This is a genomic window from Candidatus Limimorpha avicola (assembly GCF_056978975.1).
Genome location: NZ_DBMCYK010000001.1, coordinates 57,672 through 115,342, shown reverse-complemented (window position 1 = coordinate 115,342; position 57,671 = coordinate 57,672). Strand labels below are relative to the sequence as shown.

The 57,671-nt window shown below is 40.8% G+C and carries 45 protein-coding genes and 2 pseudogenes (2 of these 47 cut by a window edge); 11 read left to right on the top strand and 36 right to left on the bottom strand.

The window, feature by feature from the left end; translation table 11 throughout:
* The 7 genes from ACZOVS_RS00450 to tgt form a co-directional block, all read right to left on the bottom strand.
* Positions 1-164 carry the 5' portion of a SusC/RagA family TonB-linked outer membrane protein gene (locus ACZOVS_RS00450; RefSeq protein ID WP_483995267.1) on the bottom strand. The gene continues 2,839 nt to the left of window position 1, outside the view, so the window shows 164 of its 3,003 coding nt (coding positions 1-164); it begins with the start codon at positions 162-164; its stop codon lies off the left edge, out of view.
* A gap of 59 nt (positions 165-223) precedes the next feature.
* Positions 224-889, bottom strand: a complete 666-nt coding sequence (gene trmB, locus ACZOVS_RS00445; RefSeq protein ID WP_483995266.1) for a tRNA (guanosine(46)-N7)-methyltransferase TrmB — start codon at positions 887-889, stop codon at positions 224-226.
* A gap of 80 nt (positions 890-969) precedes the next feature.
* The gene (locus ACZOVS_RS00440; protein WP_483995265.1) at positions 970-2,181 is read right to left on the bottom strand and encodes an HU domain-containing protein; all 1,212 of its coding nucleotides are present in this window, start codon (positions 2,179-2,181) and stop codon (positions 970-972) included.
* Between the two features lie 323 nt (positions 2,182-2,504).
* Positions 2,505-3,242: a 3-deoxy-manno-octulosonate cytidylyltransferase gene (gene kdsB, locus ACZOVS_RS00435; protein WP_483995264.1), complete on the bottom strand. Its 738-nt coding sequence runs from the start codon at positions 3,240-3,242 to the stop codon at positions 2,505-2,507.
* A gap of 14 nt (positions 3,243-3,256) precedes the next feature.
* Positions 3,257-3,871: a deoxynucleoside kinase gene (locus ACZOVS_RS00430; protein WP_483995263.1), complete on the bottom strand. Its 615-nt coding sequence runs from the start codon at positions 3,869-3,871 to the stop codon at positions 3,257-3,259.
* A 127-nt stretch (positions 3,872-3,998) separates the two neighbouring features.
* A complete protein-coding gene (locus ACZOVS_RS00425) occupies positions 3,999-5,072 on the bottom strand; it encodes an LptF/LptG family permease (protein ID WP_483995262.1) in 1,074 nt (357 codons plus the stop codon).
* 55 nt (positions 5,073-5,127) lie between these two features.
* Positions 5,128-6,261, bottom strand: coding sequence for a tRNA guanosine(34) transglycosylase Tgt (gene tgt / locus ACZOVS_RS00420; protein ID WP_483995261.1), 1,134 nt, complete (start codon positions 6,259-6,261; stop codon positions 5,128-5,130).
* A gap of 83 nt (positions 6,262-6,344) precedes the next feature.
* Between tgt and ACZOVS_RS00415 the strand changes: the two genes are divergently transcribed.
* The 4 genes from ACZOVS_RS00415 to ACZOVS_RS00400 all read left to right on the top strand — a co-directional run bounded on the left by ACZOVS_RS00415 (position 6,345) and on the right by ACZOVS_RS00400 (position 10,909).
* Positions 6,345-7,517 carry a glycosyltransferase gene (locus tag ACZOVS_RS00415; RefSeq protein WP_483995260.1) on the top strand — a complete coding sequence of 391 codons (1,173 nt, stop codon included), beginning with the start codon at positions 6,345-6,347 and terminating at the stop codon, positions 7,515-7,517.
* A 384-nt stretch (positions 7,518-7,901) separates the two neighbouring features.
* Complete coding sequence (locus ACZOVS_RS00410; RefSeq protein ID WP_483995259.1) at positions 7,902-9,908, top strand: urocanate hydratase; 2,007 nt, start codon at positions 7,902-7,904, stop codon at positions 9,906-9,908.
* Positions 9,909-9,920: 12 nt separating this feature from the next.
* A complete protein-coding gene (locus tag ACZOVS_RS00405) occupies positions 9,921-10,082 on the top strand; it encodes a hypothetical protein (protein ID WP_483995258.1) in 162 nt (53 codons plus the stop codon).
* A gap of 110 nt (positions 10,083-10,192) precedes the next feature.
* A complete protein-coding gene (locus ACZOVS_RS00400) occupies positions 10,193-10,909 on the top strand; it encodes a T9SS type A sorting domain-containing protein (protein WP_483995257.1) in 717 nt (238 codons plus the stop codon).
* A gap of 456 nt (positions 10,910-11,365) precedes the next feature.
* Here ACZOVS_RS00400 and ACZOVS_RS00395 read toward each other — a convergent pair whose 3' ends face one another.
* From ACZOVS_RS00395 to ACZOVS_RS00345, 11 genes and pseudogenes are all read right to left on the bottom strand, one after another.
* Positions 11,366-11,752, bottom strand: coding sequence for a hypothetical protein (locus ACZOVS_RS00395; protein WP_483995256.1), 387 nt, complete (start codon positions 11,750-11,752; stop codon positions 11,366-11,368).
* Positions 11,753-11,768: 16 nt separating this feature from the next.
* Positions 11,769-12,943: pseudogene (locus tag ACZOVS_RS00390) on the bottom strand (PDDEXK nuclease domain-containing protein).
* Between the two features lie 262 nt (positions 12,944-13,205).
* Entirely contained in the window at positions 13,206-13,850 is a 645-nt protein-coding gene (locus ACZOVS_RS00385; protein ID WP_483995255.1) for a hypothetical protein, read from the bottom strand.
* A 1-nt stretch (position 13,851) separates the two neighbouring features.
* Entirely contained in the window at positions 13,852-15,357 is a 1,506-nt protein-coding gene (locus ACZOVS_RS00380; RefSeq protein ID WP_483995254.1) for a hypothetical protein, read from the bottom strand.
* Positions 15,358-15,381: 24 nt separating this feature from the next.
* Entirely contained in the window at positions 15,382-16,074 is a 693-nt protein-coding gene (locus ACZOVS_RS00375; protein ID WP_483995253.1) for a DUF6939 family protein, read from the bottom strand.
* A gap of 10 nt (positions 16,075-16,084) precedes the next feature.
* Complete coding sequence (locus tag ACZOVS_RS00370) at positions 16,085-17,992, bottom strand: DarT ssDNA thymidine ADP-ribosyltransferase family protein (protein ID WP_483995252.1); 1,908 nt, start codon at positions 17,990-17,992, stop codon at positions 16,085-16,087.
* Between the two features lie 305 nt (positions 17,993-18,297).
* The gene (gene mobV, locus ACZOVS_RS00365; protein ID WP_483995251.1) at positions 18,298-19,590 is read right to left on the bottom strand and encodes a MobV family relaxase; all 1,293 of its coding nucleotides are present in this window, start codon (positions 19,588-19,590) and stop codon (positions 18,298-18,300) included.
* 600 nt (positions 19,591-20,190) lie between these two features.
* Positions 20,191-21,378 (bottom strand): primase-helicase family protein, encoded by a 1,188-nt coding sequence (locus ACZOVS_RS00360; protein ID WP_483995250.1) that lies wholly within the window; start codon positions 21,376-21,378, stop codon positions 20,191-20,193.
* 345 nt (positions 21,379-21,723) lie between these two features.
* Entirely contained in the window at positions 21,724-22,095 is a 372-nt protein-coding gene (locus ACZOVS_RS00355) for a virulence RhuM family protein (protein ID WP_195329000.1), read from the bottom strand.
* A gap of 10 nt (positions 22,096-22,105) precedes the next feature.
* A complete protein-coding gene (locus tag ACZOVS_RS00350; RefSeq protein WP_483995404.1) occupies positions 22,106-23,317 on the bottom strand; it encodes a site-specific integrase in 1,212 nt (403 codons plus the stop codon).
* Positions 23,318-23,893: 576 nt separating this feature from the next.
* Positions 23,894-24,100, bottom strand: a pseudogene (locus ACZOVS_RS00345) (AAA family ATPase); the annotation flags it as partial.
* A 165-nt stretch (positions 24,101-24,265) separates the two neighbouring features.
* Between ACZOVS_RS00345 and ACZOVS_RS00340 the strand changes: the two are divergent.
* The gene (locus ACZOVS_RS00340; protein ID WP_483995249.1) at positions 24,266-24,421 is read left to right on the top strand and encodes a hypothetical protein; all 156 of its coding nucleotides are present in this window, start codon (positions 24,266-24,268) and stop codon (positions 24,419-24,421) included.
* 4 nt (positions 24,422-24,425) lie between these two features.
* On the opposite strand, the gene ACZOVS_RS00335 is transcribed toward ACZOVS_RS00340, so the two are convergent.
* The 16 genes from ACZOVS_RS00335 to ACZOVS_RS00260 form a co-directional block, all read right to left on the bottom strand.
* Positions 24,426-25,580, bottom strand: a complete 1,155-nt coding sequence (locus ACZOVS_RS00335; RefSeq protein WP_483995248.1) for an ATP-binding protein — start codon at positions 25,578-25,580, stop codon at positions 24,426-24,428.
* A 180-nt stretch (positions 25,581-25,760) separates the two neighbouring features.
* Positions 25,761-26,657, bottom strand: a complete 897-nt coding sequence (locus ACZOVS_RS00330) for a cation diffusion facilitator family transporter (RefSeq protein WP_483995247.1) — start codon at positions 26,655-26,657, stop codon at positions 25,761-25,763.
* Between the two features lie 166 nt (positions 26,658-26,823).
* The gene (locus ACZOVS_RS00325) at positions 26,824-27,531 is read right to left on the bottom strand and encodes a peroxiredoxin (protein WP_483995246.1); all 708 of its coding nucleotides are present in this window, start codon (positions 27,529-27,531) and stop codon (positions 26,824-26,826) included.
* A 367-nt stretch (positions 27,532-27,898) separates the two neighbouring features.
* Positions 27,899-28,219, bottom strand: a complete 321-nt coding sequence (locus ACZOVS_RS00320; protein ID WP_483995245.1) for a TetR/AcrR family transcriptional regulator — start codon at positions 28,217-28,219, stop codon at positions 27,899-27,901.
* A 110-nt stretch (positions 28,220-28,329) separates the two neighbouring features.
* A complete protein-coding gene (locus tag ACZOVS_RS00315) occupies positions 28,330-28,656 on the bottom strand; it encodes a DUF2149 domain-containing protein (RefSeq protein WP_483995244.1) in 327 nt (108 codons plus the stop codon).
* A gap of 7 nt (positions 28,657-28,663) precedes the next feature.
* Positions 28,664-29,254, bottom strand: a complete 591-nt coding sequence (locus ACZOVS_RS00310; protein WP_483995243.1) for a MotA/TolQ/ExbB proton channel family protein — start codon at positions 29,252-29,254, stop codon at positions 28,664-28,666.
* Complete coding sequence (locus ACZOVS_RS00305) at positions 29,251-29,955, bottom strand: hypothetical protein (protein WP_483995242.1); 705 nt, start codon at positions 29,953-29,955, stop codon at positions 29,251-29,253. The genes ACZOVS_RS00310 and ACZOVS_RS00305 overlap by 4 nt, the downstream gene beginning before the upstream one ends.
* Entirely contained in the window at positions 29,955-34,226 is a 4,272-nt protein-coding gene (locus ACZOVS_RS00300; protein WP_483995241.1) for a cobaltochelatase subunit CobN, read from the bottom strand. The genes ACZOVS_RS00305 and ACZOVS_RS00300 overlap by 1 nt, the downstream gene beginning before the upstream one ends.
* Positions 34,223-36,394, bottom strand: a complete 2,172-nt coding sequence (locus tag ACZOVS_RS00295; protein WP_483995240.1) for a TonB-dependent receptor — start codon at positions 36,392-36,394, stop codon at positions 34,223-34,225. Before ACZOVS_RS00295 ends, ACZOVS_RS00300 begins: the two co-directional genes overlap by 4 nt.
* Entirely contained in the window at positions 36,391-37,053 is a 663-nt protein-coding gene (locus ACZOVS_RS00290) for an HmuY family protein (protein ID WP_483995239.1), read from the bottom strand. The genes ACZOVS_RS00295 and ACZOVS_RS00290 overlap by 4 nt, the downstream gene beginning before the upstream one ends.
* Before the next feature lie 21 nt (positions 37,054-37,074).
* A complete protein-coding gene (locus ACZOVS_RS00285; protein ID WP_483995238.1) occupies positions 37,075-37,902 on the bottom strand; it encodes a calycin-like domain-containing protein in 828 nt (275 codons plus the stop codon).
* Positions 37,903-38,830: 928 nt separating this feature from the next.
* On the bottom strand, positions 38,831-39,367 hold the full coding sequence (locus ACZOVS_RS00280; RefSeq protein WP_483995237.1) for a hypothetical protein: 537 nt from the start codon (positions 39,365-39,367) through the stop codon (positions 38,831-38,833).
* Positions 39,368-39,377: 10 nt separating this feature from the next.
* Entirely contained in the window at positions 39,378-41,567 is a 2,190-nt protein-coding gene (locus tag ACZOVS_RS00275; protein ID WP_483995236.1) for a peptidase domain-containing ABC transporter, read from the bottom strand.
* Positions 41,568-41,596: 29 nt separating this feature from the next.
* Positions 41,597-42,775: a lanthionine synthetase C family protein gene (locus ACZOVS_RS00270; RefSeq protein ID WP_483995235.1), complete on the bottom strand. Its 1,179-nt coding sequence runs from the start codon at positions 42,773-42,775 to the stop codon at positions 41,597-41,599.
* Positions 42,776-42,805: 30 nt separating this feature from the next.
* Positions 42,806-44,071, bottom strand: coding sequence for a carboxypeptidase-like regulatory domain-containing protein (locus ACZOVS_RS00265; RefSeq protein WP_483995234.1), 1,266 nt, complete (start codon positions 44,069-44,071; stop codon positions 42,806-42,808).
* A 75-nt stretch (positions 44,072-44,146) separates the two neighbouring features.
* Entirely contained in the window at positions 44,147-44,287 is a 141-nt protein-coding gene (locus ACZOVS_RS00260) for a class I lanthipeptide (protein WP_483995233.1), read from the bottom strand.
* Between the two features lie 788 nt (positions 44,288-45,075).
* On the opposite strand from ACZOVS_RS00260, the gene lysS reads away from it, so the two are divergent.
* The 6 genes from lysS (at position 45,076) to ACZOVS_RS00230 (ending at position 55,536) form a co-directional block, all read left to right on the top strand.
* Entirely contained in the window at positions 45,076-46,788 is a 1,713-nt protein-coding gene (lysS, locus tag ACZOVS_RS00255) for a lysine--tRNA ligase (RefSeq protein ID WP_483995232.1), read from the top strand.
* A gap of 21 nt (positions 46,789-46,809) precedes the next feature.
* Positions 46,810-50,193, top strand: a complete 3,384-nt coding sequence (locus ACZOVS_RS00250; RefSeq protein WP_483995231.1) for a C25 family cysteine peptidase — start codon at positions 46,810-46,812, stop codon at positions 50,191-50,193.
* Positions 50,194-50,265: 72 nt separating this feature from the next.
* On the top strand, positions 50,266-51,405 hold the full coding sequence (locus tag ACZOVS_RS00245; RefSeq protein WP_483995230.1) for a DNA polymerase III subunit: 1,140 nt from the start codon (positions 50,266-50,268) through the stop codon (positions 51,403-51,405).
* The gene (gene lnt, locus ACZOVS_RS00240; protein ID WP_483995229.1) at positions 51,402-53,006 is read left to right on the top strand and encodes an apolipoprotein N-acyltransferase; all 1,605 of its coding nucleotides are present in this window, start codon (positions 51,402-51,404) and stop codon (positions 53,004-53,006) included. Before ACZOVS_RS00245 ends, lnt begins: the two co-directional genes overlap by 4 nt.
* Complete coding sequence (locus tag ACZOVS_RS00235) at positions 53,003-53,953, top strand: tRNA dihydrouridine synthase (RefSeq protein WP_483995228.1); 951 nt, start codon at positions 53,003-53,005, stop codon at positions 53,951-53,953. The genes lnt and ACZOVS_RS00235 overlap by 4 nt, the downstream gene beginning before the upstream one ends.
* 134 nt (positions 53,954-54,087) lie before the next feature.
* The gene (locus ACZOVS_RS00230; protein WP_483995227.1) at positions 54,088-55,536 is read left to right on the top strand and encodes a bifunctional metallophosphatase/5'-nucleotidase; all 1,449 of its coding nucleotides are present in this window, start codon (positions 54,088-54,090) and stop codon (positions 55,534-55,536) included.
* 16 nt (positions 55,537-55,552) lie between these two features.
* On the opposite strand, the gene uvrC is transcribed toward ACZOVS_RS00230, so the two are convergent.
* Both uvrC and ACZOVS_RS00220 read right to left on the bottom strand, forming a co-directional pair.
* Positions 55,553-57,364 (bottom strand): excinuclease ABC subunit UvrC, encoded by a 1,812-nt coding sequence (gene uvrC / locus ACZOVS_RS00225; RefSeq protein WP_483995226.1) that lies wholly within the window; start codon positions 57,362-57,364, stop codon positions 55,553-55,555.
* Between the two features lie 83 nt (positions 57,365-57,447).
* On the bottom strand, positions 57,448-57,671 hold the 3' portion of the coding sequence (locus tag ACZOVS_RS00220) for a hypothetical protein (protein ID WP_483995225.1). It continues 208 nt past the right edge of the window; the window shows 224 of its 432 coding nt (coding positions 209-432); its start codon lies beyond the right edge, outside the window; its stop codon occupies positions 57,448-57,450.

The window sequence follows — 57,671 nt, the reverse complement described above, 5'->3', positions numbered from 1 at the left end:
TGTGAGGTCCCTTTTATCAAGACTGTGACACCGGGAAGAGTCGAGCCATCGAAGGCATCGGTAACCTGACCTTTAACATCTATCTGTTGTGCCAACAGACAATCACACAACATTGAAGGTATCAGAAAACAACAAATGACAATAAAAAACTTTAAAACTCTCATCTTAACACTGTTTAAGAGAAAAGCAAATGAGAAGTAAAAAAGTTTTAACTAACAATGATTTAACGAATACCGAAGCGTATATATTTGATTGTCAGACCTATATCCAACCACATTTGTTCATAAAAAGTACGTATGGACTTCACTTCCATGTCATCGTCATTATCATAAAGGTTATCATATTGACAATAAACAGGATAATTGGCATCATGTAAGGTTTTCAAAGTAAACTCATACAACAGTTCGCTATCGGTTTTAAGGTTAACCACTCCGTTTTCTTTCAAAAAATTTCTATAGCGAGCAAGAAAGTTAGGACCTGTAAGACGTTTTCTTTCCCTTGATTTCTGAGGCTGGGGGTCAGGGAATGTCACCCATATTTCGGACACCTCATCTTTATCGAAGAAATTGTCGATCAACTCAATACGAGTTCTAATAAAAGCCACATTATCCAATTTCTCTTCTCGTGCCTGTTTCAATCCCACCCACATTCTGGCGCCCTTGATATCGACACCTATAAAATTCATATCACGATGAGCACGAGCAAGACCCACAGTATATTCGCCTTTGCCGCAGCCAAGTTCCAACACCAATGGGTTATCATTATTAAAAAATTCATGCCATCTTCCCTTAAAAGGGAATCCTTCTTTCTGAATACGCTCGTATGAATACTGAAACAAATTGTCAAATGTCAGATTTTCTGCAAAACGCTCTAATTTATTCTTACTCACCTTAAATATTTATTTATGACAAGTTGAATTACAACTTTTTGAACATTATTTTTAATACAAGGATTTATACGACAACAATATCATTTCAAGAACAACAGCCATGCGGTGCTGTCATATTCTGCTCTTATCATTTCCAAAGACACGAGAGCCGGAGTTTTATCCGGGAAAGCGGAATAAGCCACTCTCCAAAAGCCGGTTGAAGTCATATCAAGTATTTCGGCATCTGAAAAAACTTTCTTGTCAATATTTGAAAGACAACGCTCGGCACGTGCCCTTTCCTTAAAGGAACCGGCAATAACAAAATAACGATTGTCTTTCTCGACGACAACAGGTTCCTGTATCTTCTGCATATCCTCTCCATTCGATTTGACGGATTCTGCAGCAGCAACATTATCCGACACATTAACCGGGTCTCCAATATCGGTTGCATCAGTTGCAGTAACGACTTCCGGAGTTTCCTCAACATCTTGTACAACAGTAGTCTCAGGAGTAACTACGACATCATGGACAAGTATTTCAGTTGTAACATCATTGACAGTCTTCGTAACCTCATCCGTATATTTCTGCACCGCATCGTTCAAAGTAACAGTTTTCTCATTTTGAGCATCAAAAGCATTGCAATGATGAGCCAAGAATCTGTTAGGAGAAGAGAATGAAAACAAGTTCCAGCCGGCGAGATTTGAAGACGACTCCTCCACTCCCCAACACAGACAAAACATAAAAGCACAAGCAGCAGCGGCATAGCCTATAGGATGCAACCATCTGAATCTGCCTTTCATGCGACTTTTGTTATTTACACTCTCGAAAGTAAAAATATCGACATTATCTTTACCTTGTTTGGAATCTGCAACATCTATACCGGAAAGGTTCTCAATACGGAACACCGGCAACATAGTGAATGTTGTCAATCCGAAAGCATCACCAAAGAGGTTAACCCTATCATCAATTTTAAACACATAATCGTCATCATTGACAAGACTTAATGTTCCAAGACCTTCCAAATCGATTTTTTTGTCATCCTGCAAAGACCTCGTCATATTCAAGACGAAATTGTGTACTGACAGTCTTGCCTCTTCTTTGGCAATTCCTTGTTTAAGACTAATATAATCCACAAGCAAAGAATCGTCATTTGACAGGAAACGGTTAAACACCATTTCTTTTGACGGAGGTGTAAATCTATGTGTGACGCTGTCGATCTTCGCCGGGACATATTTGGTAATAAAAGCACCGAACTCAGGAATGATTACGCACTCATGATTATACAACAATTCTTGTACACTTCTGATTATCATAGTCTTAAAAAAATTATTTGTTTTATTGTACCGACTGCTAAATTACAACATTATTTTCAATCATCAAAAATTTTCAGAACATTTTGTTTTATGTTTTAAAAAAATTCAAAACCGATAATTTATTCAAAACCGATGAATGAATACATCAAAAGTCATCCTCAAAATTCATTAATGGTCTGAGGATATCAATGTAGGGACATCAAGATCAAGGCCGGATGGGAAACATACCATTATGGTATTTCAAAATATTCTCATCTCAATGAATAATCATTGCCATCAGATAAAAACAAGTTCAACGACTTCATTTAAGAATCTTTAATTCATCAAAAATACTTAAGAACATTTTGCACATCATCGGGAACATCTATTGAATAACTTTCGAACTCCGTGATGCCCATACGTATTTTGAAGCCATTTTCGAGCCAACGCAGTTGTTCGAGCGACTCTGCCATCTCAAGGCCAGATTGCGGCAAGGCTGCTATGGTCTTCAAAACCTCTGTCTTATAAGCATAAATACCAATATGTTTATAAAAAGTCCTTTTTGCGAGCCAGGTATCCATGTCGCCTCCATTTCTCAGGAAAGGTATGGCATATCTACTGAAATACAGAGCATTGCCATCATTATCGAACACCACCTTGACGGCATTTTCCGAGATAAGTTCACGGATATCCACAATAGGTTTACATAATGATGCTATGTCGGCATTGCCGGATATTATCTCAGCCACGAGGTCTATCTGAGAAGGATTGATGAAAGGCTCGTCGCCCTGTATATTGACGACAGCATCATATTGATTGTCATGTTCATTAACAACCTGACAACATCTATCGGTGCCGCTACGGTGCGAGGAAGAAGTCATTACCACCTTGCCGCCGAAACGTTTGACAGCGGTTTCTATTCTTTCATCATCAGTGGCAACAACGACATCAGAGAGCAAAGATGCCTTGCACGACTGTTCATAAACCCTCTGTATCATAGATTTACCTTTGATATCAACGAGCGGTTTTCCCGGGAAACGGGTAGAAGCATAACGTGCCGGTATTATTCCTAAAATCTTCATACCTTGATTATTAATTAACCGAACAATCCGTTCAACGATGAATTGATATTGTCAATAATATGACTAAGGTCATCCGGGTTATCAAGTTCTATGTTATCGCTGTCGATAATAAGCAATTTCCCCAAGTCATAGTTGGCAATCCACTCTTCATAGTATTTGTTGAGAGCCTGAAGATAATCGAGACGTATAGTCTGTTCATAATCTCGGTTACGTTTCTGTATCTGCCTTACCAAGGTAGGCACCGATGCCCGCAGATATATCAGCAAGTCCGGAGGTTGAAGGAACGAGCTCATCAGTTCGAACAAATCCCTGTAGTTTTTAAAATCACGAGTCTCCATCAAACCCATCTCATAAAGATTCGTTGCAAAGATATAAGCATCTTCATATATTGTCCTGTCCTGCACCACTGTATCGCCACTTTTTCTAATATCCTGAACTTGTCTGAAGCGGCTGTTCAAAAAATAAATCTGCAGATTGAAAGACCAACGCTGCATGTCTTCATAAAAACTGTTGAGATACGGATTGTTGTCAACATCCTCAAAATGAGGTCTCCAGCCGAAATGTTTGGACAACAGACGTGTCAATGTCGTCTTACCGGAGCCAATATTACCTGACACTGCTATATGCATACTTTTAATTTTTCTGCTAAAATAATAAAATGTCAAGTATCACGACAAAAAAACTCACAATTTTTTAATCATGAAAGACATAATACAGAGTTTTATATTGCAATAATCTAATTATCAATATATTATATCATTTAGGAGCTTTTATCAAGAAATAAACACCTATGGAAGCAAATATGAGGTTCGGGAGCCAGGCTGCCAAAAAAGGCGATATTGCACCGGAGAGGGCGAAGACCCGTGAAAACTCCATGAATACTATATATGTAAATGTTATGGCGATACCAATGCCGAGGTGCAATCCCATGCCACCCCTCACCTTACGACTCGACAAGGCTGCACCTATGAAAGTCAAGATGATAATGGCAGCCGGAGAAGCAAGACGTTTCTGCATCTCCATCTCATAAGACAAAGTATTGTCAGCACCTTTCATCTTCAAATCGGAGATATAATTTCTCAACTCTATGAGATTCATCTCTTCAAAATCTTCTTTCACTCTATACAAATCTGATGGTTTCAGATTCAGCACAGTATCCATCTCCTTTCCTTTGACAATATACTCCTTGTCTTCCATAACACGTTCCACATAATTGGTAATCTTCCATCTTTCATTGATAGTATCATAAACCAATTTATCGCCTGTCAGTTTATATTTCATCTTCCCTCCATCAAATCTTTCAAGAGAGAACTTGAAACCTGTATGTCTTTTGGTATCATAATTACCCACATAGATATAGACGTCACGTTCTATCTGAACATGGATATTAGCACCCGAACTCTTGGTAAGGTTCTCCATATACTGATTTTTAAACTGCCGTCGCAAAGAATCCGTATGAGGAATCAAGAAATTACCCAGATAAAACGAGCCTACCGCCAACATCAATGAGGCAAGGAAATATGGATAAAGGAATCTTCTGAAACTGATGCCGCTGCTCAAAATGGCGATAATCTCGGTATGTCCCGCCATATTGGATGTGAAAAATATGACTGAAATAAATGTAAAAAGATAGATGAACAGATTGATAAAATAAGGTATGAAAGGGACATAATATTGAAATATAATCTCCCTCACCGAAGCTTTATTCTTGATAAAGTCGCTGACATTCTCCGACAAGTCGAATACTATGACCACGACAATCAGGAGACTGATGGCAAAAAAGAAAGTGCCAATAAACTTCTTGAAAATGTACCAATCGAGTTTCTTCATCCGGCGATGTTCAAAAATCACTGCAAAAATACAAAACTTCCATGAGATATCAAAATCAAGATATTCGATGAGTTATCTTCGGAAGCATCATATCGCGCCATTCTGCAAAATCACCTTCAATGATATGGCGACGAGCCTCAGCGACGAGCCAAACATAAAACCCGAGATTATGAACGGTAGCTATCATAGGACCGAGTATCTCCTTGGAGATGATGAGATGACGAAGATATGCCTTGGAATACTGAGTATCTGCATAGACATGTCCATCCTCGTCAACAGGAGAGAAGTCGTATTTCCATCTTTCATTTTTGATATTTATAATACCTTGTGAAGTAAATATCATGCCATTACGGCCGTTACGGGTAGGCATCACGCAGTCGAACATATCGACGCCGCGCGAGACAGCCTCCAAAAGATTGGCAGGAGTACCCACGCCCATAAGATAACGCGGTTTATCTTCGGGCAACACGCTGTTGACGACTTCTATCATCTCATACATCACCTCTGTAGGTTCACCCACGGCAAGACCGCCTATAGCATTGCCGTCGCAGTTTTTTGATGCGACGAACTCGGCAGATTGTATTCTCAAATCTTTAAAAGTACAACCCTGTACTATGGGAAACAACGACTGTTTATATCCATAAAGCGGTTCCGTGGCACAAAACTGCTGCACACAACGGTCGAGCCAGCGGTGTGTCCTCTCCATGGCTTCCTTGGCATAACCATATTCAGAAGTACCAGGGGCACACTCATCAAAAGCCATCATGATATCGGCACCTATCACCCTTTCTATATCCATGACACGTTCCGGAGTAAACAGATGCTTGGAGCCGTCGATATGAGAACGAAACACCACACCATCTTCTTTCATCTTTCTTATATCGTTTAATGAGAATACCTGAAAGCCGCCGCTGTCGGTAAGTATAGGATGATGCCAGCCGTTGAACTGATGCAACCCGCCGGCAGCCTTTATCACATCCAATCCCGGACGAAGATACAAATGATAAGTGTTGCCTAATATTATCTGAGCCTTGACAGCCTCTTCAAGGTCTCTCACATGTACAGCCTTAACACTTCCTACAGTGCCTACGGGCATAAACACGGGCGTTTTTATCTCACCATGGTCTGTCGTCAGGACAGCAGCTCTGGCGTTACTGCGTGCATCGTTTTTCTCAATGGAAAAGTTCATAAAAAATATTTAAAAAATTTGAGCAAAGATAGTAATTTTTCAAAGATAATCACTACCTTTGCTCAATAAAACAGATTCCTCAGATGGATATTTTTCAGTACTTGAACCGATTGGATTTCATTATTCTTTGTTGCTTTGTCATTGCCTGGCTGATACAAATGGCATATATTTGGGGACTTTTCAGTCGTTTAGCATTCTATAAAAACAAAAACATTGACAGTAAAAAAGGCACTTATGAGCCTGTATCCGTGATAGTGTGTTCAAGAGATTCATACAGCTATTTAAAAGAGTTGGTGCCCACAATATTGTCGCAGGATTATCCGGAATTTGAACTCGTAATAGTCAACGACTGTTCCCAGGATGAGACGAGTGCCTATCTGAAACGCCTTCTCATAGAACACCCGGAAGTCAATGTAGTAACACTCAGTCAAAGTCTCAACTTCTTCAAAGGCAAGAAATTCCCCCTCAGCATGGGCATCAAATCCGCAAAATACGACTTGCTGCTACTCACCGACGCTGACTGCAAACCAAACAACGATCAATGGATAAAAGGTATGATGAGTGCCTACAATAACGATAAAATAGAGATAGTTGTTGGCTATGGCCCATACGCCAAAAGAAAAGGATTGCTGAACAAACTTATACGTTTCGACACCTTATACACCGCCATACAGTATCTCTCCATGGCATTGGCGAAAAAAACCTATATGGGAGTGGGAAGAAACCTTTCTTACAGAAGGACTACTTTCTATAAAAACAAAGGCTTTACCTCTCATTATACAATACCGTCAGGCGATGACGACCTGTTCATAAGTCAAGTAGCAACCAAAAACAATACCAATGTTTTCATAGATCCCAATATCAGAGTGGAATCCCATCCCAAAAGGTCATGGTCAGAATGGATACATCAGAAAAGACGTCATTATTCCACTGCCAACATGTATAAACCTTTTACAAGTTTCGTATTGGGTAACCTACTGTTAAACAGACTGTTTTACTATATATTGTTGCCTTTTCTATTCATATTGCCATCCTCTTGCATCTTCAATGACAACATATTATACTATTATATATTTATTTCATTATTATTGATTATTCATTATACATCAATGGTTATGATTTATGTAAAATCAGCCAAAAATCTCGGTGAGAAAAAACTTTTTCTTGCCTTTTCACCATTTTATGACTTTTTCTTTGTCATATTCACCACATTGCTCGGACTAAGGAACAAGATTTCCAAACCCAAAGGCTGGTAATACACCTTTATCATGTATTTCCATATCAAAAGATATCTTCGTAAAATCATTTTTTTATACTGATTTTATGATTTACAGATAGATATAGAACTTTCATTATCATACGCAAGACAATATGATTTTATCTACATTAATAACAGATAAACATTGTCTTCTTTTCATAAAAAGAGTTTTTCACCTTCAAATAAAAATGTCACCGGACAACAATTTTTTTAACAGAAAAAACATTGACAATACCATTCATATCAAAATCACGGCAGCGTATTTAGCACATAATATTTCATACTTCTTTCTTATTGAAAAAGAAAAAATTTGTTGTAACAATCGACAAAAATGTATAATTTTGCAAACTTATTAATTAGAAATTTATAAAAAAACAGATATATGAATGATTTCCAAAGAGAAATACTTGCCGGTATTCCCGATGTGTTGCCGGAAGTCAAAGAATATGACAAAAGTGTCAATCACGCACCAAAACGCAAAGACATTCTCAGTAAAAAAGAGAAACAATTGGCATTAAAGAACGCCTTACGTTATTTTCCGGAGAAATTTCATGCCGTTTTGGCGCCGGAATTTTTAGATGAATTAGAGACATACGGACGTATTTACATGTATCGTTTTCGTCCGTCCTATCCCATGTATGCCCGTCCCATAGACGAGTATCCGGCGAAGAGCAGACAGGCGGCAGCCATCATGCTGATGATACAGAACAACCTCGACCCTGCCGTTGCTCAACACCCTCATGAGTTGATAATATACGGCGGCAATGGAGCCATCTTCCAGAACTGGGCACAATACCGCCTTGTCATGCAATATCTTGCCACTATGACAGACGAGCAGACTTTGGTGATGTATTCAGGGCATCCTCTCGGGCTGTTCCCTTCGCACAAGGAAGCCCCGCGTGTCGTCGTCACCAACGGCATGATGATACCCAACTATTCCAAACCTGACGACTGGGAGCGTTACAATGCCCTTGGAGTGACACAATACGGACAGATGACTGCCGGGTCTTACATGTACATCGGACCACAAGGCATTGTACACGGCACCACCATAACAGTGCTCAACGCCTCGAGAAAACAAGGAGGCGACACAGCAGGCAAACTGTTCATCACCGCAGGTCTGGGCGGCATGTCAGGCGCTCAACCCAAGGCAGGCAACATAGCCGGACTGGTATCCATCACAGCAGAGATAAATCCTGCTGCAACGCAGAAACGCTACAACCAGGGCTGGGTAGATGAAGTTTATGACAACCTCGACGAGTTGTTTGTCCATGTCAACGAAGCCATAAAGCAGAAGAAAGCCCGTTCCTTCGCCTATCAGGGCAATATAGTGGACCTGTGGGAATATGCAGCTGAAAAGGACATTCATGTTGACCTCGGCTCGGACCAGACCTCGTTGCACAACCCCTTCGCCGGCGGTTATTATCCGGCAGGCTATTCTTTCGAAGAGTCTAAAGTCATGATGGCAGAAGAACCGGAGAGATTCAAGGAAGCTGTATTCGCCTCTTTGAGACGTCATGTGGCAGCCGTCAACAAACTCACTGCCAAAGGAATGTATTTCTTCGACTACGGCAACGCCTTCCTGCTCGAGAGCAGTCGTGCCGGAGCCGATATCATGAAAGAAGACGGCACCTTCCGCTATCCTTCATACGTCCAGGACATCATGGGTCCCATGTATTTCGATTATGGCTTCGGTCCTTTCCGCTGGGTCTGTACCTCCGGCAAACCGGAAGACCTCGCCATCACCGACGACATAGCATGTTCGGTGCTGGAAGACATTGCCAAATCATCACCTGCCGAGATACAGCAGCAGATGCACGACAATATTTTATGGATTAAAGGAGCTCAGGAAAATCATCTCGTCGTCGGCTCACAGGCACGTATCCTGTATGCAGACTGCGAAGGACGTACCAAGATAGCAGCAGAGTTCAACAAGGCTATTGCCGACGGACGTCTCTCCGCCCCTGTAGTGCTCGGACGTGACCATCACGATGTGTCAGGCACCGACTCTCCTTTCCGTGAGACATCCAACATCTATGACGGCTCTGCCTTCACTGCCGACATGGCAATACAAAACGTCATTGGCGACGGCTTCAGAGGTGCCACATGGGTCAGCATACACAACGGCGGCGGCGTAGGCTGGGGCGAAGTGATCAACGGCGGCTTCGGCATGGTGCTCGACGGCTCAAAAGAAGCTGACACAAGACTGCACCGCATGCTGTATTGGGACGTCAACAACGGTATTGCACGCCGTAACTGGGCTCGTAACGAAGGCGCCACATTTGCAATAAAACGCGCCATGGCATCGGAACCTATGCTCAAGGTGACCATTCCCAACATCGCTGACGACAACATGCTTGACGCTCTCATCGAAGAGAAGATAAAATAATAAAATACAATCATGACATTAATTAGTGGGTGCGCCGTTCCATCGGATACAGCGCACCCACATCGTATTTCAATACCTACAACAACATCGACATTAAAGACCCATAATATTAACAATATCACAACATTCTGTCATTGTGAAACACCTCCTCATCTCAACAAATATCCTCATTAAAAATTTTTATGTGTCGATTAATATATTTTTGCACGATATTTGTTGTGGTATCATTAAAAATTATAATTTTGTAACGTTAAAATGATTATAAATTAAAAAACTATTTGCCTATGTTAAAAAAATTATCACTCTTACTTTTTGCCATGATGTTTGTCGGTGCTTTGTCGGCACAGAATCTCATTGTGACACATGAAGGACAGCCTGTAGAAAGCGGCAGTACTTTTGAGGTATCGGCAGAAGGTATGGTTGAAGAACTCAACATTGCCTTTGAAGTTGTTAACGGCACGTCTGAAGCTCTTGCAATAACTTGTGTCAAAGTAGAAGTCTCCACTGTAGAAAACACCTTGAATTATTTCTGTTGGGGACAATGCCTCAGCCCTGAATTATACGAAAGCACCATGAGGATGGAACCCGGTGTACCGGCAGAGTTCAGCGCTCATTACATGCCATTGGAGATGGAAGGCATAACCTCGATGAAGTATATATTTACCGATGCAGCAAATTTAGAAGAATTTGTCATAAACATCAACTTCATCTATCCTAACACCATCTCTGTCACTGATTATTTCAGCAACGAGGTATTCAGCAACGCTTATCCAAGCCCGGCAACAGACAAGGTCTGTTTCGATTATGACTTCCCGACAGATGTGAACAAAGCCATGGTCGTAATTTACAACATGATGGGACAAGAGGTTATCAGAAAAGACATCAACAGCCATTTCGGACAGTTGGTAATAGATGTAAACAACCTCAATGATGGAATCTACTTCTACAGTTTGGTTGTCAACAACAAGACTGTAAAATCCAACAAGATTATCATTCACTGATAATAATCTTTTAATTTTATTTATTTGTCAATTTCAAGCCCTGACTTCACCCAAAAGCAGGGCTTATTTTGTGGATTAATATTTTTTCAAAGGGGAAAAGAAATAAAAAAGGGCATTCTCATCTCTATCATGCAGTTGGAATAAATCACCGAATATCTGGGCACTGTTACCTATGTTGATTTCTTCTATAATAAGATAAACATTTTCATCAGGTTTCCTGTATGCTTGCATATATGCATTAAGAAAAACTGGAGGAATGAATTTATATGTAATTATATCTTCACTTAAATCTCCACCATCATTCAGCCTAACAGTAAGACCACCATTTAAACCATAAAATGGCTTACTTCCTTTAGTTGGCTTATAATCCCCAACAAACGTAGAATAGTCACAATCCGAATGGAATGTAGTTCTAAAAATTTTTCTTTTGAAACTCCGTCTAATTGCTCCTTAATTTTATGAGATTTTCCAGTTCCTGGAGTCCCGTAAAAGATTATTTGATGTAATGAATTTGGTTTGATGTTTTTTTCTTTTTACATCTAACATTTTAGCCATTACCCAAAGTGTAGAAGCATAGCCATATTCAAACTTATCAATATCTGATTGACCGCATAATAATTCACGTGCTTCATTTGCTGTTATATCAGGCTTTTTTTGATACAATTTATAAAATTCTTCCAACAAGTCTTTAGAAATTGTTCTGATTCCAACAGCCTCTTTACTACGTGATATTATTTTATAACACAATCTATCTTGATCAATAATTTCTACTTGACCATTTTCTGATACTTCTCCTGTTTTTAAGTTTTTGTAGCGCATGACAATTCTATTCAAATGGTTCATACAAATTGTATTTTCATCATAGTATTTTTTTCAGTTCATCTATATCGGGTAAAGCGTTGCGTAATCTTTCCGGCATTTCTTCAGATGTGTTATATGTTGCTACTCCCATAGGTTTGTCATAGTCCTGTATTACATATTCCACATATTCTTTATTTGCTTCTTTACATAAAATTATACCAATTGTCGGATTTTCGTGCGGTTTCTTTACGTAGTCATCAAGTATTCGCAGATATGTCATCAATTGTCCAAGGTATCCTGTCTTGAATGCACCTGTTTTTAATTCCACACAAACCATAGAATTCAGTTCTCTGTTAAAGAAAAGCAAGTCAGGGAAATGCTCAACTCCATACACTTCAAGGTGATACTGATTTCCGATAAAAGCAAAATCATGTCCGAAAGTCATAATGAATTTCTTGATGTTCTGTACAATCTTTTGCTCAACCACACGCTCGTCAATGTCTTCAGCATCACGCTCGCCTATTTCCTCCACATTCAGGAAATCAAGAGTATATTCATCTTTGAACATCATTACTGCTTTCCGAGCCTCTTTTGCGTCCAGAATATTTTTAGAAAAGTTATTTGGCAAGATCTCATTATTATATGCATCCCTATCCATTAAACGAACTATTGCATCGACAGACAAATGTTCTATGGCACAACGCCTGATGTAATAATAACGCTCGGACAGAGTTTTGCCTTGCTAAGAATTCTTGAATGATGAGTAAATGGAACAGCTAAAAATTCTATGGCAGGAAAATCCACCGTGTTCGGAATAGACATAGTATGATAAATATCAATTCCTTGTGTTTCAGGAACATCAATTATCGGGTTCGGCACATGATTCAATTCGGTAATTGCGATTACCGAATTATCATTATCAGGCGATAAAGAAACATTGTCAAGCATTGTCCACGCTTCATAGAACAATCTCATCTTTTTAAGATTCTCGGCAGAGAAGCCTCGTAAACCAGGCAGTATTTTTTTGAGGCGACTGCTTATTGCAGCCAGTGCGCCTGTTCCCCATTTCCCTGACCTGGAATTTTCCGACACATATTTGCCTATGCTGAAATATACCGCTAATTGTATTCTGTTTTCGTTCTTCAAGGCTTCATATTGTCCTTGAAGGATTGCGGTCTTTATAACTTCAGCAGCCCGGTTATATTGAACAATTGTTGACTTGTTTTCTTCCATTATATTCCAAATTATTCTATATCCTGCATTTTATGCAAAAATCCGATATATAGATAGGAATAAATTAGAAATAAGCCACTTATGAGCTTTTCTCAAAGAACGAGGTAATGAGTTGGCAACTGTCTCATATTCTGTAATTTGCGGTATATTTCCGCCATACAACTCGTATAGATTGCAAAGTTACACAAAAAAGTGGCAATAGAAAACTTTTGAAGCTAATTTTCAGCAGACACAATAAAGATGCCCTATTGCCACTTTCCAATTATTCTATGATGCCGGGTTTCGGGATTATGTGTATAACAAATCGTTGGTTATCTTTATTCCCTCTAACATCAGGTTGAACTCTAAATTTGCTTGATTGTCCACTTCCTGAGATTAAAACCTCACAATTGCCAAGTGAATCGAACTCAATACCATTACTAGACCAGAATTTAATTAGAGCCAATGCTCTTTCATAGCTAAGCTCATAATTTCTTGTATAATAATCTTTTGACGATTGTCCTTCTATGATAAGCATGTATTGAGCTTCTGGAATTTTGCTTTTTGCACTATTCATAAAACGGACGATTGCCTGACCTGCTTTTAATAACTTCTCAAGTTGTTCTCGCTCTATATCATGGATATTAGAACTATATGTATTAAAAGAGACTTCAATGTCTTTTAATGTATGCCTCTTGAATTGCTCATCGTATGCGAAATACTTATCATCTATTTCTTTAATCGAGTTATTTAGTTCTTCGATTTTTCTGAGCTGTTCCTCTTTTGCATTGACCTCTTTGTCTAATTTGGCATTAATGCCTTTCATTTTAACAACACACACTATAAACAGGACAAGCATAATGAAAAATAGGCTTGTCATGAGGTCAGAATAACTTAACCAAAAAGTATTATTTCTGTTCCTTGACATATTATTTTTCTTCTTTTAAGCTCTTAATAGATTCTGTCATTGTTTCTATGGCCTTAAGAATAGACTTGTTTAACTCTATATTCTCAAGTTGAGCGTTATGATAGTCTGTTCTCAAGTTTAAGATTTCACCTTTCATATCCTTATAGCATTCCGCTTGAACTTGCGTATATTGTACCATTGTATCAAGCACTTCTTTCAGTTTATCAAATGTATCGAAGAACTCTTTGTTGTTTGTGACAAAATTCTGAATGTATTCCGTTGATGCTGTAAGTTGTGCTGACAAACTTTCAGAAACGTGTTTCCCTTCAGACATAAGCAAATCAAATTCCTTTCTCCAAATCTCCCTTGCTTCTGCCCCTGTCGGAAAATGGGTCGTTATTGCTTCTTGAAACTCTCGCTGAAGCTCGGCAGTTTTATTCTGATTACTTATAACAATGGAAAGTCCTGTAGAGAAATTTTCGAATTTACCAATTAAAGTTTGTATTTGATTTATAACTCCTGATGCATTGGATATTGTCGAATTGAGTTGTTCTTGGTATGTACGGAAAACAGCTAATGCATCGGATGAATCTTTTAATTGCATAAAGGTTTCTGCAATTTTATTAGCGGTTCGAGTTAAACTCAGTTTGTTTATTTCCGCTAAGACTAAATGTTGTTTCTCCAAATTGTCGTTTAATAATTCAGCAGAATCGGCATAGGCATCTAAATTCCTACCAAATTTATCTACAAAGTGTCCTAATACTCCCTTTAATGAATTTAGGCTTGAAGCCATACTATTTGATAATAATGGCATCAATTCACGTCTTAGGAAATTCATATAATTTCCTTTACCGTCGTCACATTTGCTTACAGCAGCCTTATATGTTACAGCACTATTATATACGGTAAAACCTAAGCCTAATAAACTTGCACACATAGCTGCAACTATGCCATATAATAAATGTTGTAATCCATTCAAGTTATTTGAGTTGCCAAAAATTTGGTCAAAATCAACACCCAATAATCCTGTAATAATTCCTATAAAAGTGCCTGCAAGTCCTAAATATAGAGGAACATTAAGGCTATTTTGTATTTCATCCTCTAATGTTTCTTTTTGACTGTCACATATGTCTTCTAATACCCCTAAATCAGCACTTGTCCCTGTATTTTTGCACAAGTACTCATTCGTGCGATTGATAATCATTTTAAATCTCTTATTGGAAGACTTACTCCCGTCCTGAAAAACAATAAGTGATAAGTCTGTATAATCCTTGCTTTCATCACCGTTTTCATCATTATGGCGTGGTGGAATGCTTTGCAAAAATTTCTGTAGAAACTCTTTATTCCTTAGTACACTCGGTGTAATAGACGTTTCTTTTAGCGACAGAGTGTCAACATCTTCAAACAAGCTATCAAGCTCTTTAATTTTCCCTTTTGTTTTAAGGAAGCTACGAATTTGAAATATAATAACAGCAGCTACAACGATGACCGCGATAATTAAACCGATGTATTCTTGTATCATTTCCATCTTTACAAATTCTAATTGTTCAACTTATTCTTCAAACAGTTTTTGGCTTTGTGCGCTTTTGCGTTCTTTTGCCCTACGTTTTAGTTCTTTCTTTAGTTCTTTCTCCCTAACTTTCTTTGCATCCATTTCTTCCTGTGTCATTGGCTGGTAATCCTCTATGCCATTGGGATATTTACCGTCAATGTATAATTTTACCAAACCTGCGTGTGACAATGGCTTTGAAATATCTCGAAAGTCTATATTTGTATTATAATCTAATAATACAATATCTTGAATTTTGCTTTGCGCTTTTATTCTTTCTATTACATGATGAACTTCGGGAACGTTATCCAGCACCCATTTATACGTTGGAAGATAGATAAGCATCCTCGCTTCAAAGTATCCCAATAACTCTTTACTATAAGCTCCTTTACTGTGTCCTTTGGGCATTCCATATTTTCGTACTGTCCGTTTTAAATCTCGCATTGTATCATTTTTGAATGTCGCAAAATCCACGCCTGCATTCTCAAAGACTTTTAGTCCTTGCCAGACCGCTTCGACACAGGTAGCCTTTAATCCGTCAGTAAAAGGAATAGGTATATTTCCGTGTGGATAAAACGGGCTCAAGATTTTTGCGTACCGTGTCTCAGAATTAGAGGTAATATCCAGTATTATAGCATTGGGATATTCTTCCTTTATTTTTTCCAATTTTCTTTTTTTACTTTCAATATATATCATAGTAAATATCTTATTTATTTAATTCAAACGTATTAAGAAGTGGAGATAATCCAGAATAAAAAGGACCTATTTCACATAATGGCCTTTTCTTTTGGAATTCTTCTAATTCATGTTGAGGTATTCTATTGTCGCTACAGTCTAACTTTTTTAGATTTAAATTATATAATGGGTAAAGTTTTTCTATATTATTACAAGAGCAATTAAGTTCTTGAATATTAGGGAATTTATCAATAATAAAATCCAAATTTATAATACCATTAAGAATAAACCTCAATGTCTTTACATTTTCCATTATTGGACATCTTGATATGAATTGATTCCAGTTATTACCTTCATAACAGCCATAGCAGGATATATCAAGATATTCTATGTTAGAAAAATTGTCCAATATACCCAAATCCAAATTTGGCGTGTAATCCGCTCCACCCCATGGTGAATAATCAGGTATTACCGTTGAAAGATATTTTATTCGTTGTATTTTTTTTAATTCATATTCTGTCATTTGATATGCAAGATTATACCACGGTTCTTCATCAATATTATTTGTATCGTAATTTCTGTTTATAATTTTACTTTCTTCTTCATTAAACCAGCTAAAAATATTACATTTTAAAACGGTTTTCCATTCTTTTGATAGAGAGTTCCATGTATCATGAAAATCTGTTTTGTTTTTAACTTCATCTTTGAGATTTACTATAAATCTTAATGGAATAAAAGTCTTTACCATGACTTCAGCTTGATGCGGCTTGAAATCAACATCGTCTTTACGGACATAATTCCTTTTAGTTGCATTAAAATTGACTCTTTTCAAATCATCTAATTCTCCTCCGTGAGTATGAAGTTTATCTGCTGCATTGATATCGGAAAACAGTGTACCTTTTAGTAAAGCTACATCAGTTTTAATTTTTAGGACGACTATATCACTTCCAGATTGCTGCAAACGATAAGCCATAGGATGGTCATTACAAAAGCTCAAACGCACATAATCTTCTAATCCATACCTTAGGTCCAAGTTTCTCCCGAACCCTATTCCTCCTGGGCTTGGGATTGTTATGCCATGAGTATCACAATATTGCCAAGAAAATAAACCTCCATGCCGTTTAATGGATGGAATATTTCGTCTATCCGTAAAATGGTATAGGTATCGAATACCATTGTTGTCCAATATTTGTTTGAAATCAGACCAATTTTCTTTTCGCTCAGTAGATAGGACCTCTAATCGTTCCTTTTCTGCTAATTCTGCCTGTTCTTTTTTTCTGGCTTCTTCGGCAAGTCTATTTGCTTCCTGTTGTTTCCGAATTCGTTCTTCTGCTATTCTTTTTTCATTCTCAACCCTTTCCTTTTCTTCTCTTTCTCTTTTCTTGCGTTCTTCTTCCTCTTTGCGTTTTTGTTCTTCAGCTAACTTAACAAGTCTTTCATGTTCTAATTCTCTTTCTAATTCAGATAAAGACTTTTGTATATCCGTGTATCGTTTTCTTAGAACCGAATCTTTTATACGCACTATTTCATGCGTAATTTCATCCATTATTTGCTTTGCCTCTTGGAACTTTCGCTGAGCAATAAGGGTTTCAAGTTTATCTAATAATGATTTTGTTCTTTCCTCTCGTACTTTTAATTCATGTGCCTCTTTCCTTAATCTTTCATCTTTTAAAGTTTGGAGAGAAGGTATATTTTCAAATTTACGCGGAGAAAAGACGCGAGTTTGTAATTCATCTTTTGGGGAAGGAATATTTAAAGAATACCAATCAGTTGGTGATTGTTTAAGTTTGTCCCTATTTTGCTTAACATGTTCTTTCCTTTTGTCAAGTTCATCACAAAGCGACTTGGGTACAGATGGCTTGGGTTCACCATTTACAGGAATTTCAGTTGGTGAACTGTCATATAATCCAAATAGTTTTTTAAGCCATTTAAAAATCATACCATATACCTTTTAACACGAAGCGTGAACTGTATGCCACACTCTTACTTGAAGGTCGTAGGAAACCATAGATGCAGATGTAACAATAGCAGCCCACGCTATAGCGTGAGAACCACTATGCTATCCTTGCATCTAATTTGAAAATTTCCTACGTTTTCAAGTACAAGATAAGCATAACGCTTCTTCTTTTTTCGTATGTCTTGGAAAGAGTTGCCTCAATCCGATTACAAAGATAGAGAATTTTCCCGACAATCCCCTATCTTCTAATGTTTTTATTTGCTTTTGGAGTGCTTTTTGAGTATATCCTATATTTTCAGCCCTTTATCCTGCCTTATGGGTGCAATCCCCAAACCGTTTCTCCATTCACATGCTTTCTGTCTGAACCATTGCACAAGCGGAATGTCATTCACGCATATATGGTAATGCCCTTTCCTGTCCTTGTCCTCTTCAAACGAGAAAGCTGCATTTTCGTCACGGAACTTTCGGTTGAACTCAGGAGAATAGAAATCACCTTTCAACCTTACTTTCTTCAATTTGCACAACTCTTGGATTACCCTTTCAGAGAAATTCAAGGTGTTTCGGCAGAAGTCAATCAACGGCAACAGCTTCTCTACGTAAGGAAAGTATCGCTGTATCTTGTCCATATACCCACTGAACTTGGTGCGTTCTTCTCTATGTTCACATTCCATTGCCTTGATATGCTGTATCAATTCTTCATTCTGACTTTCAAGCACAGATATACGTTGCTGTAATCCTTCCCTTTCCTCTTTCAACTTATTGCTGCCCAAAAGAGAACCGACCCTTGCCATGAGTGCTGTTTTCGCTTCGGTCTTGGCGGCTTCCAGCTTCTCCGACTTGATTTTCTTCCGCACTTCGTCAAGCTTACATTCCGCTTGCCGCTGTTCGGTCTGCAACTGCCGCACGTTGGCTTCAAGCTCTCCCGTCTGCCGTTTCAGGTCACGGTAGTATTGGGCGGTGGTGGTGTGCCGTGCCTCTGAACCTCGTACGCCACGCTGCAAGCCGTATTTCGCCATCGCTGCGGCATAGCTGTCATGATAGGCAGTCATTCTTTCACGTGTCAGCAGGTCATCGGCGCACAGGCGCACGGTGTTGGCTTTCTTGCGGTAGGTGCGCTTGCCCTCCGCCTGCTTCTTCCTTGCTTTCCTGCGCTCGCCCGTTACTATCGGCACGACCGTGGCGTGGATGTGCGGTGTGTGCTCGTCCATGTGCAGCACTGCCGATACGGTGTTCTCCTTTCCGAACGTACGGTGCAGCCATTGCAGGTTGTCGTCGCACCATTCGTTTAGCCTGTCCTCGTCCTGCACTCTTATCATGTCCTCGTGCGTGCCCGAAAGCACGATGCGGATTGCCCGCACTTGGTCGGGGGTTATCTTCCGCCTGATGCCTGCCGTGCGGATACGGTGGCTTATCGCCTCTGTGCGGTCTGCCACACCGTCGGGGAACTCCACCAGCTCACGGTTGAGGTGGGTGCGTGCCGGGTCGGCGTTCTTGGGCATGGTCTTGCGTTCGATGTGGTCGGATGCGCCCGTGTCAGCCGACCCTTTCGCCTTGTTGATTTGGATGCTTATGTATCCCATGTTCGTTTCTTGTTTTTTAGGTTCTACAAACTTGTTTGTCGGTGTCCGTCCGCCTGCGGTCGTGCCGCACGGGGCAAACGGGGGTGTCCAGAGGGGTGTAACCCCGTTGGCTCATTGGGGTGTTTTTAGCATGAGCGGAGTGGTGCGTGAAGAAAACGCCCTAATGAGCTATGGCTTTTTGTTCCCCAAAAGCCTGCGGCGGTGTCGGCGGTGATGTTGGCGGATATTGGTCACCCTTTTCTTTTCGCCAGCGACATCGGCTTTCCCTTGTCGGTCGGCAGGACGGAAGTCCGTCCGACCAGCCTGCGGATGGCGGCGTTTACTCCTGCCATATCCCTAGCGGACTTGTTGAGGGGTAAAAAAGCGTTGAACTGTTGAATTTGACACATAACAACTTGATATATTGCAAAATACACTCTAAACAATCTCTCAACAAAAGCGTGCCGCCCAACAAACGGATGCGAAAAGAAAAGGCAAGGCTGATGGTGTGTACCGTTGCTTTTTTTTCATCAGCCGTTGTATGTTGTTGGCGGTCTGTTGAGGTTGCATATTCTTATATACCAATACTTTATTACCCTTATTCAACAATTCAACAGAATATCAAAGCCTTTCCAGCAGTTCTTTCGTAACGGTATAATACCTGCCCACGCTTCTTCGGGTCTGGTAACGGTCATTGCCGCCGTATTGGTAGGCGGTATAGGTAAGACCGTTGGGCGCGGGTGTCAGCTTCCAGCACTCTTGCACTACTTTCCGCACCTGCGACTTCTCCACCTTGACTTGCGAGCAGACGAGCAACGGGATGATGTCATTGAGGCAAAAAGAAACAGACTCCACATTCATGTTTGCCATGATGTCGAGCAGTAGTTCCGCCATCTCAATCTCCAAGCGGTTGCGGTTGCTTCGGATTATCTTCCGCAGGGCTTCCGTCTCCAGCAGCTTCGGGTTGAACCACATGCGGCTTTCCTTCCTGGTGGACAGCCGTCTGTGTTGCAGGAAATGGAGAAATGCGGGTATCTCCGTTTTCAGCTTTTGCAGGAAATCGGTATCGTCACTCTGTAACGGCACAATCTTCCGTACCCAATAGCGTGTTTCCCCTGCGTCAATGATGACGGGCAGGTGTTCGTTGTTGGAGCAAAGCACGAACTTAGCGAAGAAGCCTATCTCGTCACGGTCTTTGCCTTTCGCCTCCACCTTGTAGGAAAGCGTGGTGCTGAGGTTTTTCAGCCGCTCGCTGTCCTCACGGCGGTTGAGCAGCACCTCGTCCACCATGATGAGCAGCTTGCCTGCCCAGTCAGAGTTGAACTGGCTGCGGAAGTCCTCGTTGGTGTTGAACGTCACGTTGTTTTGGAAAATGGCTTTCAGGAAGTTCAGGAACGTGCTTTTTCCCGTGTTCCTCTCTTCGGACACGAGCAGGAGGATGGGCAGCTTTTGAATAGGGTAAAGATACAGCAGTTGCAGGTAGTCCATGCCCAACCCGTACTGTTCGCCGAAGATGTGTTCCACCAACGAGCGGATGCAGGGGAAATCCCCCTCCTGCGGTCGGTGGCTTATCGGCTCATAGAGGTTGAGGAACTTGCCGACCACGGGCTTGTAGCCCACATGGTCAGGTACGGTGCAGAAGCCGTCATACTTGGGGATGCCCGCCATGTAGTCCTTGCCGTAGTCCTGCCGCAAGGTCTCGGAGTTCCATACGATGCGTTTCCTCACATAGCCGCCGTCAATTCGGGGCTGGTCCACAATCTTGTAGAGCGTGGTGCCTACACGGATGAATTCTTCTTTTTCTGTCATTAGGCTTACTTGGTTTTAGTGCCGCCGACACCTTGTCGGCAAGCGGATTGAACAAGGTTGCAAAGCTACGGCAGGACGGTTAAAACATTGATACGTAAAACGATGCAGAACGGCGCAAAAGAAACTGACGGATAAGAAAATGCAGCAGGATGGGCAATGTTAGTCTTAAAATGGCGAAAAGAAAAAGCCCGAAGAAGCAAAACCGCACTTCTTCGGGCAAATGGGTTGCCGCAGATATTCGTTGGTAAAGGGATATGCTGGTTTATAGGTTTACTGATGTCATTATGACACCACATCAGGTTAAACCGCTCGTAAACAGGCTGTAAAGTTCACAAAGTGCACAATCTAACATCCGCATGAGGATTTGCTGCCCATTGAAACCAACAAGATTTGCCTTTCTTTTCGCAAGCATAGCCTTTCCAGCAGAGCATTGCGTACACTTGACGCACTCGGTGTATCAATTCGGAAAGCAAGTGCCACGACCATTGGCAAGGAATACGCTTCCGAATAATAGCCGTTGGGCAACTTGATGCGCCTTTCCACCTCATATGGCTCCAACACTTCGCTCTTGTACACGGCTCGTATGGCGGCACGGAGTGTCGGAACGATTACATCGAAAAGTTCCATCAATTCCATTTCGCTCATCCATATATTGGCGGTATCGGACGGTACGGCAACCCTGCCGTACTTGTCCATAGTGATTGTTGTCCGTTCCATAGGCGGTATGTTATATGGTGAAATGTCCGCTTACCTTGCTCTCGAAAGCGGATATGTCATTTTCGAGTTTCTTGTTCGTCACCTTCGCGTAAATCTGCGTAGTGGTAATATTTGTATGCCCTAAAATCTTGCTCACGCTCTCTATCGGCATACCGTAATTGAGAGCCAAGACAGCGAATGAATGGCGGCTTAGGTGGAATGAAATCGGCTTTTCGATCCCGCATTTCTTCGCCACAGCCTTGATGCGCTTGTTCACCATGTCAAGCGAGCCGATGTTGAACAGCCGCTTGTCTTTCCTGAACGGCTCGTAACGCTTGATAATCTGCATCGGGATGTCCATCAGCTTGATTTGGAACGGTACGCCCGTCTTCTGTCGTTTCGACACAATCCACGAAGTAGCGTTCATTTCAACGATGTTGTCGGTGGTCAGGTTCTTGATATCCGTGAACGAGATGCCCGTCCAACAACCGAACAGGAACAGGTCTCTTGCCAATGCAAAGTTGGGATTGTCCAGCTTGATTGCACCCAATGCCCGCATCTCGTCCTCCGTGAGAAAGCCACGCTCCTTATGGTCGGGGTCAACGTGGTACATCGCAAACGGGTTTCTTGGTATCTTGCCGTTGTAATGCGCGGTGGTGACGATGTGTTTCAACGGTATGGAGTATATCCACACGGACGATTGCGCCAGCCCGACCTCGTTTCGCAGGTACAGGCAGTAATCACGGATGAAGTCCTCCGTCAGTTCGTTCATCGCCATGTCCGTCCGTTTGTAGTGCTTCTTTATGAACTCCGCCACGTATTTGCGGACGGTCAGGTACTTTTGGTACGTGCGTTTGGAACGGTCCTTGCCCACCCGTTTGGCGAACGCCTCGTTCTCCTTGTCAAAAGCACGCAACAATGTTTCGTACTCCGTGCCGATGCCTTGATAGGCATTGCGCACCATCTCAGCCGTGACAAACGCCTCACGGTCGGAAAGCCGCTGGTAGTGCTTCGTTATCTGCGCCTTGATGTTGTCAAGGGCGTAGTTTACCGCCACCGCCTCACGGCTTTTGCCTTTCGCCCTGTTGCCTTTGGCATCCCAAAGTTCCTTCGAGATGCGCTGCTTGCAACTGAACTGTGCGATAGTCCCGTTGATTGTAACCCGTCCCATGATAGGGACAATTCCGTTCTTTTCCTTGCTTCCGTTTACATAGAAGACTGTCTTGAAAGTGCTCCGCATAATCATTCTTTTTGTTTGGTGCAAAATTAGTTTATGGGAGTTGCAAAGGCAGAATGTAAACCTACGCAGAACGCAGAAATAGAGCCTGTTAGCGTTAAATGTGCATTTTGTGTCGGGTAATGGTTTGGAAGTGCATCTGCTGCTGCAATCTTCCTAAATCCGTTTTCCCGACCTTATGCCGTTCTGTGCCACTCGAAGCCAAACTCTCTGACCGTCAGTGAGAATACTCAAATTCGCTTATTTTTGCTCTTTATCCTATTCTTTTATGGGAAAACTACTGTGTCTATTCATACGGTTTATATAAGTCCTTCAAATCATTGTTGCACCCTTGAAATTTCAATCAATTGCGGGGCACCAGGCTGTGTAGCATTAGTACACCACCGGCTTATTGTCATCTTCAATACCCCAAACTGTTCGGTAAAATATGTATTTGTGACCATCTTCTCAGCCTATATAACTCGAATGGATTTATATACTCCTTCTTTTTTCTTAAAAAAATCAACTTTACATTCGTGTACAAATTTACACATTAATTTTTAGGCAAACAAGAAAAACAACTATAGCTATATTTTTTTATATTTTATCCGGATAAGTTGACAGAAATCCCCGCGGATCGTCTGTTGCAAATAAACGTATATCAGGATCCTCTAATGAAACATATTTGTAGTCGGGAAACAAATATCGCAATAATGTTGATTTACCGGATTGTCTGGGACCTGTTAATGTTACAATCGGATATTTTTGTATCAACTCTGTAAGTTTCGTTTGTAACAATTTATGAATCAGAGTTTTTTTATTTTATTGCAAATTTACGATTAAAAACTAAATTTGCAAACATTGCGGATGTTTTCTTGATTCTTCATGAATTATGGAATCGTTATTTGTTGATAATTAACGATTTATGAAAGCCGGTTTTTGATGTGAAAAATGAGTGTTGCTTAGAGTTGTGTCTTGTCTCCCATTTTTTCAGCAACAGCCTTTGTCGCAGCAGTCCGTGCCGGTGAGTTCGCATTCTATGGTGCTGTGCTGTATGCCTTTTTCGGCAAGAGAGTGTTTCAGTTAGTGGCACGGCAAAAACGCTCTCCTTCAGCATATTCCATGTTATGATGCATTAGATAATCAAATCAGACCATTTTATGAGTCCTCCTGAGGAAGTTTGCATGTTTTTGTCTCCATTATAGATGGCATAACATTGGTCTGAACTTGCGCCAGACAGTTTCGCCCACTTGGATATTCCCTTAAAAAAATCGGGTGAGAAAGTTGCGCCGGATTTTATCTCATAAGCATATTGTTTCCCGTTAACATATTGCAGCAGGTCCACCTCGTTTCCTGTGCTGTCACGCCAGAATGTCAGGGATGGTTCTTCGCCCCTGTTATACGAGGATTTGATAAATTCGTTGATTACCATGTTTTCGAACAATCCTCCTCGCAGGAAATGGGTTGATACTTGCTCAGGTGTCCGTATGTCCAAGAGTGAACAGGCCAGTCCGGTATCATAGAAATAGAGTTTGGGCGTTTTTACCAGCCGTTTCGCGTAATTGTTGTAATCTGGTTTTAGCAGATAGCATAGGTAGCTTGCCTCTAAAACGGAAATCCATGCGGAAATAGTTGAAACCGCTACGCCACATTCGTTAGCTAAAGAAGACAAGTTTAGCAATTGTCCGATACGTCCGGCGCAGAGTTTTATGAAGCGGATGAATTTGCTTAGATCTCCAATATTTTTCATTAAGCGCACGTCACGCTCGACGTAGGTTTGCACGTAAAACGGATAATAGTCTGATGGAGCAATATTTTTGTCGTAGAGGCGAGGGTAATTCCCTTTGAATATTTCTTCATCAATGGAACACGGAAGAATATCACCTTTTTTCATTTCCGTATGGGAAAAGGGCAATAATTTCAGAATGGCGGTTCTACCGGCCAAAGACTGGTTTATGTTCTCCATTAGCAAAAAGTTATGGGAGCCCGCAAGCAAATACATTCCTTCTTTCCCGGCTTTATCGGTGTGTGTTTGAATATAGGAAAACAGGGTTGGAACTCTTTGTGCTTCATCTATGATGGTTTTATCCGGATATGTTGACAGAAATCCCCGAGGATCATCAGTAGCAAACAAACGTATATCAGGATCCTCAAGTGAAACATATTTGTAGTCGGGAAACGAATATCGCAATAATGTCGATTTACCGGATTGTCTGGGACCTGTCAAGGTTACAATCGGATATTTTTGTATCAACTCTGAAAGTTTCGTTTGCAATAACCTCTGAATCATAGCCTTTTTTATTTTCTTGCAAATTTACAATTAAAAACTAAATTTGCAAACATTGCGGATGTTTTTTTGATTCTTCATGAATTATAGAATAGTTATTTGTTGATAATTAACAATTTATGAAAACTGGTTTTGATATAAAAAATGAGTGGTGCTTAGAGTTGTGTCTTGTCTCTCACTTTTTCAGCAACAGCCTTTGTCGCAGCAGTCCGTGCCGGCAAGTTCGCATTCTATGGTGCTGTGCTGTATGCCTTTTTCGGCAAACGCATGTTTCAGTTCATGTTTGATGTGTTCCATTTTTCCGACATCTTCTATTACGATATGCACCGTGGCGGCATTCTCCGTTGTGCTGACCGCCCACACGTGCAGATGATGCCAACATTTCACGCCTTCCGTCCGGCTGATACATTGTTCCACTTCATCCATGTTGATGCTGGCAGGCACGGCATCGAGCGACATGAAAATACTCTCTTTCAGCAAATTCCATGTTGACACCAAAATAATAATGGCAATGACAATACTGACAAGCGTATCGACAAGTACGAAACCGGTGAAGATGATAATGATGCCGGAAATAACCACGCCGACAGACACGAGAGTGTCCATTGCCATGTGCAGGAATGCGCCACGCACGTTCAGGTCGTGTTTACGGTTTTTCATCAGCAGCCATGTTGTCAAGCCGTTAATCAGAATGCCGACGCCGGCAGTCCAAGATACGGCTGCTCCGGAGACAGGTTCCGGATGTCGCAGCTTGTACACGCTTTCGGTGATAATAGCACCTACGGCTATCAACAGTATGATGGCATTCGTCAATGAGGCGAGCACCGTGATTTTCTTGTATCCGTATGTAAAATGACGGTTGCCCTGCCGGCGAGACATGCGGAACGCAAACAATGCCAGCAACAGGCTGAACACGTCGCTCAGGTTGTGGCCGGCATCGGAAAGCAGGCCCAATGAGTTGTAAACGAATCCGACAACTGCTTCCGTAATGACAAAAAGCAGATTCAGCACAATGCTGATAATGAAAATATTATTCAGTGAGCCGGTTATTTCATGATGCTCGTGATGATGGTGTTCCATGACAGGTTTATTTTAGCGTGTATCGTTTTCCGTTGCAAAGATAAGGTTTGTTTGCCGGATTTGTTTCCAGAATGGGAAAAATCCTTGTTTTGGGGCTACATAAAACGCCATTCCCCGTTTCCTCGGTTGCGGAAACGGGGCTGTTGGCTTTTGTCAAGGTTTGCGGTTATTTGCCCAATTTGCTTTCTACTTCTTCCTTGCTCAGTTGCTTGGTGCAGAAGAACCAGTCGTAGCATTTCATGGGGCCTTCCTCGCCATCCATGCGGGCTTTGGCAACGCCGCACGAGCCTGCCGTGGGCACAATCACTTCATCGCCCGGTCGCCAGTCGGCTGGCAGCGCCACGCTGAAGTTGTCGGCAGTCTGCAACCCGATGAGCACGCGCTTGATTTCGTCAAAGTTGCGCCCCAGGGCGAGCGGGTAATACAGTATGGTGCGTATCTTGTCTTCCGGGTCGATAAAGAACACCGCACGCACGGCTGATGTCTGGCTTTCGCCCGGCTGTATCATGCCGTAGAGTTTGGCTACTTCCATGGTGATGTCCTCAATAAGCGGGAATCTGACAGCCACGTTTTTCATGCCTTTGTATTCGATTTTGTCCTGGATGGTGCGTAGCCAGGCGATGTGGCTGTACAGTCCGTCCACCGATAGTCCGACAAGCTGGCAGTTGAGCGCTTCAAATTCGTCAGCCATTGTGGCGAAGGTCATAAATTCGGACGTGCACACCGGCGTGAAGTCGGCCGGATGGCTGAACAGAATCTTCCACTTGCCTTTATAATCGGTCGGGAAGTTGATGACACCTTGGGTTGTCTTTGCAGTGAAGGCAGGAGCCGGATCGCCGATCCTCGGCATTACATTTACTTGATTTGTTTCCATAGTTGTACTTTTTTATAAATAAATAATTAATTGTTTTGATTTTGTTAGCAAAAGTAAGGCGTTTATCAATACCAACTTAACGTTTTTTTCTATATGAATATCGATATTTTCTATATGATTTTGCAAATTATAGTTTTTTGTGATATATTAAATAAGCCAATATTCTCAGGTTTACAATTGTTTATCAGCTGCTTATGTGCAATGAGTCAAATATTCTTCTTTAGGCGGAACAAATCAATGCTGATAAATCCGTTGTCAAGCAAATTTTTTCCATTTTTCTGCGGAATGCATAATCATACCTTCAATCCGATCTGACCAAAACATATTGAAGCGATGAACCACGTGACTTAAAAAGCAAAATTGTCAATTAGCGACGATATTTTCGGATAATGCGAAGATAATTGTTCACACTGTTTCGGAATTGATTCTCGAGAGTATAAGTTATATATCCTTGTCGGCTATTACCATGTTGTATTTGCAACAATTTATCAAACTCTATGATGACAGGTTGCACCACAGCACGAAAAACGGCATCTTTCCCGCTGAAATAATTATAAATATTGCCCAATCCCACCTGCGAAAAAGCAGCAATCCAGCGCATGGACACTTTCATGAAATCTTTTTCACAAAAAAGTTCCGAAGCCGATTTCACAATCCTGACACTGATATGTTTTTTCGCAACTTGCATAGTCTTATTATTTCATGAAAAATCGAATGTCTTTATAATATACATAAATACATATTCCCAATAAATGCAACTAAGAATTTGCAAAATCATCAAATACTTATAGACTCAACTCATTCCGGGACATAAATTATTTCACCATTCTCCAACTCATAAGCAATGCCAACTTTTCTGCCACGTTTACCGTTTTTCACATCTTGATTTTCTGAAGGTGTATAACGAATTATTTTCTCTCCCTCTTTGGTGATAATCTCCATATTTTCCTTACCCGGATTTTTCACCATGGTAAAATCCTCTTTACTAAACATTTCAGTCATATTATAACGGCTCACCAAAGCCACCATGAGAGCAAGGGCAAAAACCATGGCAACATCGAACAAGTTACCCACTACACTCATAGGGTCGTTGTCTTCGTCTTTATTCAAAAGTCTTCGTCTCATTTTATAATTACTTTTCATTCAACAATTCCGACACGAATTCAAGATTTGCCATGTCTTTAAAATACCATCGTTGTTTAACCTGTTGTGTGATAAAGCCAACAGCTGCGGCAAACAGTCCTACGACGGTAGTAGCGAATGCCACCTGCATGTTATAAGCCATAGAAGCTATATCGCCTGTTGACAGTCCCACCAAAGCAGGTCCCATAGGTATCAGAGTACCCATGAGGCCGAGCATAGGACCCATCTTACAAAGGATCTTTGAAGATGAAAGGTCCTTGTCAATTTCCACTTCGAAATCAGCAAGAAGACGTTGACGCATGGCTGCATTGTCTTTAGCCTCCAACAGTCGATTCAGATAAGTCACCACAATAGAAGGGTTCTTTTTAGGCAGCCGTTCAGCAAGAGTCAACACCGTATCACTGTCGAGGGTGTCCAATTCTTTACTTATAAGCGAGGCAGTACGACGTATAGAAAGATACTGTCCGAAAAAATTGCCAATCAGCAGCAATGAACGTACGAAGAAAAAGATAAGCAACACTATGACAGGAACCAGAAGACCCGTCGAAATCCAATAAAGAATGTCTGAAATGTAATTCATTTTATTATTTGGTTTTTTATTATTTTTTTCAATTTTAATTTGTATGTCACAATACCGCATACAAGACCGGCTGCGACTAACAACAAAACAGTTCCCAATGCCAACCAGTCCACCTCGGTATTACCGGCGACTGCCGTCCTGCCATTTACAGTAGCCACTATACTCAATATCGCCATCAAGGCATTGGACAGGAACAGCAATTCAAGGCGTATCTCTTTTTCCGGAAGAAGTCGTTTCAATAACCATGTCGATAGTGGTACAACAACAAGAACCAAAGCAGCAAGACACCATGCCACCAAGGGGAATGACACTCCGGGAAAGGCAAAAACAGCAGCCACCAATACACTGAACAACACCGGGAATATCAATATTCCGGGAAACCATCGCAAAACACGGTATATCTGTATGATATAATGTTTTACTTTACCGGAAGAATGAATATGAGCAGCCAAAATACAAAATGTCATCTGTACAAGCACTTCCAAAGTAAGTATCACTGAGATATCAAGCATCAGAGTCGTGTCGGCAAGCCAATCCGAAATTCTGCTTTTCGACTGTTCTATGGCATATTGCCACATCAACCCTACAAACAAGGCACATATAACTGAGGACAATGCCACAAAAGAGACTTTGCGATAAGTCTGCTTCAAGATATAATTGAAGCAGACCATAATCATCATTACAAGAACCACAGTCTCCATTATTCCTCCATTTTCTTACGGCGACGACGAACCACTATGACAAATACAACGACAGCAACGACAATGAGTATTATCACTACGGTATTACTGACAAGAGTTGTCATATTGTCATTGTTGGACAAGTCTTGCCGTTTCAGCACTGTACCTTTGTCACTGTTGAGCGATGCCTCGCGTATCTCACGTATATTCTGTTCGTATCGACGAGCAGTTTCCACAGAAGTCTTGGAAGCAATAAAATCGCGCAACTTCGCATTATCGCAGACAAAGCCGGAGCAAGAAGACTTGTATTTATCAATAAGTTCGGTATGCAGTTCAGCTATAGCCTCCAACTGTTCCGGCGAAGCCTTCCACATACCTTTGCGAGCCGTTTCCATCATCACGGCAGTCATCTCTTCTAAGGCAGCGGGATTCTTCTGTTCAAAATAACCTTTAACGCCAATGTCGAACTTATCCTGAACATAGATATCATATACCTCGTCCCACATCTCATCGTCAATCACTTCCGGTTTCATCACATTCCACGCGTACGTATTTTGTATTATCTCGGCAAAACCGGCAGCCGAACCGGCATCACCTTTCATCTTTTCCTTTATATAGTTAGGATTGAATATTGTGGTTCGGCTCTCAACACCTATTGCCTCTTTAAGTTCCTGCATACGCATATTGTTACGGTTACGATAGTCGCTCATATAGGCATCCGGGTCTTTGCCTGTCACCTCACGTACGGCGAGGTTCATTCCACCCATAAACTCATATACATGGTCGAGGCTCAAGGCGCCCCAGGTGTTACTCTGACGCGGTTGTATTACGGCATCCGTATTCATCAATGCAGCCTCGAGAGCGTACTGTTGCACCTGTTCCCAGTCTTTCTCACTGCCGTAATATGCACCCATGTTATTCAAATACACGTCTGCTATCTCCGAAGCACTCTCCCAACGGTCTCCACTCTGCACCATCCCGGTGATTCCCGTACCATAGTTTCCATTAACCCCGCCGAAAACACGATAAGCAGATACTTCGCGTGCGACCTTAGGCGACAGACCTTTTTCTATCAATGAATGTTCTGCATCCACCACACTCTCAGCGACATAATTACGATATCTGTCATTTCTCGCTGCAGCAGCCATCTCTACAGCACGTGATATCAGGAAGAGACGCGAAGCCGCAATGTCGCGCAGCTGTCCGCTGGTCTGCACCACCACGTCGATACGCGGACGTCCCAACTGTTCGGAAGGGATAAGACGTATGTCGTTGACTCTGCCAAAGACATCGCGGACAGGCTCAACGCCCAACATATAAAGCACCTGTGCCACAGTGGCGCCCTCCGTCTCCACAAACTCACCACTCCATAACGTATAACTCACCTTACGCGGTACAGAGTCGTTATGACGCTCACGATACATTTTTATAGTATTTTCAGCCAACTCTTTACCTCTCTCCCATGCCATCTCACTCGGCGTCGCCTCAGCATTCACAGCATAGAGATTACGTCCTGTAGGTATTGTATTGGGATTAGCTATAGGGTCTCCTCCGGGAGAAGGAGCAGTATAACCTCCGTTCATAGCGTTGATGAGGGAAGACAACTCGACTTCCGGACTGTTCTCCAACGCCATTTTATAATTGCCCACATTACGTATGGTACGTTCTATCTCCATCACCACGCGAGCAAACTCTTTTTCTTCTTTAGTATAGTCATTTGCAGCACCCATCAAAACCGACATGGCTTTTGAAGGCATGGCGGCTGACTCATCATCAACCGACTCTTCATATTCTTTTTTAGTATTTTCCGGACGAGAGCCTATCTTTGGGATCCAGGAAGGATGTTTTGCTCCACCGCTATTCGACTTAGACACTCCGGCAGGATGTTGCATAGTACCGGCAGACGACATCATGGCCATCATCCTCGACATCATATCCTGCGGCATCGACAAAGAACGTTCTATTGTACGTGCTTTTTCCAACTCTTCTACAGTAATACCTGCTGCCGTACATATAACATCATCTGAAGGCAGTACAGTACCATTCAACAAGCTCGCGACCATGTCGTTGGCAGGAGACAGATAACGGCGGGAAAACAATGACTTATGTTTCTCCGTATCTTCCGTCGCCTTGCCACGCAACTTATCCAATGCCAGAATAGAATATGCAATAGGCTCTGCCGACATTGCAAATACGCTGCTGCGGATACGTTCTTCCGTATATGGCTTGCCCATGGTATAAAGCTCACCCGTCACCTTCTCGTTGGCGAGTTCTTCAGCGAAAGTCTCAATACGGGCAATTTCTTTCTCGGAATAAGGTACAGATAAGACGCTGTCGAGACGCAACTCACGATGTATGCCCAACTCCACAGTCAGACGTTTCACTTTCAAGGCAGCATCTTGAGTATTTGGCTTTCCCTCTGCATACAGCAAGTCGTTATAATCTTGTATGGCGACATTAAGATCGTGGTAAATGGTACGCACGTCACTCTCCATGAAGGGAGGTGTCAGATAAGACTGCAACGTGGCATAGGAGCGGCGTTTAGCTATGATACCTTCGCCCACATTGCCAATAGAATAAACATACAGATGCGGCAAAGGACCCACGAGGACATCCGCCCAGTCGTTATCACTCAAAGCAACTTGTTTTTTAGGAGTGAACTCCAGACTGCCATGGGTACCGAAATGAATCATCACATCAGCGCCGAATCCATATCGAGCCCACAGATACGATGCTATATAAGCATGAGGCGGAGCAGCGTCGGTGCCATGTACTATGGCGAAGTCGTCATCGCCCGCGCCGGCAGCCAGCTGAGGCAGCAGCACCACATTGCCAAGTTCGACACGCGGCAGAGCCAAACGTCCGTCATCGGCAGATAAATAGCTGCCGGGGAACTCATCATCTACAGCTACCACATCCGACATCATGGCAGGACGTAACGCCTTTGACGTCCATTCGGCATAATCATCGGCGGTGATGAGTTCCGGATTGCCGGTCCTCAGGAAGTCATCCTTTGCCCCTAAGGCATACGCGTTGAAGACAGCACCCTGCCTCAGTATAAGCTCTTCCAATCCCGCGGGCGATGACGGCAACCCTTCAACATCATAACCTTCATCCCTCATTCTTGTCAGAAGATTATAAAGAGAAGGAACAACCTCCATGCCGGCTGCTGTAAGCGCATTCTGACCGGGGCCCTTATAATAGTAAATGGCAACACGTTTCTCACTGTTAGGCTTATTTTTCAATGCAATATGATTATTCACCATCTGAACGAAAGACTCCAACCGTTCCGGAATGGCAGATGCATACTGTAATCCTTCTTCATCAAGATAATGACCGAAAAGAGCATAAGGACGTATGGCACCGTCTATCTCCGGCATCACTATGCTTTGAGACATGAACCCTCCGCTCATGCCCATCTTGTCCGCTTCCCATTCATCGACCAACTGATTGACATTGAGAGGAGCAAAGAGCGGAATATTCTGTCTCTTAAGATAATCCACCATATAATCACCCATACGACCGTGCGCCATGTTGATGACAGCAGCAGGAGATATGGAGTCTATCTGACGATTCTGCAACAAAGTCTGCATATTACGTACCGGATATACCACATTACCGGTCTCTTCCAAACGTCTTATCAAGTCTTGAGGCTCCCCCATCTGACCTGTGATAATGATTCGTGGAGCATCCTTTTTCAAAAGATTATGTTTCAGGAGAAATGCATCATATTCCGCCACGCTTTCAAAATCTGTCTCTTCATCATCAGGATTTTCCGGGTCAGCATGGTAAAACTGTTTCAACTCACGCATTATCGGAGCATCGGGATTCTCGCTGTCGAAAGTCTTGCCATCAACCGAGCGTCGTATATAAGTCAACATGTTACGATAATTGCGACGTCCGCCTCCATTGAGGTATGCAGTAATTGTAGCTACTGTCGCAGAATCCGCCGAGATAATCTCATTGGCAGGATTAGTAGCCATGGTCGTTATCACTGCAAGTCCTTTGTTCGCCGCATCTTGTATCACGGAACGCTGTTCCTCCGTGATACGAAGACCCATGCCATTTATCAATATCATATCGTATCTGTTTATATGTTCAAGTTCGTCAACATCCAACGATAATATTTTAATACGGTCATTATCATTGGCTCTTGCAATCTGACCAAGTGTTATGACTTGATAATTAATAAATGCAACACGTGTGGTGGAAAACCATATCTTCCAAATCACAAAGCCCAAAACCAGAACCAGCAGTACTGCACCTGCCCAAAATATTCCTTTACGTTTCATATATTATTGTTTTCCTGTTTTTTCCTACATAACTGTTCTACATCCATTGACAATCCCATCAAAAAAGTCGTACCTGTGGTAGTCGGAGAATTGCTGTAATAATAATCAGGACGATAGTTGAAAATATTATCTATCGCCAAAGAAATAGCGATACCATTCAGCAGTTGCTGAGTGACACTCAACTTCCAAATAGTATAACCGGGATATGTCTGTTCCACTGTCTCCTCATAAGAAGTCATCTCAGTATAAACATCTGTCGTCAATCTTGAAAGATAACGACCTGAGAGTGCCACACTCAGAGCATAGTTTTTCCATGTTTTGTCGTATGCCAGACGAGCAGTGGCAGCATGGGGACGTGTAGATGACAGCAGAGGCTCTCCTTTTTTTATATGCTCATAAGTATAAGCATACGACAAACGCCATGACAGACCGAAAGGATATCGTCCCGTCGCATTGGCTTCAACTCCTGTCACATGAAGTCTCGACATATTGGTATATACCTGTCCTGCAAGCGCCATATTCCAAACCGTGGTAATACGGTCATCTACAAGGTTGTAAAATCCTGTAACGGTAAAACTATGTCTTCCTTTCATATACTCACCGGAAAGCGAGAAGTTGTGACTTGTCTCGGCTTTCAAGTCCGGATTGCCATATATCATAAAAATATTGCCCATGAAGAAATCCATATACATCTCTTTCAGAGTAGGAGCACGAAAGCCTCCGGCATAGGAACCACGCAGAGAAAAATTGTTCAATTTATACATCAGTCCTATCTTAGGTGAAAGGTGTTTGAGTTTTGATACCGAATAATAATCGAAACGCAAGCCGGTAATAACATTAAACCTTTTGTGCGGATTCCAGTCGAACTGCGCGAAAGCATCGGCAGTATGCTGGACATGACTGCCGTTATCTTCGAATTGATACGACATAAGATAATCACGCATATAATCGCCCCCGACCGTGATAATGTGCTTGTCGGCAATGGAATAGTTATAAAGTGTGCGGAGTGTATGTTGTACATTGCTGTAATCACGCACATCACGGTCATTGGGTACGAGATAATCACTCTTGTCATATTGGTCAAAAGAATACGACAACTCCATATCATCATTATCGGTAATGCTGTAATTGCCTTTCAATCCTGATGAATAACTTCGATATCTTTCCTTTATGCTTTCAGAAGAATTTCTCTCACGAAAGAAATAACCTGCACGAGCCGTAAATTTCAAATCGTCCATGGCAGTGAACACCAACCGTTCCTTGATATTAAGTGTTGAATTTCCATATATAAGACTATAATCACCAACATCTTCATTGTCTGTACCTTCCGACAGATCAATAGCATCGATAGAGGTGTACTGCACATTAGTCATGGAATTGAATCTGCCTTGATTAAAACCTATAGACCCTCCATAACGTTGCTCATTATGAGACCCATAACGACCATTTACATTCACGGACCATGGTTCCTTCGAATCCTTGCTGATGATATTAACCACACCACCTATGGCATTGGACCCGTAGAGCGACGAGACAGCACCTTTGACAATCTCGATACGTTCTACATTATCCATATTAAGACGGTTGTAATCCACATTATCGAGTGTTTCACCCGCCAGACGCTCGCCATCCACTAAAAACAACACCGAGTTGCCGCCAAAACCTGACATGTTGAGCGACAGTTGCTGATTCATGGAATATGTGAACTCTATTCCCGGCAACTCGGACTGCAACAAATCTCCAATGTTTACTGCATCTACATTTTTAATGTCTATCTCAGATATTACACGTGTTACAATAGGAACATCTTTCAACAACTTGGGCGTTCGTGTCCCGGTAACAACCACCTGCTCCAACATCGTAGAATTTTCTTCCAACCGAAAATTCAACTCTGTATCATCGACATTACTTGTTTTCTTAATGACATCATAATAGCCTACAAACGATATCTTTAAAGTATATGTCTTATTATCAGGAAGCTCCAGTTCATAACGACCGTCAACGTCGCTGACAGTGCCAACAGACGTCAATTCCTTTACTGAAACAGTCGCACCCGGAAGCGGATTATCATTAATATCTTTAACTGTACCGTATATCACACGTTGAGAAAAAACTTCTGCTGAGAAAAATATGCCGAACAGTAAAACCAAAATAAATCTAATCATCATAACTCTACAGGATATAAATAGTCAACTGTCATAAAGCCTTTTACTGCAGCATCATTCATAAAATTGGAGAGACGCAATGCAGCATACGTGCCGTCAGAAAACCGAAGAACATATACCTTATTCGAAAGCGTATATATTGGAGGCATTGTAGAAGTATCCACATCGAGCCAACGCGACAGACAAGGATTGTAATAATCTTCTGCATATATTATTATTCCATCCATCATCTGCGACATGTCAACTGTTATGCGGTCTGTAGTCCATTCGTCGGCAACAAAAGACTCCTGAGGCAAAGAAGCCATATCAGGAAGCGAGTTGAAATCAACGGCAGTGCTCTCAAAAACAGCACCATTATTGGTTTTGGCATCATAACGGTGTATGGCAAAATCCCAGTTGTCAGGAGTACTGTCATATACCGATGTCGTTGTCACCTGCTTGTCATGCAAATCTATATAATGCCACTCGGTATAATCCGTAGCATCTATATAAATTGTACCGGTGCGTGTAGCATCATCGACAATAATGAACCCAAACTCGTTTTTTTCTTCCTGCGACGGCTCGTCATAAATATTTTCGAATATGCCGTTGCATGCACAGAGCGACAGCATGACTGTCACTCCGAACATGAACATCCCCATTCGTTCAAAAATTCCGGACATCATTCGATATGTTATACATTATCAATTAACCACAACAGGAGAAGTACCCGGCAACAAGGTTATGGTAAGACCTCCCATGACTGCCGGAACATTGAATACAAAAGAATAAACATCTTTTGCTGCATCAGTTATTCCTGTCATGGTAAAATCGTAATTATTCGTCACTTCTCCCATGCCCATTGCCACAATGCCATTTCCTGAGAAAGCATAGTTTTCACCATCTTTGGAAATTGTCATTGATGCCACATCGAATTTTCCCCACATAGCAGACTCGAAGACAAGAGCAACAGTACCATCACCATTAGGAGTCAAAGTAAGACTTTCATTGTCACTATATTGATTTTGAAAATAAGCACAGTCGGCATCAGTATATCCCTCGTAAGTGCCAGCCAACAGCAGATCTGCCGGAGCTTCGCCCGTTGAAAAATCAATCGTCATCCCTCCCATAACAGCCGGAACCACAAACTGCATTTGGGCATCTTCTTTCGATTTTATCACTGCCGTGAAGGAACAATCATAGGAAGATACATTACCACCCATTCCCATTTGAGTCTGCCCATTACCCGAGAGATTGCTGACGCCTCCATTTTCATCTACCTGTGCCGAAGCTACAGTAAACTCTCCCCATGAACCGGATGAAAATGCGATATTTGCCGTACCATCGGAATTTTTCGTTATAGTAACTGTCTCATTTATTGAACAATTGTTTTGAAAATAAGCACAACTTGCCAAAGAATAACCTTCATAACTGCCGGATATATCGGGGGACACCGACATCGGGTTTTCTTTTTTGCATGCCATCAAACAAAGAGCCACCAAAGGCAACATAAAAATAGATTTAATTCTCATATCAGTAAATTTTATAATTTTCGCTTGCAAAATTACCGGCACGCCTATAGCTGTACAATACCATCATATTGGTATTTCTTAACCTTTCTTTAGCCATTCTTTGGTATCTTCCCTCTTAACGAATATCATTCAGTCGTTAAACATCATTTTCTCAAATGAAACAAATATTGCCATAATATAGATACAAAATGGCATAACGACAATCATCAGAAAAAGAGACAGTGATAATCATCCTTCCCTTAACTTCAACATTTAGGATTGATTATTAGAAAAAATGGTCGCATAACAAAGTTGATCCGTCTTAAATGTTGTTTGTCAATTCTGAAATATCTGTACAATCTTTCCGCTAAAACTGCAGTTAAACAATGAAGAGAAAATTCCTGTTATCAATATTTTGCATTATGAATCAATTTTACACCTTATTTTCCATGCAACTCCACGGAATTCGTTCATTCCCGAAAAATACAAGAGATAGTCATGAAACTTATTCTGGCAAAGAATATCCAAGTAAACCATTAAGATGATTAAACGGAATCTGAAATATAACCATGTTTATGACAATATGCTAAAATTTTTAACAAACTTAATACCAAAGAAACAATTAAAAAATTTATCACCATCATGTACATGATGGTGATAATCATCAATGTAAGGGATAAAACCGACAATAACACATAAAAAACAGACCATCGTTAGGACTCAATTTTTACAAAGGATTGTCAGAAGATGATGTAAATGTACTTTATTGACAATTGCTACATATAACTTTAAAAGAGCAACGAGTGTTATTTTGGGACATTAACGGAAATAATCAACAAAACACTATTTCTCGACAATATCACGCTGAAACGTAATTTTTATTTATGCCCATCTACTTTCTTATTTGAATTGTTTATATTTAACATATTAATTTTTTCAGTAAATCTCTTCATCTGATGATAACAGCTTTTATCGGACTTATGAAACGGTCCAAAAGCGAAAGGTCATTGGTGATAATTTCTGCAGTGCCGCACATATCCGCATGATATGGTATCACCTTTTTATATTGAGTCAGCAGACTGTCGGGAAGTACCACCTCAAATATATAAGCCATGCCGACATCGGAATCCATATATGGCGACATAGACACATCCGTTAAAGTAATCTGTGCAAAACCATATTCCATGTACGGATATTCCTCAAATTTCAGATTGACCCTTTGTCCGGCTTTTACCTTGCCGGCTCCCTGTCGTGGCAAGACAATCTTTCCGATATAAGCAACATCATCAGAATCGTTTTTTACATCAATCATTATCGTAGCCTTTAAAATATCAGGATATTTTATAAAATAACTTCCTGCAAAAAGACAAACTATCACGGCAAATATCACCGTTATTCCACTTCGTATGAGCCAACGCGGAGGAGAACCGAGTATCTCCTGTACCGCCTCGCTATGAAGTTCTATTTTTTTCTTGTTATTCTCCATGTCAGATATTTTAGTTTCCCAATTCAAGTTGATTCTTCACAAGGTTGTAATATTCACCCTGTCTTTCGGTAAGTTCCTCATGAGTCCCCACCTCCGTTATTCTGCCGTGACTAAGCACTACAATCTGGTCGGCATTTTTAACGGTACTCAGTCTGTGTGCCACTATTACAACCGTTTTCCCCTTGAAAAACTGTTGCAGATTATTCATTATTACAAGTTCGTTATTGGCATCGAGGGCGTTAGTCGCTTCGTCTAAGAAGATATATTCCGGATTTTTGTATATTGCTCGAGCTATCAAAATACGTTGTCTCTGTCCTTGCGAAATGCCGTTGCCTTCCTGACCTATTTTGGTATTATAGCCCAACGGCAGGGATTCTATCATCTCCTGTATGTTTGCCATCTTGCTTGCATGCAACAGTTTCATCTCGTCTATATTATCTTCTCCAAGTGCAATATTCCTCGCTATCGTATCAGAAAATATAAAACCATCCTGCATGACTGTTCCGCAACGTTCACGCCATATACTCTGATTTACATTACGCAAATTGACATCGCCCACCGTTATTTTTCCGTTTTTTGGCGGATAGAACCCCAAAAGCATCTTTACCAATGTGGTCTTTCCGCTTCCGCTCATTCCTACAATGGCTGTAACCTTCCTTTGCGGTATGAAAAGATTCAGGTCCTTTAATACAGCATCGCCAAGCGGGTCATAGTAAAATGTGAGATTCTGTACTGACAGACTCTTGTCTTCGGGAAGTATGGTGACTTTACTATCTGAATCCTGCGTTTCATCTTCTTTGTTGTGAATTTCTCCAAGTCGTTCAAGACTTATTTTCGCATCTTGTGCCGACTGTACAAAACCTATCATCTGGCTTATGGGAGAATTGAGTTGTCCTATGATATATTGCACCGCCATCATCATTCCGAGAGTCATATCACCTTCTATCACAGCTCTCGCCGAGATAAATGATATCAAAATGTTTTTTGTCTCATTGATAAAGAAAGCACCGCTTTGTTGGTACTGACTCAAAGCCAGGCCTTTTATGCTTACCTTAAAGAGTTTTGCCTGTATGTTTTCCCATTCCCAACGTTTCTGTTTTTCACAGTTGTTCAGTTTTATCTCCTGCATCCCGGTAATCATCTGAATGAGGTTGCTTTGTTCCGACGAAGCCTGCGAGAAACGTTTGAAATCGAGGTCTCGGCGTTTCTTTAGAAATACAGTCACCCATAATACATATAATGTACTCGCTATAAAGAAGACAAGCAACAGTTTCAGGCTGTAGAATGCAAGCACGCATGTAAACACTATCAGTGATACAAACGAAAATATGGTATTGAGTGTGGCAGTTGTCAGAAATGACTCTATACGTCTGTGGTCGCCTATGCGCTGCATCAGATCGCCAATCATCTTTGTGTCGAAGAAACCTATTGGCAGTTTCATAAGTTTTATGAGGAAGTCGGATATTATCGATATGTTTATGCGCGTACTTATATGCAGCAATATCCATGAGCGTATAAACTCCACCGATGTTTGAGCTACATACAATGTGAGCTGTGCAACAAGTATCAATGTGACAAAATTCAGATTATTGTTGCCTATACCATAATCTACAATGCTTTGTGTAAGAAAAGGGAATATGAGTTGTAGAAGAGTCCCTATCAGCATGCCGAGAAACAGTTGTACTATAAGTTTCTTATACGGTTTGAGATATTGCAATATAAAAGATAATCTTGCCTTGTCAGGTCTCTCCCCTTCCGATGAATAGAAATCCGGCTGTGGTTCCAGCAGTAAAGCCATTCCTTCAGCGACATTGTCATTCTTTGTGCTTATCCAGCAGGAAAGAAATTCCTTTTCGGTATATTTAACAAGACCGTGGGCAGGGTCTGCAACATAAAACACACCTTTACGTATTTTATAAAGCACAACAAAATGACGTTGTTTCCAATGCACTATGCAAGGCAACGGCACATCGTTTTTAAGCTGTTCGGCGGTGATATGAACGCCGAGTGTCTTGAATCCTATGTTTTCGGCAGCTTCACTTATACCGAGCATACTCACACCCTCACGACTGATATGACATTTTTGTCTCAGTGTATCCAAGCGATAATGCCTGCCATAATGTTTTGCTATCATTCGCAAACAAGCAGGACCGCAGTCCATGGCATCATGTTGGGAGTAGTAGGGGAAAATATGTTTCATAAAAATATATATGTTATGTGTTTTTTCAATTAACTTAATAGTAAACATTCGTCCCAAACGGGTTCTGTATCCGAAATATATGATAATAGCACCAATCCTATTCCCGAAATGCCTTCCAATAATCCGTATTCTTTTTCAAAACCATTATCATTGCCATGCCATGTCTTGTACCCCGCAGCACCATCTTCAAATCTTGCCATCTCCAATGTTTTCTCAATCCAATATTCTGCAGCTTCTTTACATTCTGCCATTCCTGTATAATGATACATCCTTTTAAATATATGTGCAATACCTGATGTGCCATGACAAAAACAGGCATCTATTACACCATTTTCCTGTAAATTACGCCGTTTCGATGCGTGTAACATTATATCCCTTACTTCCTGTTCCCAATCCTTCCTGCCCAATGCTTGGGAAGCCTGCCATAAAGCTACGGCTATACCCAAATCCCCATAGCACCATGCCAAACGGCTTGATGACAAACTTTCCATGCTTTCAAGTGCAAAATTTGGAAATATCGAATTATACTTACCCTCCGGAAGTTTTTGTGCCAGAATATAATTTACCGCTCCTTCTATCATATATTTTGTTTTATCCAGTTCCACTCCTGTCTTGTATATCTTGCTGAGCATTGCAACTACACTCGACATTCCGTGAGATAAACTGATGCTGTATGCTTTTGTTTTCTTTTCGAAATTAGTTAATGTGAGCCATTTTACTCCTTCTGGGTCTTTTTCGGAAAGATTATATAACCATTTTACCAACTCCTCTATGCCTTTCCGATATCCTATCTCTACAAAGTACAACCCTATACCCATTCCTCCATGTAGAAAATCTATATTGTCATGTTTAAAGTAATAGACCATTTCTTTATAAAGATATTCATTGAGAACCAGTTGCTCTTCTTCATTATAACTCTCTATTTCGATGAGATTATTGTTTTTTATATGTTGAACCAACCATTCGAATTTGGAAAGAGATGGGGCAATGGAATACAGTGTATTGTAAACGTATGCAACTCTTTCAAATAAAGAAAACGCTGTATTATAGATTAGTTTATTACTTTTATACTTGTTATAATACAAAAGAAACAAGGTTGTGCCGGAATTATCGCCAAGAAAATTTTTTGTTTTGGTGTTTATGAAATTTTCACTGCAAAAGGTATTTGCTATCTGTACCAGTTTTTTATCTGTTTCCGTTTTGTTCATGATTTTTATGACTTGGATTATATCACAAATCTAAAGTTGTATCCTGTCTATATACGAAATCCATTTATTACTTGAGTCCATGCTCCTTTTCAAAACATAAACTGCTCCTTTATATACTATCACCCTTTGACTCATCCATTGATTTACTGATGTTTTGGGATATGTCTTTCCGGTCTTTACATCAATTTCGTTGAGTGTCTCTCCGAAAACAGTGTAGAATTTATTGAAAACTCTGTCCTGATATATCGTATATCTCCAGAAATCCTCATCTTTCGGATATGTTATATCGCAACTGTTCAACAGATTCAAATCCTCGTCATACATTTCTATCACAGACTTTACATGATTGAAATATATTAAAGTATCCTCGTAAAATCCCAAATATGACGACTTGGGATGAAGCCATGCAGTCTTCAGAAAAACACCCCAGTCTTCAGGGGACGGACCACTATAGGCTGCGCCGACAAATTCTATAAATTCTTTATGAAAATTATATTCGTATGCATAGTTCTTATGTGATTTGGTATCAATATTACGGAAGACGGTTTCGGCTTTTCGGTCGTTTAAATTCACTCTATAATAAATTTCATTGTATCCTGTTTTATCTATCTTTTTTGTGTAAATCCAATTGTCGGTGACAAACAGACAGTTTCCCATCACGTTGATGAATTTGTTCCTTTCCGTCGGGAATGCCACCGTATATTCGTTACCTTTTTCAACTATCTGATATACACTGTCGGCTGTTATTATGTGACAGTTGTTCATGCAGTCCTTGAACATCATTTCAACCGAGGTATTCAATTTGATGTCTATGGTATCCAATGCGTTGAACATCATGTCCGTAAGCAAGATGCGATAATCTTTTAAAGAGCCGTTTCTGCGTTGAAGAATGTAGAATCTGTCGTTTGTTATTTCAAAATCCGTCATTACATACTTTTCTTCTCTGTATCGGATTACCTTTTCTCCTGATATTCCGACTTCAGAAAGCATGTAATAAACCGGACGCATCTCAAAACTGATGTTGACAGAATCCTTTTTGAGTTCTTTATGACGAACCATGATTGTCGTATCCTGATAGCCGATGCATGAATACAGAAGTTCTATATCTTTATCCGATTTTATTGAAAACGAATAATTACCTTTGACATCGCTGCTCGTGCCGTATTGTGTGTTCAACACCCGAATGTTGGCATTCTCCACTCCTACATTTCCGTAAATTGTCGTACGGTTCTGGGCAAATATTGAAATTGTTGAAAACAAAATCATTAAAGAGATTAATAATACTATTCTTTTCATAGGATGATTTTTTTAATAATGGCAGGATTACATTATACGCATCCTGTCATTTGAGTTTTACATGTTTCTATCTCATCACAGATTGATGGACAACCGGGGCTTCCGTAGAATCCACCATGTCGCCGGAGCAGTTTCTCCCCAAATACTGTTTTGTTCATTATTTTGTAAACGAGATACCATAGTCTTGTTCAAACTTAATTTTACTTTCTTGTCCATTTCTATAGCTATTATAATTGTTATTATTATCATTTTACAAAATAAACTTACATCTCTTGGTGTTCCGTTTTTTATTATCTTCACAACGACAAAAATAAAAAACAGTTTTGGTTTTCATTGTGTTGCCAGTTTTGTTTCACTTCTTATTATTTGTCGTCGTCTCCACAAACGGCGACACACTTTTTATTGCGGAGACTTTACAGAATGTATTTCAGAATAGTTTTCATGTGCGATTCGGGATTTGTTTGTCTTTGCAATTTTAGAAAAATTTTTACATCATGTCAAGAAAATAAGATAATAAAAAACTTATCAACCATTCCACATTTAATTCTATTCGTATATCATATTGTTTTCACCTACTTTAAATACTAAAAATCACATTAAACATTGTTAAAATTTCATATTACAAACGTCATTACAAACTTTTTTACCTTGTTTTACAACATAAAATATTGATTATAAATAATATAATAATTTTGCTTTACAAACTTTTTTCTAAATTTTACAAACTTTTGTTGTCTGTATAAAGCAATTTTTTTCATAAATCCGACTGTATCTAAGTATAAATTCCATATTGTAAACTTTTTAATATGCAGATTTGTTACTTTCTTAAATTGTAAAAATCGTTATAGGACTTGCCATATTTCACACAAAATATTTCTGTCATATAAAAAACGACATGTAATGATTTTTTCGTCACATCATAAAAAATAATCGAAACATCATCATTATTAATAGCAATCATTCCCATAATTTTATTATTTTTGCAGACCATAAAAACGAATCTTATGTTGAGTGAACAGGAACAGGTAAGAAGAAACTCTTTGGCAGAGTTATATAAATTAGGAATAAATCCTTATCCACAGGCAGCTTATGAAGTCAATGTAACCACTAAAGAAATAGCGGATCAATTTGACGACAACGATCTCACAAGATTTGAAAAAATCAGCATAGCAGGTCGATTGATGAGCCGTCGTATCATGGGTTCAGCTTCTTTTGGCGAGTTGCAGGACGCACACGGACGCATACAGTTGTATATCAACCGTGACGAGATATGTCCGGGAGAAGACAAGACAATGTATAACATAGTCTTCAAAAAACTTTTGGACATAGGAGATTTCATAGGTGTAAAAGGGTTCGTTTTCCGCACCAAGATGGGGGAGATTTCCATCCATGTAAAAGAGATGACAGTATTATGCAAGTCATTGAGACCTCTTCCTATCGTCAAGGAGAAAGACGGAGTGACATACGATGCTTTCAGCGATCCGGAGTTAAGATACAGGATGAGATATGTTGACCTTGTCGTCAACAAAAACATCAAAAACATTTTCATAACAAGGACGAAGATTATCAACAGCATACGTAACTTTTTCAATGAGAACGGATATCTCGAGGTAGAGACGCCGGTGTTACAGCCCATACCGGGCGGAGCCGCTGCACGTCCTTTCATTACACACCACAACACTCTTGACATACCGTTATATCTTCGCATCGCCAACGAACTATACCTGAAACGTCTCATAGTGGGAGGTTTCGACGGCGTCTATGAGTTCTCGCGCAACTTCCGCAATGAGGGCATGGACCGTACTCACAACCCCGAATTCACTGCTCTTGAGATTTACGTGGCATACAAGGATTATCTATGGATGATGGATTTTACCGAAGCCATGATAGAAAGATGTGTCACCGAGGTATTAGGCACTCATACCATCACCGTAGGCGACAAGGAGATTAGCTTTAAACGTCCCTTCAAACGCATCACCATGACAGATGCCATCAAAGAAAATACCGGCATAGACATCAACGGAATGGATGAGATACAATTACGGGAAGTATGTAAGAAACTCGATGTTGAAGTCAACGACGCCATGGGCAAAGGCAAGCTGATAGACGAGATTTTCGGCGCCAAATGTGAAGGCAACTATATACAACCTACTTTCATCACCGACTATCCTGTCGAGATGTCTCCTTTATGCAAACGTCACCGCGACAATCCGGAACTTACAGAACGTTTTGAACTGATGGTCAACGGCAAAGAACTTGCCAATGCTTATACTGAACTCAACGACCCTATAGACCAGCGAGCCAGGTTCGAGGAACAGATGCATCTATCGGAACGAGGCGACGACGAAGCGATGTTTATTGACCAAGACTTCCTGAGGGCTTTGGAATACGGCATGCCTCCTACATCGGGCTTGGGCATAGGCATAGACAGATTCGTGATGTTGTTAACTGAACAACAGTCCATACAGGAAGTATTGCTATTCCCGCAAATGCGTCCTGAGAAAATCAAAAAAACAGCATCCAAAGAAGACTTCATGGCCGCAGGTGTGCCTGAAATATGGGCTGAGGTATTGATAAAGAACGGTTATACCTCTGTAGAGATGATGAAAGAAGAGAAACCATCAGCATTGAGAGAGAAACTTAACGGTATCAGAAAGAAAAACAAAATGGATGTGCCGGCACTTCAGCTTGAAGAAGTGACAGCATGGCAGTCATAAAAATATTTTTAATTTAAAAAGATGAGAAAGATTTCATTAACCGCTTTATTATGTATGTTGGTATTTTCACTGACAGCACAAGTCATTGAGAAGACCTATACATTCAATGAGCCTGTCATTGAGAAAGTTAATGGTTACGATGTAGTAACATTTGACCAAACCGGGCAAACCGGAGAAGTAGGGAAACCGTCATTGCCGTGGAAAACAGTATCATTGTTATTACCACAAAACAGTGCAGCACAAGACGTGGAGATAATTTTTTCCGACTTCACAGAGTTGGAAGGAGAATACATCTTGTTGCCGCAGCAGGAAGTACGTCCTGTATCATCGCAAGAGCCTTTTGTCTTTGCGAAAGATGAGGCAGCATACAGAATGACAACAGAATACCCTGACAATGCAAAAGGCGATTTAAGCACACAGTATCTCAATGGTTGTTCTTTTGCCTTTGCCGGCTTCACACCGGTGAGATACATAGCTGCATCAGGCAAAGTGTCATACGCCAAGAAAGTTACTGTAAGAGTATCTATCACGGCTGCCAAGGATGACAAAAGTTCCATGTTATGGCTCACTCCGGAAGTACGCGCCAGAGTATCGCGACTTGCCGACAACCCCGAAGCAATAGAATCATACAATACGAGAGCCAAGACAGCCAACGGTTATGAGTTGCTTGTCATAACACCACAGGAATGGGTGTCGCATTTCGATGAATACAAGGAGTTTTACAATGCACGCGGTCTGAGGACGAGAGTGACGGCATTGGAAGACATACTGTCAACAAGCACAGGACGTGACGACCCGGAGAAGATGCGTGAATATATCAAGGCAGAATACGAAAACAACGGCATCCTGATGGTATTGCTCGGAGGCGACTCCAAACTTGTCCCCTACCGCGGATTGTATTGTTATGTATCCGAAGGTTATGTCGATGAAAACATACCGGCAGATATGTATTTCGTTTGTCTTGACGGCACATGGAACGACAATGACAACAACCTGTGGGGAGAAATCGATGAAGCAGATCTCTTGCCGGAGTTGGCAATCGCACGTATGCCTTTCAATGATGAGACACAATTCAACAACATGATGCACAAAACTTTAGAATATCAATCCAACCCGGTATTAGGAGAATTTCGCACTGTGGTAATGGGTGCAGAATGGCTCGACGATACATTTTGCGGCAGTAACGACCTTGAGGCTTTGATAGGAAGTTGCGACGACCATGGATATTTTACTGTTGGCATCCCGGAAGATTATGATTTTCAACGTGTTTATGCCGATGAGAACAACTGGAGCGGTAAAAATTTCAGGGACAGAATAAATGCTGTCGGCGGACAATATACCCATCACGTAGGTCATGCCAACACCGACTATGTGGCAGGCTGGTATGTCAGCAGTACCGACGACAACTCCTTTGCCAAACTCAACGGTGTGGATCATAACTATAATTTCTTCCACTCACACGGCTGTATATGCGGAGACTTCACCAGCACTTGCATGTTGGAACGTCTCGTAAACATATCGACAGGTTATGTTGCCGCAACGGGTAACTCGCGTTACGGTTGGTATATGGCTTTCGGAGACGGCCCTGCCCGACATCTTCACCGTGAATTTGTAGATTCTTATTACAACGACAGACTTCCTTATATCGGAACAGCTTTCGTTGAAATGAAAATCATGACAGCGCCATACGTATCTTCCGGTTGGGGCGATAATGGTGCTTTAAGATGGAATATTTATGCTATCAACATATTAGGAGATGTGGCTGTATGTCCTTGGTTAGACGAGCCTTTCACACCGGAAGTGTATTATCCGACAGCCATACTTGTTGGCTCTACAGAGGCATCAGTAAAAATAAACTGTAACAGCGACAATATGAACAACTTCCGTTGCAGCCTCATGCGCGGTGATGAACTCGTAGCTTTCGGCATCACAGACGAAAACGGCAATGCTGCTTTAGATTTCTTCTCGCCACTCGAAGGAACTGAACCTCTCAGCCTCATTGTGACAGGTCCAAATGCTTATCCTCAGACCTTCGAAGTAAATACACTGCAGGAAGGCATTGCCTATGTTTATGCTTCGGATATTGTCTTAAATGACGACAACGCCATACCGGAATATGGTGAGACAATAAACTTGAACATCAATTTCTACAATGCCGGCACTATTAATGCCGACAACACCAGTGTGACGTTGTCAACAGACTGCGAATATGTCACTATTACCAATGACAATGCAGAAATTGGCAATATTGATGCAGAATCATCAGTAGAAATGAACGATGCCTTTACTTTAGTCATTGCCGACAACGTACCGGACAACACTTATGCCGATTTCACAATAACATGCTCTTCAGGCAACAACAGATGGACACAACATTTCAACATGAGATTGTATGCTCCTGTACTTAAAATCAGTGAGGCGACATACGCAGAACAGCAAGGCGACATGAACGGTTATTTGGACCCTTCCGAAGTAGTAAGAATATCCGTCTCAGGTAAAAATACCAGCAAGAGCGCAGCATCTGACGTCATTTTGAGAGCATCTTGCGATAGTGAATGGATATCATTCGAAACCAATGACATACAGATTGGGACACTTGAAGAAAATGATACTTTTAATGAATATTTAGACTTCATCATCGACAACAACGCCCCTAATGGAGAAATTTTAAACATAGACATCGAAGTTATTGCCGGAGAATATTCTGTTACCAAAGCAATGAGATTGTCGATAGGTGCTCTGAAAGAGACTTTCGAAAGCGGAGACTTCTCATTCTTGGAATGGCAGTTCGATTATGATCTTCCATGGGTCATCAGCGACGAGGAATCTCATGATGGCAGGTACAGCGCCGCCTCCGGAGCTATCGGTGATGACGAAATATCTTCTCTTATAATTGATATACAAACAGAAGCTGCCGGTGATATCAGTTTCTTTTTCAAGACTGACACTGAGAGAAACAAAGACTTCTTAGTATTTTACATTGATGGGCAGTTGATGGATTTATGGTCAGGAGATAACGACTGGCAGAATGTATCATTCACCATAGACGCAGGACAACATATTCTTGAATGGCGTTATGACAAGAGTCCTAATGGAGCAGCCGGAAGAGACCGCTGCTGGATAGATGACGTGCTGTTCCCCGGCAGCAGCCAAATATTAAATGTGACAACAGTCACAGAATCAGAACAAACGAGAGTTTATCCCAACCCTGCCAATGACAGAATCATGATACTAGGCAATGACATTAAAGTCATTGAGATATACAACGCTTTCGGTATGCTGATGACATCACAAAACAACGGAGACAACGTTATCGATGTAAGTGACCTTACTCCGGGATTGTATCTTGTGCGTACTGCTGACAAAAACGGCAAAGTCAACATTACCAAAGTAATCAAGAGATAAAACATAAATAATCAAAATTACACACAAAGGCGATAATTATCGCCTTTGTGTGTAATTAAAAAAAAGACTACTATGCTGTTTTCCGATATTATAGGACAGGAAGATATCAAAAAGAAACTGATACAAAGTGTTAGAAAGAACAGAATTCCTCATGCACAACTGTTTTTAGGACCGGAAGGCAGCGGCACTTTAGCACTCGCATTGGCATATTCACAATATATCAACTGCAAAAACAGAACAGAACATGACAGTTGCGGCATCTGTCCTTCTTGTATTAAATACAGCAAACTGACACATCCCGACCTGCATTTCATCTTTCCTACTGCAACAAACAAAAAAATAAAAAAAGATCCCGATTCGGAATTATTTTATCCTGAATGGCGTGACTATCTGATAACCACAGGCTGTTATGCCGACCTGTCCGGTTGGTATGAAACAGTAGAGTTGGAAAATAAACAAGGACTGATCAATGTACGTGATGCTCAGAAACTGATAAACAAACTCAACATGAAACCTTATGAAGACGGTTATAAGGTTGCAATAATATGGATGCCGGAAAAATTCAACGCCCAAAGTGCAAACACATTATTGAAAATCATAGAAGAACCGCCGGAAAAGACTTTGTTTATCCTCGTAGCTGAAGACGACAGCCAGATATTGACGACAATACTGTCACGTACAGTAATAATTAAATGCCATAAATTGAAGACCGACGAGATACGACAGTCTCTTATCAGACAATATCACTGTACGGAAGATGCTGCTCGCAACGCTGCCATATTGTCGGAAGGGAACTACAATCTCGCATGCAAATATCTAAAAAATGAAGACAATGAGAAGTTCTTGTTTCAAACTTTCCAAAAATGGATGCGTTACTGTTTCAAAGAAGCCATATCGCTTCTCATCGATTTCATCACCATTGACATAAAACCACTGGGACGCGAAAAACAAAAGGAAATCCTTGAATATGGACTTAAAGTAATTCATAACACCTTGCTTTTCAACAACAATTTGGGTGATTGCGTCATGTTGCCCGAAGAAGAGAAAAACTTCGTCAAGAATTTCTCTCCTTTTATTAATATGAACAACGCACAACCTATTGCTGCACTTATGGAAGAAAGCATAGAACAGATAGAACGCAATGCCAACGCCTCTATTGTATTTTTAGACGACAGTATCAAAATAATACAACTGTTAAAGATAAAACGATGAAAGCTTTTACCAAGATATCGCTCGCGATGGCAAGTGGACTGATGATGGCAACCGCATGGCCGACAAGAGGTTTTACTCCATTGATTTTCATAGCTTTCATCCCATTACTCTATCTTCAGGATATTTCAGGAGACCCGGACAACAAAAAAAAAGGCAACATTTTTCTACTATCGTTTCTTGCCTTTTTTATATGGAACACTCTGACTACATATTGGGTATGGAACAGCACTGCTGCCGGTGCAATAGCCATGTTGATACTGAACAGCACTTTTATGGCAACAGTATTTTGGGCTTATCACTTTGTCAAGAAAAAACTTTATGGAAACAAAAAAGGATACTTCATGTTACCCGTATTCTTCGTTGCCTTCGAATATCTTCATTTAAACTGGCAGTTGAACTGGCCATGGCTCAACATCAGCAATGTCTTCTCGCATCAACATACGTGGATACAATGGTACGAATACACCGGTTCGGCAGGAGGCACTATTTGGGTATTGGCTTCCAACATTATCATCTACAAATTATTTAAAGCTGCTTTTATAGATAAGACAGACAAAAAAAGTATTATAAAAAAAGGGATGGCTGCAATCTTAGTAATTGCCATTCCCATTATCACAAGTCTGATAATTTACAATAATTATAAAGAAGAAGGAGAGGATATTGAAGTCGTTGTCATACAACCTAACATAGACCCATATACCGAAGAGTTTACCTTATCGCCATTACAGATTATGGAACGCAACATACCATTGGCAGACAGCATCGTCACAGAAAAGACGTTATTTGTGTTGAGTCCTGAATCTGCAATACAGGAAGCTCTTTGGATTCACGCTCCAGGCAACAGCATATCTGTTAAAAAACTCAAAGCATTCGACGAAAGACATCCTGAATGTGCCTACATCATAGGAGCGAGCACTTTCTCCATAGTACCTGCCGGCATGGAGGATGATTTCGCTGCAAGAGCAGTTTATCTGAATCAGAAGGAAAAGAGTTATATTTACGCTCACAACACCGCCCTTATGGTCACAAAGGACACCATAGACCATTATCACAAATCCAAGTTGACACCCGGTGTGGAACAGATGCCGTCGTGGTGGTTCTTACGTCCATTGGAAAGACTTGCCATAGACCTCGGAGGCACCTCCGGAACATTGAAAGGGGAAGATAATGCTCATGTATTTGAACATAACGGCATTAAAGCAGCAGCATTAATATGTTATGAGTCGGCTTTCGGCAACTATGTCATTGATTTTGTAAGAGAAGGCGCCGACATACTGTTTGTCATCACCAACGATGGCTGGTGGGGCAACACTCCGGGACACAGACAACATTTAGAATTGTCGAAACTGAGAGCCATAGAGACTCGCCGCAGCATTGCACGTTCCGCCAATACAGGTATCTCGGCTTATATCAACCAAAGAGGTGACATAATAGAGAAAACACAATACGAAGAACCTGCCGCCTTACGTAACACTTTGAAATCTAATGACAAACAGACTTTCTACGTAAGATATGGAAATTATCTTTATACTGCATCGGTATTTATTACAATAATAATGCTGTCCGTATGCCTTGTTTTTATCGTAACACGCAAAAAATGACAAAATTAAGTTTAGCACCGTTTCAAGGTATCACGGACAGTGTTTTTCGTAATGTCTTTGCAGAACATTTCAATGGCATAGACAAATATTATACCCCTTTCTTCACTGCTATTCAAAAAGACAACAGCAAAAATCTGAGAGGTGAAGAAATTGACCCTCAGCATAACGACATCAGCATTCTGACACCCCAGATTCTAAGCAATGACGCCAAAGAGACAATTCGATTCGCAGCACATTGCAAGTCATTGGGATATAAAGAGATAAATCTCAATATGGGATGTCCTTTTCCACGTGTTGCCAACAAGGGACGCGGCTGCGGCATGATGACTGAACCGGACAAGACCATAGCCATGCTAAAAGACATAATCAACAATATAGATATTGACTTCAGCATCAAATGTCGTCTCGGATATAAAAACAACGATGAAATCGACAACTTCATCGAGACTTTCAACATCTTGCCATTTAGCGAGATTATTCTGCATCCGCGTACCGGAAAACAACTATACGGCGGCACTGCCGACATCAACAGTTTCGCAAGAGTAGCTTCAATGATTGGGAAACCTCTAATATACAACGGTGATATCTTCAGTATTGAATATTATAAAAATTTACGAGAACGCCTCCCTGATACTGAATCATTTATGTTGGGTCGTGGTATTCTTGTCAACCCTTTTCTTGCAGAGGATATCAGCGGCAAAACAAAAAACGAAAAAAACAGAAACACAAGGTTGCATAGTTTTATGATATCTTTATATTTGGAAAGAATGAAACACAGTGGAGGCAGTCCCAAAGTGATTGGCAGAATGAAAGAGTTATGGTCATATTTGATGTACAGTTTTGAGGAACCACAGACAGTATGGCGCAAGATAAAGAAAGTCACCCATACTGAAGAATATGAAGATGCAGTAGAAGAAGTTTTCAATAATAACAAATTGATTTTGTGAAATTTAATGAAAAGCAGCACTTTAAAAAACAAAATATGACTATAATAGAGCCGCAACACATTGATGAATTATATGTTAAAAAATACCTATCTTTGCAAAAAATTCATATTACATAACGAATATTCAATGACATCATGAAAAAAACAGGTTTGTTTAACACCATATTACTTGCATTCATACTTCTAATAACATTTTGTTCATGCAACAAAAAAGACACCAAAGAAGTTGTCATACTGACAGTCAACGACATGCATGCAAATTTGTTTAACTTCCCACGTTTCGCCTACATTGTTGACAGTTTGAGAAACATATATCCCGACATGTTGCTTTTCAGTGCCGGAGACAACAGGACAGGTTATGCCTACAACGATCATTATCCGGACATGCCCAATCTGCCAATGATAGAACTAATGAACAAGGTGGGTTTTGACGTCGGTTGCCTCGGTAACCATGAATTCGACGGCAACATAGAAGGATTGCGCCATTTTATCAACGACACCGACTTCCCTGTCGTTTGTGCCAACAAAGACTTCTCCAAAATAAAGAATTTAGATATCCCATCTTATATTATAATTGAAAATCAAGGACTTAAAATCGGTATTGTTGGACTTATCGAGACTACTAACAACGGATTCCCGAGTGCACATCCCAAAAATCTCATAGATATCAGTTTCAGTGATGCTCTTGAAACAATAAAAGACTATCAGTTTTTGGATACCTTATGCGATGTTTTCGTCATACTGTCGCATTGCGGTTTTGAGCATGACACTGTCATGGCTCGACAGTTTCCATATTGCGACCTCATCGTTGGAGGTCATTCCCATGACCTTGTGAAACCTGCAACATATAACAATGTTATGATAACACAATCTGCCTACAAATTGAAATACTGCACTCTGATAAAACTTACTGTCGAAGACGGCGAAGTGACATCGAAATGCGGAAAAATCATCAAAATAACGCCGTCACTCAACGAAAACGAAGAAGTTAAATCAATGGTTGAAAGATACTGTAACAACGAAGGTTTCAAAGTAGTTGTCGGAAAGACTGAAAAAGATATCAAAGGCGAACTGACATTAGGGGCATTTATGACAGATGCCCAAAGATGGATGGTAAATGCCGACATTGCATTTCAAAACTACGGCGGTATCAGAATAAACAACATACCGGAAGGCGACATTTCGATAGAACAAATACTCGACCTTGACCCTTTTGACAACGAGATAGTTACATGCGACATGACAGGCAGACAGGTTAGAGACTTCATCGTCATCTCTTCCAATGCAGACAAAGGTTGCACTTGTGTGTCAGGAATAAAATATAAAATGAAATACGACTCTGAAAGGAAACAAGATAAGTTTTATGATGCAGAGGTGTCGTTAAACAACGGCAGTCCCATACAAGACGACAAGATATATAAAGTCTCCATGAACAGTTACATGTATTCCACCATGAAATTCGGGCACAGCGGCAATGTCAAGGAAACAGGCATCCTCACCATGGAAGCTGACATTTCATATTTGAAAGACAAAAGTCCGGTAAATTATTCGGAGGAGGATAGAATAATTATCATAGAAGAATAAATATATTGAAGCATTATTATAAGTTTTCTGAGGTTTTCCGTCTATTAAAAGTGTCGAAAACGATTTTGGCTTTGGCTTTTCCGATGACAGCAGCAAGGTCGTCAAAACTGCTTTCTTTTATTGCTTTGACAGATTTAAAATGTAATAACAGTTTCTCAATCGTCTGTTTTCCAATACCTTTTATATCATCCAATTCAGATTTTATAAAACCTTTGGCAAACTTGTTTCTGTGGAATGTGATGCCAAAACGGTGTGCCTCATCTCTAAGATGCTGAATAACTTTTAAAGTCCCTGAACGTTTATCGATATAGAGAGGTATGCTGTCACCGGGATAATATATCTCTTCGAGGCGTTTGGCAATGCCGATTATCGTTATCTTACCTCTCAGACCGAGTTTCTCGAGCGAACGCAAGGCAGCAGAAAGTTGTCCCTTGCCACCATCGACGATAATCAGTTGAGGCAGAGGTTTCTTCTCATCGAGCAATCTCTTGTAACGACGGTATATGATTTCTTCCATGGAATGAAAATCATCAGGACCTTCCACGGTTTTGATATTGAAATGACGATAACCTTTTTTATTAGGTTTGGCGTTGACAAACTGCACCATAGACGCCACGGGATAATCACCTTGAAAGTTGGAATTGTCGAAACATTCGATCACCTCCGGAAGTTCATTCATACGAAGGTCTTCTTTCATTTTGTTGAGAAGCTGTGTATTGTAGCGGTCCGGGTCTGTCAATGCCCTCAATTTCTCAACATCGGCACGGTACTGTTTGACATTACGTTGCGACAACTGCAACAAATTCAATTTCTCCCCTTTTTGAGGCACCACGAGACGGAAGTCGTCATTTTCCATATCGAGAGGGACAGGCACTATTACCTCTTCAGTATTACTTTCAAAACGTTCCCTAATGGCTATAACTGAATATGACAATAATTCCTCGACAGTTTCCTCCAACTTTCTCTTTATCTCGAAAGAATGAGACTGAACCACAGCACCTTCCACAACTTTCATATAATTAACATAGAAATAGCTTTCAGCATCATCAAAGGAAAACACCTCCACATCATAAGGAGTATTGCTACATACCAACGACTTGCTATGATAATTTTTCAACATGTCGTATTTATCTTTAAATATCTGGGCCTTTTCAAATTCCATTAACGAAGCATGATACATCATCTGATTTTTCAAATCTTTCAACACGCAGCTCACATTACCCCTTAAGATATTTTTAATATTGATTATCATAGCATTATAATCCTCTTCGCATATACTGCCATTACAAGGAGCGAGGCAATTGCCTATATGGTATTCCAAACAAGGCCTGAAACTGCCGTTTCTTATCTTTTCCTCTGTAAGTTTAAGCTGGCATGTCCTGACAGGATACAGATGACGAATCACTTCAAGCAAGTTGCGCACCATCATCACCGAAGGATAAGGACCAAAATACAACGAGCCGTTCTCCACTTTATTACGAGTCAGGAAAACACGCGGGAATCTCTCATTCTTAACACATATCCATGGATAAGTCTTGTCATCTTTCAACAAGACATTATAACGCGGCTTATATTGTTTGATAAAATTATTCTCAAGAAGCAATGCCTCCGACTCGCTATCTACAATAGTAAAACGAATATCGGCTATTCTACTCACGAGAAGACGTACCTTGCCGGTCTGATGTTTATTGAAATAGCTTGATACTCTGCGTTTCAGATTCTTTGCCTTTCCAACATATATCACCTCCCCATTCTCATCAAAATATTGATACACGCCGGGATTTGCCGGTATGGTTTTCAGTATTGAGGCTATCTTGTCCGAATTCATCTTGATTCTTTTCTTAAGAAACACGCAAAGTTATTCCATAGATTTTTGAAAGCTGTCGAAAATCGACAATATGAATCGTAACTTTATTCTATTTTGACAAAATCGTATTCAACACCATACTCATCATGATAAGACAAGTGTTGCAAATCCAATACACTTATTGTATGCATCTTAGGCACCACACCTCCTATCTCCATTTTATAAAAGTGTATTATCAGTGAACCGCTAATCTCCCAGGTAAATGACACTCCCTCATTTTCATATACGTCATCTGCCACATCCCAGGTAACACCGGTAAAATCATCAT

Bases quoted from the DNA above. Each gene is read 5' to 3' on its own strand.
- ACZOVS_RS00265 (WP_483995234.1), bottom strand. From the start codon at position 44,071: ATGAAAAGAATAGTATTATTAATCTCTTTAATGATTTTGTTTTCAACA.
- ACZOVS_RS00430 (WP_483995263.1), bottom strand. From the start codon at position 3,871: ATGCATATAGCAGTGTCAGGTAATATTGGCTCCGGTAAGACGACATTG.
- ACZOVS_RS00380 (WP_483995254.1), bottom strand. From the start codon at position 15,357: ATGGAAATGATACAAGAATACATCGGTTTAATTATCGCGGTCATCGTT.
- ACZOVS_RS00305 (WP_483995242.1), bottom strand. From the start codon at position 29,955: ATGGAGACTGTGGTTCTTGTAATGATGATTATGGTCTGCTTCAATTAT.
- ACZOVS_RS00320 (WP_483995245.1), bottom strand. From the start codon at position 28,219: ATGCAAGTTGCGAAAAAACATATCAGTGTCAGGATTGTGAAATCGGCT.
- tgt (WP_483995261.1), bottom strand. From the start codon at position 6,261: ATGAACTTTTCCATTGAGAAAAACGATGCACGCAGTAACGCCAGAGCT.
- lysS (WP_483995232.1), top strand. From the start codon at position 45,076: ATGTTGAGTGAACAGGAACAGGTAAGAAGAAACTCTTTGGCAGAGTTA.
- ACZOVS_RS00330 (WP_483995247.1), bottom strand. From the start codon at position 26,657: ATGGAACACCATCATCACGAGCATCATGAAATAACCGGCTCACTGAAT.
- ACZOVS_RS00405 (WP_483995258.1), top strand. From the start codon at position 9,921: ATGACATTAATTAGTGGGTGCGCCGTTCCATCGGATACAGCGCACCCA.
- kdsB (WP_483995264.1), bottom strand. From the start codon at position 3,242: ATGAAGATTTTAGGAATAATACCGGCACGTTATGCTTCTACCCGTTTC.
- ACZOVS_RS00270 (WP_483995235.1), bottom strand. From the start codon at position 42,775: ATGAACAAAACGGAAACAGATAAAAAACTGGTACAGATAGCAAATACC.
- ACZOVS_RS00335 (WP_483995248.1), bottom strand. From the start codon at position 25,580: ATGATTCAGAGGTTATTGCAAACGAAACTTTCAGAGTTGATACAAAAA.
- ACZOVS_RS00425 (WP_483995262.1), bottom strand. From the start codon at position 5,072: ATGAAGAAACTCGATTGGTACATTTTCAAGAAGTTTATTGGCACTTTC.
- ACZOVS_RS00415 (WP_483995260.1), top strand. From the start codon at position 6,345: ATGGATATTTTTCAGTACTTGAACCGATTGGATTTCATTATTCTTTGT.
- ACZOVS_RS00235 (WP_483995228.1), top strand. From the start codon at position 53,003: ATGACAAAATTAAGTTTAGCACCGTTTCAAGGTATCACGGACAGTGTT.
- ACZOVS_RS00250 (WP_483995231.1), top strand. From the start codon at position 46,810: ATGAGAAAGATTTCATTAACCGCTTTATTATGTATGTTGGTATTTTCA.
- ACZOVS_RS00440 (WP_483995265.1), bottom strand. From the start codon at position 2,181: ATGATAATCAGAAGTGTACAAGAATTGTTGTATAATCATGAGTGCGTA.
- ACZOVS_RS00355 (WP_195329000.1), bottom strand. From the start codon at position 22,095: ATGGAACGGACAACAATCACTATGGACAAGTACGGCAGGGTTGCCGTA.
- lnt (WP_483995229.1), top strand. From the start codon at position 51,402: ATGAAAGCTTTTACCAAGATATCGCTCGCGATGGCAAGTGGACTGATG.
- ACZOVS_RS00290 (WP_483995239.1), bottom strand. From the start codon at position 37,053: ATGTCCGGAATTTTTGAACGAATGGGGATGTTCATGTTCGGAGTGACA.
- ACZOVS_RS00370 (WP_483995252.1), bottom strand. From the start codon at position 17,992: ATGATTTTTAAATGGCTTAAAAAACTATTTGGATTATATGACAGTTCA.
- ACZOVS_RS00310 (WP_483995243.1), bottom strand. From the start codon at position 29,254: ATGAATTACATTTCAGACATTCTTTATTGGATTTCGACGGGTCTTCTG.
- ACZOVS_RS00245 (WP_483995230.1), top strand. From the start codon at position 50,266: ATGCTGTTTTCCGATATTATAGGACAGGAAGATATCAAAAAGAAACTG.
- mobV (WP_483995251.1), bottom strand. From the start codon at position 19,590: ATGGGATACATAAGCATCCAAATCAACAAGGCGAAAGGGTCGGCTGAC.
- ACZOVS_RS00360 (WP_483995250.1), bottom strand. From the start codon at position 21,378: ATGACAGAAAAAGAAGAATTCATCCGTGTAGGCACCACGCTCTACAAG.
- ACZOVS_RS00375 (WP_483995253.1), bottom strand. From the start codon at position 16,074: ATGATATATATTGAAAGTAAAAAAAGAAAATTGGAAAAAATAAAGGAA.
- ACZOVS_RS00280 (WP_483995237.1), bottom strand. From the start codon at position 39,367: ATGGAGAATAACAAGAAAAAAATAGAACTTCATAGCGAGGCGGTACAG.
- ACZOVS_RS00315 (WP_483995244.1), bottom strand. From the start codon at position 28,656: ATGAGACGAAGACTTTTGAATAAAGACGAAGACAACGACCCTATGAGT.
- ACZOVS_RS00400 (WP_483995257.1), top strand. From the start codon at position 10,193: ATGTTAAAAAAATTATCACTCTTACTTTTTGCCATGATGTTTGTCGGT.
- ACZOVS_RS00325 (WP_483995246.1), bottom strand. From the start codon at position 27,531: ATGGAAACAAATCAAGTAAATGTAATGCCGAGGATCGGCGATCCGGCT.
- ACZOVS_RS00300 (WP_483995241.1), bottom strand. From the start codon at position 34,226: ATGAAACGTAAAGGAATATTTTGGGCAGGTGCAGTACTGCTGGTTCTG.
- ACZOVS_RS00385 (WP_483995255.1), bottom strand. From the start codon at position 13,850: ATGTCAAGGAACAGAAATAATACTTTTTGGTTAAGTTATTCTGACCTC.
- ACZOVS_RS00285 (WP_483995238.1), bottom strand. From the start codon at position 37,902: ATGAGAATTAAATCTATTTTTATGTTGCCTTTGGTGGCTCTTTGTTTG.
- ACZOVS_RS00395 (WP_483995256.1), bottom strand. From the start codon at position 11,752: ATGAACCATTTGAATAGAATTGTCATGCGCTACAAAAACTTAAAAACA.
- uvrC (WP_483995226.1), bottom strand. From the start codon at position 57,364: ATGAATTCGGACAAGATAGCCTCAATACTGAAAACCATACCGGCAAAT.
- ACZOVS_RS00295 (WP_483995240.1), bottom strand. From the start codon at position 36,394: ATGATGATTAGATTTATTTTGGTTTTACTGTTCGGCATATTTTTCTCA.
- ACZOVS_RS00275 (WP_483995236.1), bottom strand. From the start codon at position 41,567: ATGAAACATATTTTCCCCTACTACTCCCAACATGATGCCATGGACTGC.
- ACZOVS_RS00230 (WP_483995227.1), top strand. From the start codon at position 54,088: ATGAAAAAAACAGGTTTGTTTAACACCATATTACTTGCATTCATACTT.
- ACZOVS_RS00410 (WP_483995259.1), top strand. From the start codon at position 7,902: ATGAATGATTTCCAAAGAGAAATACTTGCCGGTATTCCCGATGTGTTG.
- ACZOVS_RS00260 (WP_483995233.1), bottom strand. From the start codon at position 44,287: ATGGACAAGAAAGTAAAATTAAGTTTGAACAAGACTATGGTATCTCGT.